This window comes from Paractinoplanes bogorensis, from assembly GCF_018829635.1.
In the GTDB taxonomy this organism is placed as follows: Bacteria; Actinomycetota; Actinomycetes; order Mycobacteriales; family Micromonosporaceae; genus Actinoplanes; species Actinoplanes bogorensis.
Window position 1 is genome coordinate 564,138 of the sequence record NZ_JAHKKG010000007.1, and the last position, 57,671, is coordinate 621,808.

The 57,671-nt window shown below is 69.6% G+C and carries 46 protein-coding genes and 1 pseudogene (2 of these 47 cut by a window edge); 22 read left to right on the forward strand and 25 right to left on the reverse strand.

Annotated elements, in window-relative coordinates:
* From KOI35_RS25155 to argH, 4 genes and pseudogenes are all read left to right on the forward strand, one after another.
* Nucleotides 1-1,181, forward strand: a pseudogene (locus KOI35_RS25155) (acetylornithine transaminase) (its annotated part extends 86 nt beyond the left edge of the window); the annotation flags it as partial.
* Entirely contained in the window at nucleotides 1,081-1,995 is a 915-nt protein-coding gene (argF, locus tag KOI35_RS25160) for an ornithine carbamoyltransferase (protein ID WP_246613769.1), read from the forward strand. The pseudogene KOI35_RS25155 and the gene argF, both read left to right, overlap by 101 nt.
* Entirely contained in the window at nucleotides 1,992-2,504 is a 513-nt protein-coding gene (locus tag KOI35_RS25165) for an arginine repressor (protein WP_215790671.1), read from the forward strand. The genes argF and KOI35_RS25165 overlap by 4 nt, the downstream gene beginning before the upstream one ends.
* Nucleotides 2,497-3,918, forward strand: a complete 1,422-nt coding sequence (gene argH / locus KOI35_RS25170) for an argininosuccinate lyase (protein ID WP_215790673.1) — start codon at nucleotides 2,497-2,499, stop codon at nucleotides 3,916-3,918. The genes KOI35_RS25165 and argH overlap by 8 nt, the downstream gene beginning before the upstream one ends.
* On the opposite strand, the gene KOI35_RS25175 is transcribed toward argH, so the two are convergent.
* Nucleotides 3,919-5,292 carry a hypothetical protein gene (locus KOI35_RS25175; RefSeq protein WP_215790675.1) on the reverse strand — a complete coding sequence of 458 codons (1,374 nt, stop codon included), beginning with the start codon at nucleotides 5,290-5,292 and terminating at the stop codon, nucleotides 3,919-3,921.
* Entirely contained in the window at nucleotides 5,289-5,798 is a 510-nt protein-coding gene (locus KOI35_RS25180; RefSeq protein WP_215790676.1) for a SigE family RNA polymerase sigma factor, read from the reverse strand. The genes KOI35_RS25175 and KOI35_RS25180 overlap by 4 nt, the downstream gene beginning before the upstream one ends.
* A 191-nt stretch (nucleotides 5,799-5,989) precedes the next feature.
* On the opposite strand from KOI35_RS25180, the gene KOI35_RS25185 reads away from it, so the two are divergent.
* The 3 genes from KOI35_RS25185 to KOI35_RS25195 all read left to right on the forward strand — a co-directional run bounded on the left by KOI35_RS25185 (nucleotide 5,990) and on the right by KOI35_RS25195 (nucleotide 8,881).
* On the forward strand, nucleotides 5,990-7,351 hold the full coding sequence (locus tag KOI35_RS25185; protein WP_215790678.1) for an FUSC family protein: 1,362 nt from the start codon (nucleotides 5,990-5,992) through the stop codon (nucleotides 7,349-7,351).
* A gap of 317 nt (nucleotides 7,352-7,668) precedes the next feature.
* Nucleotides 7,669-8,274, forward strand: coding sequence for a response regulator transcription factor (locus KOI35_RS25190; RefSeq protein ID WP_202998125.1), 606 nt, complete (start codon nucleotides 7,669-7,671; stop codon nucleotides 8,272-8,274).
* Between the two features lie 31 nt (nucleotides 8,275-8,305).
* Nucleotides 8,306-8,881, forward strand: coding sequence for a VanZ family protein (locus tag KOI35_RS25195; RefSeq protein ID WP_215790680.1), 576 nt, complete (start codon nucleotides 8,306-8,308; stop codon nucleotides 8,879-8,881).
* A 113-nt stretch (nucleotides 8,882-8,994) separates the two neighbouring features.
* Here the strand turns inward: KOI35_RS25195 and KOI35_RS25200 are convergent, their stop codons facing one another.
* Nucleotides 8,995-10,053, reverse strand: a complete 1,059-nt coding sequence (locus KOI35_RS25200; RefSeq protein WP_215790682.1) for a glycosyltransferase — start codon at nucleotides 10,051-10,053, stop codon at nucleotides 8,995-8,997.
* Between the two features lie 340 nt (nucleotides 10,054-10,393).
* Between KOI35_RS25200 and KOI35_RS25205 the strand changes: the two genes are divergently transcribed.
* The 4 genes from KOI35_RS25205 to KOI35_RS25220 are packed head-to-tail and all read left to right on the forward strand — an operon-like array spanning nucleotide 10,394 to nucleotide 15,202.
* Complete coding sequence (locus KOI35_RS25205) at nucleotides 10,394-12,271, forward strand: nucleoside-diphosphate sugar epimerase/dehydratase (protein WP_215790684.1); 1,878 nt, start codon at nucleotides 10,394-10,396, stop codon at nucleotides 12,269-12,271.
* A gap of 9 nt (nucleotides 12,272-12,280) precedes the next feature.
* The gene (locus KOI35_RS25210; protein WP_215790693.1) at nucleotides 12,281-13,537 is read left to right on the forward strand and encodes a nucleotide sugar dehydrogenase; all 1,257 of its coding nucleotides are present in this window, start codon (nucleotides 12,281-12,283) and stop codon (nucleotides 13,535-13,537) included.
* Nucleotides 13,534-14,202: a sugar transferase gene (locus tag KOI35_RS25215; RefSeq protein ID WP_215790695.1), complete on the forward strand. Its 669-nt coding sequence runs from the start codon at nucleotides 13,534-13,536 to the stop codon at nucleotides 14,200-14,202. The genes KOI35_RS25210 and KOI35_RS25215 overlap by 4 nt, the downstream gene beginning before the upstream one ends.
* Nucleotides 14,183-15,202 (forward strand): aspartate aminotransferase family protein, encoded by a 1,020-nt coding sequence (locus tag KOI35_RS25220; protein WP_215790696.1) that lies wholly within the window; start codon nucleotides 14,183-14,185, stop codon nucleotides 15,200-15,202. The genes KOI35_RS25215 and KOI35_RS25220 overlap by 20 nt, the downstream gene beginning before the upstream one ends.
* A 568-nt stretch (nucleotides 15,203-15,770) precedes the next feature.
* Here the strand turns inward: KOI35_RS25220 and KOI35_RS25225 are convergent.
* The 3 genes from KOI35_RS25225 to KOI35_RS25235 all read right to left on the reverse strand — a co-directional run bounded on the left by KOI35_RS25225 (nucleotide 15,771) and on the right by KOI35_RS25235 (nucleotide 18,346).
* Nucleotides 15,771-16,214 carry a GNAT family N-acetyltransferase gene (locus KOI35_RS25225; RefSeq protein ID WP_215790698.1) on the reverse strand — a complete coding sequence of 148 codons (444 nt, stop codon included), beginning with the start codon at nucleotides 16,212-16,214 and terminating at the stop codon, nucleotides 15,771-15,773.
* A gap of 774 nt (nucleotides 16,215-16,988) precedes the next feature.
* Entirely contained in the window at nucleotides 16,989-17,948 is a 960-nt protein-coding gene (locus tag KOI35_RS25230; protein WP_308121141.1) for a DUF1152 domain-containing protein, read from the reverse strand.
* Nucleotides 17,942-18,346, reverse strand: a complete 405-nt coding sequence (locus KOI35_RS25235) for an SRPBCC family protein (RefSeq protein ID WP_215790700.1) — start codon at nucleotides 18,344-18,346, stop codon at nucleotides 17,942-17,944. Before KOI35_RS25235 ends, KOI35_RS25230 begins: the two co-directional genes overlap by 7 nt.
* A 39-nt stretch (nucleotides 18,347-18,385) precedes the next feature.
* Here KOI35_RS25235 and KOI35_RS25240 point away from each other — a divergent pair, with 39 nt between their 5' ends.
* A complete protein-coding gene (locus KOI35_RS25240) occupies nucleotides 18,386-18,958 on the forward strand; it encodes a dihydrofolate reductase family protein (protein WP_215790702.1) in 573 nt (190 codons plus the stop codon).
* Here the strand turns inward: KOI35_RS25240 and KOI35_RS25245 are convergent.
* Genes KOI35_RS25245 through KOI35_RS25290 form a run of 10 tightly spaced genes read right to left on the reverse strand, consistent with a single transcriptional unit; the run spans nucleotide 18,949 to nucleotide 31,841 of the window.
* A complete protein-coding gene (locus tag KOI35_RS25245; protein ID WP_215790704.1) occupies nucleotides 18,949-19,953 on the reverse strand; it encodes a GNAT family N-acetyltransferase in 1,005 nt (334 codons plus the stop codon). The genes KOI35_RS25240 and KOI35_RS25245 overlap by 10 nt on opposite strands.
* A 3-nt stretch (nucleotides 19,954-19,956) precedes the next feature.
* Complete coding sequence (locus KOI35_RS25250; protein ID WP_215790706.1) at nucleotides 19,957-21,168, reverse strand: FAD-dependent monooxygenase; 1,212 nt, start codon at nucleotides 21,166-21,168, stop codon at nucleotides 19,957-19,959.
* 9 nt (nucleotides 21,169-21,177) lie between these two features.
* On the reverse strand, nucleotides 21,178-22,191 hold the full coding sequence (locus KOI35_RS25255; RefSeq protein ID WP_215790707.1) for a GNAT family N-acetyltransferase: 1,014 nt from the start codon (nucleotides 22,189-22,191) through the stop codon (nucleotides 21,178-21,180).
* 11 nt (nucleotides 22,192-22,202) lie between these two features.
* Nucleotides 22,203-23,345, reverse strand: a complete 1,143-nt coding sequence (locus KOI35_RS25260) for a hypothetical protein (protein WP_215790709.1) — start codon at nucleotides 23,343-23,345, stop codon at nucleotides 22,203-22,205.
* Complete coding sequence (locus tag KOI35_RS25265; RefSeq protein ID WP_215790711.1) at nucleotides 23,342-24,535, reverse strand: O-antigen ligase family protein; 1,194 nt, start codon at nucleotides 24,533-24,535, stop codon at nucleotides 23,342-23,344. The genes KOI35_RS25260 and KOI35_RS25265 overlap by 4 nt, the downstream gene beginning before the upstream one ends.
* Nucleotides 24,532-25,803: a lipopolysaccharide biosynthesis protein gene (locus tag KOI35_RS25270; RefSeq protein WP_215790713.1), complete on the reverse strand. Its 1,272-nt coding sequence runs from the start codon at nucleotides 25,801-25,803 to the stop codon at nucleotides 24,532-24,534. Before KOI35_RS25270 ends, KOI35_RS25265 begins: the two co-directional genes overlap by 4 nt.
* The gene (locus KOI35_RS25275) at nucleotides 25,796-28,468 is read right to left on the reverse strand and encodes a polysaccharide biosynthesis tyrosine autokinase (protein ID WP_215790715.1); all 2,673 of its coding nucleotides are present in this window, start codon (nucleotides 28,466-28,468) and stop codon (nucleotides 25,796-25,798) included. The genes KOI35_RS25270 and KOI35_RS25275 overlap by 8 nt, the downstream gene beginning before the upstream one ends.
* A 3-nt stretch (nucleotides 28,469-28,471) precedes the next feature.
* The gene (locus tag KOI35_RS25280; RefSeq protein WP_215790717.1) at nucleotides 28,472-29,947 is read right to left on the reverse strand and encodes a glycosyltransferase family 4 protein; all 1,476 of its coding nucleotides are present in this window, start codon (nucleotides 29,945-29,947) and stop codon (nucleotides 28,472-28,474) included.
* A gap of 21 nt (nucleotides 29,948-29,968) precedes the next feature.
* On the reverse strand, nucleotides 29,969-31,108 hold the full coding sequence (locus KOI35_RS25285; RefSeq protein ID WP_215790718.1) for an aminotransferase class I/II-fold pyridoxal phosphate-dependent enzyme: 1,140 nt from the start codon (nucleotides 31,106-31,108) through the stop codon (nucleotides 29,969-29,971).
* Nucleotides 31,101-31,841, reverse strand: coding sequence for a polysaccharide deacetylase family protein (locus KOI35_RS25290; protein ID WP_246613657.1), 741 nt, complete (start codon nucleotides 31,839-31,841; stop codon nucleotides 31,101-31,103). The genes KOI35_RS25285 and KOI35_RS25290 overlap by 8 nt, the downstream gene beginning before the upstream one ends.
* A gap of 229 nt (nucleotides 31,842-32,070) precedes the next feature.
* Between KOI35_RS25290 and KOI35_RS25295 the strand changes: the two genes are divergently transcribed.
* On the forward strand, nucleotides 32,071-33,081 hold the full coding sequence (locus KOI35_RS25295) for a GNAT family N-acetyltransferase (protein WP_215790723.1): 1,011 nt from the start codon (nucleotides 32,071-32,073) through the stop codon (nucleotides 33,079-33,081).
* 38 nt (nucleotides 33,082-33,119) lie between these two features.
* Here the strand turns inward: KOI35_RS25295 and KOI35_RS25300 are convergent, their stop codons facing one another.
* The 4 genes from KOI35_RS25300 to KOI35_RS25315 all read right to left on the reverse strand — a co-directional run bounded on the left by KOI35_RS25300 (nucleotide 33,120) and on the right by KOI35_RS25315 (nucleotide 36,194).
* On the reverse strand, nucleotides 33,120-33,287 hold the full coding sequence (locus KOI35_RS25300) for a hypothetical protein (RefSeq protein WP_215790725.1): 168 nt from the start codon (nucleotides 33,285-33,287) through the stop codon (nucleotides 33,120-33,122).
* 451 nt (nucleotides 33,288-33,738) lie between these two features.
* Nucleotides 33,739-34,614, reverse strand: coding sequence for an ImmA/IrrE family metallo-endopeptidase (locus tag KOI35_RS25305; protein ID WP_308121142.1), 876 nt, complete (start codon nucleotides 34,612-34,614; stop codon nucleotides 33,739-33,741).
* On the reverse strand, nucleotides 34,611-34,958 hold the full coding sequence (locus KOI35_RS25310) for a helix-turn-helix domain-containing protein (RefSeq protein ID WP_215790726.1): 348 nt from the start codon (nucleotides 34,956-34,958) through the stop codon (nucleotides 34,611-34,613). The genes KOI35_RS25305 and KOI35_RS25310 overlap by 4 nt, the downstream gene beginning before the upstream one ends.
* Before the next feature lie 186 nt (nucleotides 34,959-35,144).
* Nucleotides 35,145-36,194: a LacI family DNA-binding transcriptional regulator gene (locus KOI35_RS25315; RefSeq protein WP_215790728.1), complete on the reverse strand. Its 1,050-nt coding sequence runs from the start codon at nucleotides 36,192-36,194 to the stop codon at nucleotides 35,145-35,147.
* 250 nt (nucleotides 36,195-36,444) lie between these two features.
* On the opposite strand from KOI35_RS25315, the gene KOI35_RS25320 reads away from it, so the two are divergent.
* From KOI35_RS25320 to pulA, 5 genes are read left to right on the forward strand one after another with little or no spacing between them, the layout of a single operon-like run.
* Nucleotides 36,445-37,716 carry a sugar ABC transporter substrate-binding protein gene (locus KOI35_RS25320; protein WP_215790730.1) on the forward strand — a complete coding sequence of 424 codons (1,272 nt, stop codon included), beginning with the start codon at nucleotides 36,445-36,447 and terminating at the stop codon, nucleotides 37,714-37,716.
* Nucleotides 37,717-39,303, forward strand: coding sequence for an ABC transporter permease subunit (locus KOI35_RS25325; protein WP_215790731.1), 1,587 nt, complete (start codon nucleotides 37,717-37,719; stop codon nucleotides 39,301-39,303).
* On the forward strand, nucleotides 39,300-40,145 hold the full coding sequence (locus KOI35_RS25330) for a sugar ABC transporter permease (RefSeq protein WP_438870622.1): 846 nt from the start codon (nucleotides 39,300-39,302) through the stop codon (nucleotides 40,143-40,145). The genes KOI35_RS25325 and KOI35_RS25330 overlap by 4 nt, the downstream gene beginning before the upstream one ends.
* A 4-nt stretch (nucleotides 40,146-40,149) precedes the next feature.
* On the forward strand, nucleotides 40,150-41,904 hold the full coding sequence (locus tag KOI35_RS25335; RefSeq protein WP_215790733.1) for a glycoside hydrolase family 13 protein: 1,755 nt from the start codon (nucleotides 40,150-40,152) through the stop codon (nucleotides 41,902-41,904).
* Nucleotides 41,905-41,915: 11 nt separating this feature from the next.
* Entirely contained in the window at nucleotides 41,916-47,267 is a 5,352-nt protein-coding gene (gene pulA / locus KOI35_RS25340) for a pullulanase-type alpha-1,6-glucosidase (RefSeq protein WP_215790735.1), read from the forward strand.
* Here pulA and KOI35_RS48455 read toward each other — a convergent pair.
* Complete coding sequence (locus KOI35_RS48455; RefSeq protein WP_215790737.1) at nucleotides 47,264-49,645, reverse strand: EAL domain-containing protein; 2,382 nt, start codon at nucleotides 49,643-49,645, stop codon at nucleotides 47,264-47,266. The genes pulA and KOI35_RS48455 overlap by 4 nt on opposite strands.
* A gap of 102 nt (nucleotides 49,646-49,747) precedes the next feature.
* The gene (locus KOI35_RS25350) at nucleotides 49,748-50,641 is read right to left on the reverse strand and encodes a sulfite exporter TauE/SafE family protein (protein ID WP_215790739.1); all 894 of its coding nucleotides are present in this window, start codon (nucleotides 50,639-50,641) and stop codon (nucleotides 49,748-49,750) included.
* Between the two features lie 156 nt (nucleotides 50,642-50,797).
* Here KOI35_RS25350 and KOI35_RS25355 point away from each other — a divergent pair, with 156 nt between their 5' ends.
* The 4 genes from KOI35_RS25355 (at nucleotide 50,798) to KOI35_RS25370 (ending at nucleotide 55,791) form a co-directional block, all read left to right on the forward strand.
* Complete coding sequence (locus tag KOI35_RS25355) at nucleotides 50,798-52,402, forward strand: alkaline phosphatase D family protein (RefSeq protein ID WP_215790741.1); 1,605 nt, start codon at nucleotides 50,798-50,800, stop codon at nucleotides 52,400-52,402.
* Nucleotides 52,399-53,460 (forward strand): esterase-like activity of phytase family protein, encoded by a 1,062-nt coding sequence (locus KOI35_RS25360; protein ID WP_215790743.1) that lies wholly within the window; start codon nucleotides 52,399-52,401, stop codon nucleotides 53,458-53,460. The genes KOI35_RS25355 and KOI35_RS25360 overlap by 4 nt, the downstream gene beginning before the upstream one ends.
* 147 nt (nucleotides 53,461-53,607) lie before the next feature.
* Nucleotides 53,608-54,207, forward strand: a complete 600-nt coding sequence (locus tag KOI35_RS25365; RefSeq protein WP_215790745.1) for a TetR/AcrR family transcriptional regulator — start codon at nucleotides 53,608-53,610, stop codon at nucleotides 54,205-54,207.
* 96 nt (nucleotides 54,208-54,303) lie between these two features.
* Complete coding sequence (locus tag KOI35_RS25370) at nucleotides 54,304-55,791, forward strand: MFS transporter (protein WP_215790747.1); 1,488 nt, start codon at nucleotides 54,304-54,306, stop codon at nucleotides 55,789-55,791.
* Nucleotides 55,792-55,813: 22 nt separating this feature from the next.
* Here KOI35_RS25370 and KOI35_RS25375 read toward each other — a convergent pair whose 3' ends face one another.
* The 3 genes in view from KOI35_RS25375 to KOI35_RS25385 are tightly spaced (at most 33 nt apart) and all read right to left on the reverse strand, a layout consistent with a single transcriptional unit that may run on beyond the window.
* Nucleotides 55,814-56,731, reverse strand: a complete 918-nt coding sequence (locus KOI35_RS25375; protein ID WP_215790749.1) for an NAD-dependent epimerase/dehydratase family protein — start codon at nucleotides 56,729-56,731, stop codon at nucleotides 55,814-55,816.
* Nucleotides 56,728-57,171 (reverse strand): MerR family transcriptional regulator, encoded by a 444-nt coding sequence (locus tag KOI35_RS25380; RefSeq protein ID WP_215790752.1) that lies wholly within the window; start codon nucleotides 57,169-57,171, stop codon nucleotides 56,728-56,730. Before KOI35_RS25380 ends, KOI35_RS25375 begins: the two co-directional genes overlap by 4 nt.
* Nucleotides 57,172-57,204: 33 nt before the next feature.
* Nucleotides 57,205-57,671, reverse strand: the final stretch of a protein-coding gene (locus KOI35_RS25385; protein WP_215790754.1) for an ATP-binding protein. It continues 1,498 nt past the right edge of the window; the window shows 467 of its 1,965 coding nt (coding positions 1,499-1,965); the start codon falls outside the window, past its right edge; it ends in the stop codon at nucleotides 57,205-57,207.

Consider the following 57,671-nt stretch of genomic DNA (forward strand, 5'->3'; position numbering starts at 1 on the left):
GGTGCTCACCGACGAGAACGGCAAGCAGTACGTCGACTTCCTCGGCGGCATCGCGGTCAACGCGCTCGGTCATGCCCACCCGGCCGTGGTCGCCGCCGTGACCCAGCAGGTGCAGCAGCTCGGGCACGTCTCCAACTTCTATGTCGCCGAGCCGCCGGTCGCGCTGGCCGAGCTGCTGCTGGCGCTGGCCGGCCGGGCCGGGCGGGTCGTCTTCACCAACTCGGGGGCCGAGGCCAACGAGGCCGCCTTCAAGATCTCCCGCCTGACCGGGCGGACCCATGTCGTCGCCACGCACGGCGGGTTCCACGGGCGGACCATGGGGGCGCTCGCGCTCACCGGGCAGCCGGCGAAGGCGGACCCGTTCCGCCCGCTTCCGGGTGAAGTGACGCACGTGGACTTCGGTGATCTTGCGGCCCTGCAGAACGCCGTAACGGACAAAACGGCAATGATCATCCTTGAACCAATCCAGGGCGAGAACGGTGTCGTGGTCCCGCCCCCCGGTTACCTGGCCGGGGCACGGGAGATTTGCACCAAAACGGGAACTCTGCTCGTGCTGGACGAAGTACAGACCGGCATCGGCCGCACCGGCCACTGGTTCCACCACCAGAGCGAGGGCATCGAACCCGACATCATCACCCTGGCCAAGGGCCTCGGCGGCGGGCTGCCGATCGGTGCCTGTGTCGCCTTCGGCCGGGCCGCCGAGCTGTTCACCCCGGGCTCGCACGGCACCACGTTCGGCGGCAACCCGATCTCGTGCGCGGCCGGCCTGGCGGTGATCCGCACGATCGCCGGCGAGGGCCTCCTCGACCACGTCAAGCGCGTCGGCGAGCAGTTGCGGCACGGCATCGAGGGACTCCAGCACCCGCTGATCAAGAACGTTCGCGGCGCCGGCCTGCTGCTCGGCATCGTGCTCGACGAGCCCGAGGCCGCCCGCATCGCCGCCGCCCTCAAGGAGGCCGGCTTCCTGGTGAACGCCCCTCAGCCCGACGTCATCCGCCTCGCCCCGCCGCTGATCGTGAGCACCGAGCAGGCCGACGCGCTCATAACCGCCCTGGAGAGTGTTCTGTGACCCGCCACTTCCTGCGCGACGACGACCTGACGCCGGACGAGCAGAGCGCCGTCCTCGATCTGGCCGCCGCGATGAAGGCCGACCGGTTCGCCTACCGGCCGCTCGAGGGCCCGCGCTCGGTCGCGGTCTTCTTCGACAAGGTCAGCCTGCGCACCCGGCTGTCGTTCGAGGCCGGCATCGCCGAACTGGGCGGCCAGCCGATGATCGTGGACACGCACGCCACCCACTTCGGACGCGGCGAGTCGCTCAGCGACGCCGGCCGGGTGGTGTCCCGCTACGTCTCGGCGATGGTCTTCCGGACGACCGGGGACGAGCGCCTGACCGAGCTCGCGTCCGGGGTGAACGTGCCGGTGATCAACGCGCTGACCGACGGCTTCCACCCCTGCCAGCTGCTGGCCGATCTGCTGACGATCCGGGAGCGGCTCGGCACGGCCAAGGGCCGGAAGCTTGCGTACGTGGGTGACGCGGCCAACAACATGGCGCACTCCTATCTGCTGGCCGGAGCGACCGCGGGCATGCACGTACGGGTAGCCGGTCCGTCGGGTTTTGATCCTTCTCCGATCGTGGTGTCGCGCGCCGCCGAGATCGCGGCCTGGACCGGCGGCTCGGTCGAGGTGCTGCGTGACCCGTTCGAGGCCGCCGACGGGGTCGACGTGCTGGCCACCGACACGTGGACCTCGATGGGCCAGGAGGAGGACGGGCGCGACCGGCTCACCCCGTTCTGGCCCTACCAGGTCAACGAGAAGCTGCTCGCCGCGGCCGGAGACGACGCCATCGTGCTGCACTGCCTGCCCGCCCACCGCGGCGAAGAGATCACCGACGAGGCCATGGACGGCCCGCACAGCGCGGTCTTCGACCAGGCCGAAAATCGCCTGCACGCGCAGAAGGCGCTGCTGGCCTGGCTCCTGGCGGTGAACGAGGGATGACCGGGCCGGGGACCAGGGCCGGCCGGCACGCCCGCATAGTCGAACTGATCCGCGACGAGCAGATCCGGTCGCAGACCGAGCTGGCCGAGCGGCTCCATGGCTGGGACGTGGTGGTCACCCAGGCCACCCTGTCGCGCGACCTGGAGGAACTGGGCGCGGTCAAGGTGAGTGGTGCCTACCTGATCCCCGAGGACGGCAAGCGCCCGCTCCGCGAGACCACCGAGCAGGGCCCGTCGCGGCTGCTGCGCCTGTTGCGCGAGCTGCTGACCGGGGTCGACTCCAGCGGCAACATCGCCGTGCTGCGCACCCCGCCCGGTGCGGCCCACTTCCTGGCCAGCGCCCTCGACCGGGCCGGCCTGACCGAGGTCATCGGCACCATCGCCGGCGACGACACGATCCTGGTCGTCTCCCGCGACGTCACGGGCGGCAAGGCCCTCGCCGCCAAACTCGCCGAGTGGGCCGGTCACCACTCCGAAACGCATCAAGGCAGACTGAAGGACGATGACTGAGAAGACTTCTTTGTGGGGTGGCCGGTTCGCCGGCGGCCCGGCCGACGCCCTCGCCCGCCTGTCGGTGAGCGTCCAGTTCGACTGGCGGCTGGCGCCGTACGACATCGCCGGTTCCCGCGCCCACGCCCGGGTGCTCGCGGCGGCCGGGCTGCTCGACCCGGACGAACTGGGCCAGATGCTGGCCGCCCTCGACGACCTCGAGGCGGCCTGCGCGTCCGGCCAGTTCCGGCCGACCATAGACGACGAGGACGTGCACACCGCCCTCGAGCGCGGCCTGCTGGAACGGCTCGGCGCGCTCGGCGGCAAGCTGCGCGCCGGCCGCTCCCGCAACGACCAGGTCGCCACCGACCTGCGCCTCTACATGCGCGACCACGCCCGCGGGGTGGCCGTGGCGCTGGTCGAGCTGGCCGACGCGCTGACCGAGCAGGCCGCGCTGAACGTGAACACGCCGGCCCCCGGCCTGACCCACGTGCAGCACGCGCAGCCGGTCAGCTTCGGGCACTGGCTGCTGGCCCACGTGCAGCCGCTGCTGCGTGACCTCGACCGGATGCGGGACTGGGACACGCGTACGGCCATCTCTCCCCTGGGCAGTGGCGCGCTGGCCGGGTCCTCGTTGCCGCTCGACCCGGCCGCCGTGGCCAAGGAACTGGGCTTCAACGCCCCGGCCGCCAACTCGATGGACGCCGTGGCCGACCGCGACTTCGTGGCCGAGTTCCTCTTCATCACCTCGCTGATCGGCGTGCACCTGTCCCGCCTGGGTGAAGAGGTGGTGCTCTGGACGTCGACCGAGTTCGGCTGGGTCGAGCTCGACGACGCCTTCGCCACCGGGTCGTCGATCATGCCGCAGAAGAAGAACGCGGACATCGCCGAGCTGGCCCGCGGCAAGAGCGGCCGGCTGATCGGCGGGCTGGTCACGGTGCTGACCATGCTCAAGGGCCTGCCGCTGACCTACGACCGGGACATGCAGGAGGACAAGGAGCCGGTCTTCGACGCGATCGAGACGCTCGAGCTGCTGCTGCCCGCGCTGGCCGGGATGGTGTCGACCATGACCGTCCGGGTCGACCGCCTGACCGCGGCCGCGCCGGTCGGTTACTCGCTGGCCACCGAGGTCGCCGACTGGCTGGTCCGCAAGGGCGTGCCGTTCCGCGACGCGCACGAGATCACCGGCAAGCTGGTCGCGCTGTGCTCGGTGCGCGAGTGCGAGCTCGAAGACCTGACCGACGACGATCTGGAGAAGGTCAGCGAGCACCTCGACCCGTCGGTGCGCTCGGTCCTCTCGGTCGAGTCGGCCCTGGCCGGCCGCACCACGCCGGGTTCCACCGGTCCCGGCCCGGTCGCCGACCAACTGGCCCAGGTGCAGCATCACCTGGACACCTGGCGCCAGTGGGCGGTCGAGAAGGTCGTCCCGCGGTAACTAACCCACGACCCTCGTCCTGGGCGTGTCGCCGGGCGGGCCGCCACTGTCGGTCTCGAACGGCGGCACGGGCGTAGTGCCAAGTTCAACCCCGTTTTCCCCGTACGCGGTGACGTGCGCTTCGGCGTACGGGGGAACCGTGGTTGTCGCACCGGGCGTGACGTTGACCGGAGCACCGCCACCGACCGTCAGTGTCACCCGCGTCGCAGCGTCCGGGGCGGTGACGACGACCTGGTCGGTGCGGTCGTCCTTGCCCTCGGCCCGCATCCGCCACGCGATCGGCCGCTCGGCCGCGCCCTGGGCCGGCAGCAGCAGGCGCAGATCCTGGCGGTAGGAGTCGGCGGCGCCGTGGAACGCGTACGCGAGCACGCCACCACCCCGGGGCTGCAGCGTGAACATCGCCGACGGCTGCCCGTTGACCGTGCCGACCCAGCGGACTCTCACCGTCGTGCCCTCCGTCGTGAGCCGGGCGTCCTGGATCGCGGACTCCACCCAGCGCCGCATCGTCTCGTGGTCGAATTCGCGCCCGGCCAGCGCCTGCGTGATGAGCGACGACGGCACCTCCTGCGGGTTGGTGCCGGTGTTGCCCGACCAGCCGCCGCCCGCGCCGCCCTCGTAGAGCACGTCGGCCCCGCGGGTCACCACGATGCGGGTCGTGGGCGGGATCGGCGTCGCGGACATCGACCCGATCATCAGGCCGCCGTCGGCATCGGCCCGCTCGGGGCCCCATTCGAGACGTCCTTCGGGGGTGTACCGGACGCCTTCCCGCATCGAGATGTGGGTGTCGGTGGGTGCGACCACGGCCAGCACGCCCCGGCGGTCGCTGCTGCGATTCGAATAGGTCGACACGACCGTGCCGCCGTCCTCGCGGCTGCCCTCCATCATGGCTTCCGGTGCCGCTCCGGCGTCGCCCGAGTACCAGACGAGCGCCCGGTCCTCCAGGAAGCCGAAGCGCAGCGGAACGAGCGCGAGCACCAGACGCTGGTCCCCGAAGTCGCTCGCGAACACGAACTTGATCTTCTTGCGATCGGCCACCCGCCAGGTCTCGCCCGGGTCCTCGATGTCCTTGATCTCGCGGCGCATGCCGTCCAGGAATGCCTTGTCGCCGGCGAGCGAGCCGCGGACCGGGTCGTCGCCCAGCACCGGATCGAACCCGGCGACCGCGATGCCGGGCACGAACGCCGGAAGGGGCAGGACGCCGGCCTGCACTCCGATCGCGGCGGCCAGCACGGCGGCCACCCCGGCCACCCGGAGCCGGCGGTTGCGGCGGTGCTTGCGTTCCCGCCGCTCGAACCCGGGCCACGGGTTGTCGAGGGCGCCCAGCGCGTCGGCCTCGTCCGCGAGCGCGTCCTTCAGCACGGTCTCGGTGTTCATGCTCGCGTCCTTTCCAGCGGCGTGGTGAGTTGTGCGCGCAGTCGCTCCAGTCCGCGCGAGTTCTGGCTCTTGACGGTGCCGACCGAGCAGCCGAGCGCTTCGGCGATCTCGGCCTCGCTCAGGTCGCCGAAGTAGCGCAGGACGAGGACCGCGCGCATCCGTGGCGGCAGCGTGCGCAGGGCGGCGACGACCTGCTGGCGGTGCTCGACCGATCCGTACGGGTCGGGAACGGGACCGTCGGTGGCCAGCAGCGGCACCTCGCTGACCCGTCGTCGCCGGCGCCACGACGTCGCGGTGTTGACCATCGCCTTGCGTACGTAGGCGACCGGTGCCTCCATCCGCGCGACGCGACCCCACCGGCGATGTGTCTTCTCCAGGGCGGCCTGAACCAGATCCTCGGCGTGCCCGCGGTCGCCGGTCAGCAGATAGGCGAGCCGGACGAGCGGCCCCCACTGCTGTTCGACGAACGCGCGGAACCCGTCGTCCGCCGGTGCTTGTGATGACATGTCCTGCTCAACGCCGCCCGATATCCAAAAGGTTGACTGCCTCATTGTTCGCCCTGGTCAACAGCGTTTTCAGTGGTCACTCGGACGGGCGCGACCGCCATCACATTCCTCGCGAACCGTCGGTCTGACCAACATTTCGTCCGTAACTTGAGGGGAGACGTAACTGATAGTGACGAAAGTGAAGACGGACCGTGCCCGCCAACCCGATCATCCTTGTGGCTCTGGGCCTCGCGCTCTGCGCCCTGGTCGCGGCCCTGCTGCGCCGCACCGTCCGTCCCGCCGTCCATTCCGGTTACCGGGCCATGCACGCCCGGGTCCGCCCGCACCTGCCCGCCTTCGTTCAGCGCCCGTTCGCCTGGTGCCGGGACCGGATCGACGGCAACGCCGCCCGGTCGGTGGTGGTGGCCGCCATCGCGGCCGGCCTCGCCTGGACCGCGGCCGGCATCCTCGGTCTGGCCGGCCCGGTCATCGCGGCCATCTCGGCGACCCTGTCGGTGCAGATCAGCTCGCACGCCTCCCTCCGCGAGGGTGCGAAGCGCCTGGTCGCCACCGTCGCCGCGATCGGTGTGGCGGTCGGTGTGTGGCACTTCTTCGGTCTGCACTGGTGGTCGGTCGCGGTGATCGCCGGATGCGGTCTGGCCCTGGGCCGGTTGCTGCTCCTCGGTGACGGTGCGGTCGCGGTGCCGGCCACGTCGCTGGGCATCCTGGTCGCCGGCAGTTCGGTCACCGAGGCGTTCATGTGGCAGCGGGTGGCGGCGACCGCACTCGGCATCGTCGTCGGCGTGATCCTCTCCCCGCTGGTCGGTGGCGAGACGCCGCTGGAACGGGCCCGGCTCAAGCTGGCCCAGCTGTCCACCGAGATCGCGCTGCTGCTGGGCGATCTGGGCGCGGGTGCGCGCGGCGGCTACGACCAGGACGAGGCGGCCGGCTGGCTGGCCCGGTCGCGGGCCCTGGACGAGGATCTGGCCGGCGCCGTGACCGCCGTCGAGGATCTGCGCAAGCAGGCCCGATGGTCGCTGATGACCCCGGTGGCCCAGGTCGTCCCGCTGCAGCAGACGCTGCGGGCCATGGAGCACGGCGTGGCTCAGGTGAACTCGGTGGCCCGCTCGATGTTCGACGCGGCCGCCGATCCGTCCGCGGCCGACGTGCCGCCTCAGGTCGGGCAGGTGCTCACGACCGCCGCCGAGGCATTCGCGGCGCACGCCGGTCTGGTGTCGGAGCCGGACCCGGAGGCCGCCCCGGAACACGCCCACGACGTCACGCGGGACGCCGGTCATCTCGACGACCTGCTGGCCGACCTGCGCGAGGCGCCCCGCCGTACGTTGCGGACCGTGCGCAGCGAACTGGCCGACACCGGCGTCCTGGTGCTGACCGGCTCGATCATGAACGACGTGGATCGGATGGCCGGGTCGCTCGCCCGGTCGGCGCCGGCCCTGGCGGTCGGCGAGCCCGAGCCGGAGGCGGGCATCCCGGCTGTCTCCGAGGTTCTGCCCGCCGTCCGCCGGCTCTGGGACAAGCGCCGCGACCGGATGTCCCTCATGGACGGTCGCTAGATCGTTTCCTGTTGATTTCGGGCAGATTTCCGATGGTCTGGTCAGGAGATCCGGTGCACTTGGGTCGGTTGATCGGCTAGGGCTGTACCCGCGCTGTGAGCGAGACGTTACGGTGGGGAGGCGTCAGAGCGGTTGTGGCTGGTGGCACGAGTGCGTCGTGACCAGGCTGATTCGAAATTCTTTGACCGGACGGCCCATCCGCGGGCGCGCCGAACACGAATAGACAAGCAGGAGTACACAGGAAAGTGCTTTCCCGGGGTGCCTGCCGGGTAAGAGACCCGGGCACGGGTGCTGGCGTCCATCGGCGAGGTGATGTGGTGATCCGTGTTGCGGTGGCCAGAGACGAGGGATACTTCGGTGTCCCGGTCCGAGCCCTGCTCGAGTCGAACCCCGATATGCATTTCATCGGCACGCTCCCGTTCGGCAACGACCTGCCGCAGGTGGCGTCCGAGATGTGGCCCTCCGTGATCGTCATCGACACGGAATACATGGTGAGTCAGGTGCTGCCGGTCGCGAACGCGGTCCGCTCGGCCAACCCGTCGTGCGCGCTGCTGCTGCTCTGCGATCCCAACAAGCGCGGCATGCTGCCGCCCCGGCACCGGTCCGGCCCGCTCAACTTCCTGCCCAAGGACGCCTCGGCCAACCTGCTGGCCGACTCGGTGCGCCGGCTGGCGGGCGGCGAACGTGTGGTCTCGGCCCGGCTCCAGACGGCCTCGCTGCTCACCGACAAGGGCCTGACCACCCGCGAGCTCGAGGTGCTGGGGCTGGCGGCCGAGGGCGAGCCGGTCAAGGAGATCGCCCGCAAGCTGTTCCTGTCCGGCGGAACGGTCCGCAACTATCTGTCGGCCATCATCGCCAAGACCGGCGCGCGCAACCGGCTCGACGCGATCCGGATCGCGCGCAAGGACGGCTGGTTGCGCTGAGGGGCGTGAGCGGATGGGTACCGTTGGTTCGGTGCCATCCGGTCAACTGCATGTGCCCGCGCTCCCGGTGCTGATCCCGCTCGGGTTGGCGCTGATGGCCGTCGTGCTGCTCCGCGCCCGCACGCTCGGAGTCGCCCAGATCGTCGCGACCTGGGCCGCTTCCTGGTACGCGGTGGCCGTGTTCGGCGCGACCACGCTGCCGCTCGACCTCGCCTGGGGTGCCGGCTCGGGCCCGCCCGATCTCTACCGCATCCTGCTGGTCCCGTTCGTCACCATGCGGGTCGACGACTTCATCCTCAACATCGCCATGATGCTGCCGCTGGCCGCCGCCCTGCGCCTGGTGTTCGGGGTCCGCGACCGCCGCCGGGCCGTGCTGATCGGATTCCTGATCAGCCTGACCATCGAGACCAGCCAGTTGCTGATGCTCGTCTTCGTGCACGGCGACCGCTGGGCCGACACCAACGACCTGATCGCCAACACGCTCGGCGCCTGGATCGGCTGGATGCTCATTCAGGGGCCCGCACTGACCGCAGCCCTCGATCGCTGGTCGTTCAGGGTCTGTCCCGTGGATCACGGGGGCCTGCGCCGAGGCCCAGGCGGTGGCTGACGGCGTCCGCAGAACGGCCACATCCAACACCGGGATGCGACCGCCCTGCGGCCGACGCCAGCCACCGCCTGGACCGCACCGCAGACCCGCGTGATCCACGGGACAGACCCTGGTCACGCTCTCACCCGCTCGTAGAGATCGCCTACCTCGGCCGCCATCCGCCCGGCGTCGTAGCGGTCGCCGGCCGACCGTGCCTCGAGCCGTTCGCCCGCCCGCTCGGCCCAGCAGATGACCTCGGCCCGCAGCGCCCGGGGCAGCGACTCCGGATCGTGCGGGGTGAGCCGGCGGGCCCCGTCGACCCGGATGCCCTGCAACGGCTCGCACGCGGCGTACAGGACGGGCAACCCGGTGGCGAGCGCCTCGAGCACGACCAGCCCGTACGTGTCGCGGCCGGGTGACGCGAAGACGTCCATGGCGCAGAGCATCTCGCGCGCGTGCGGCACCGGCCCGGCGAACAGCACCCGGTCGGACACTCCCTCGATCGCGGCCAGCCGTTCCAGCGCGTGCCGGGCCGGGCCGTCGCCGACCAGCAGCAGCATCGCGCCGGGCACCTCGCCCACGGCCCGGATCAGGACGTCGAACCGTTTACGCGGTTCGAGCTGACCGAGGCCGCCGATCACCGGGGTGCCGGGCGGAATCCGCAACCGCTCGCGCACCGCCGCGCGCAGCTTCGGGTCGAAGCGGAACTCGCGGACGTCGAGGGCCTTGGGGATCGTGGTCAGCCGGTCGCCCGGTACGCCCCAGCGGCGCAGCCGGTCGGCGATCATCGTGGACACCGCGATGGTCACCCGCTTCCCGGCCCGGTGGGCGAGCACGTTGGGGCGCCCGTCGTCGAGGTGATATTCGGTCGCGACCACGAGCGCCACCCCGGCCAGCCAGGCGGCGAACCGGCCCTGCAGACCGGCCCGGAACAGATGGGTGTGCACCACGTCGAAGCCACCGCGACGGGCCAGGCGGCGCAGCCGGCCGATCGTGCCCGGGTCGAGGTCGCGGTTGCTGAGCAGTTCGTGCACCGCCGTGCCGTCCTCGCGCAGCGCGGACAGCACCGGTCCGGGCGGCGACAGCGTCGCCACCTCGCACTGCTGCGGCAGGTGACGGATCAGCAGGCGCAGTTGATGTTCGGCGCCGTCGCCGGCCGGGGCGCTGATCACGTGCAGCACCCGAACGGCCATTTGTCGCCTCCCGTCATGCCTATTGTCGGCAATACGATTGCGCGCCCCTCGAAATGGACATTCGCAGAGGTCGGGCATGAATGTAAGGCGCAAATGTCACGCCGAACGAGAGCGTTATTCATGTTCATTTCTCGATCTTCCGGCCGTGATATGCCTGGCCAGGTGCGGTGTCATGTCGAACATGAGGAAACCTCAGATCCCGCATGACAATTGCTACTGTATTCATCCGCCCTCGCCTGACACGCTCGGGACGCGGCGATGAAAGCGCTTCTGAAGTGATTATGGGGCGCATTTTTATTTGCCTGACGAAGCTCCCCGGCGTCCGCGCAAGGAGGAATTCATGCAGCTTCGCAGTGCGGCGCCCCGTGAGGAGATCGACTCCCCGGGCCGATGGCCGGGCACCCGCCGGATCCTGCCCGGCCGGGCAGGACGGGCCGGCGTCGACGCGCTGGCCCTGACCATCGCGCTGCTCCTGGCCACGGTGCTCCGCCACGACGGCAACCTGGCCGAGTCGCACATCCCGCAGGTGCTGGTGCTGTCCGTGTTCGCGGCCGTCGTGCACACCGCGGTCGGGTACCGGTTCGGGCTCTACACCGGCCGATGGGCGTACGGGTGCTTCGAAGAGATCCTGGCCCTGGCCAAGACCGCGGCCGTCACCACTCCGGTGCTGTTCGTCCTCGACACCCTGCTCGGACGGCTCGTGCCACGGTCGGCCATCATCGCCTCCGGCCTCATCGCCCTGGTGCTCGCGGCGGGTGCGCGTTATGCCGTACGCCTGGCGCGCGACCAGCGATTGCGACCGTCACCCGAGCACGGCGCCCGGGTGGTCGTGATGGGTGCGGGCGAGGGCGCGGCCCAGGTCGTCCGGGCCATGCTGCGCAACCCCGACAGCCCGTACTACCCGGTCGCCCTGCTCGACGACGACCCGGCCAAGCGCGCGCTGCAGGTGATGGGCGTACCGGTGGCCGGCACCCGGCACGCGATGGCCCAGGTGGTCAGCCGCTACGAGGCCGACGTCGTGCTGATCGCCATTCCCAGTGCGGGCGCTGACCTCGTACGGGAACTGACCGATCTCGCTCGTCCGACCGACGTCGAGGTGAAGGTCGTGCCGCCGGTGGTCGAACTGTTCGGCCGCACGGTCAGCGTCGACGACATCCGCCCGGTCAGCCACGCCGACCTGCTGGGCCGGCGCGAGATCGGCCTCGACATGCGGGCCATCGCCGGCTACCTGACCGGCAAGCGCGTGCTCGTCACCGGGGCCGGCGGCTCGATCGGTTCCGAGCTGTGCCGCCAGCTGATCCGGTTCGACCCGGCCGCGCTGGTGATGCTCGACCGCGACGAGTCCGGGCTGCACGCGGTGCAGCTCTCGATGGACGGCCGCGGCCTGCTCGACGACCGCAACCTCGTGGTCGCCGACATTCGCGACCAGGAACGCCTCGACGAGGTGTTCGCCGAGCACCGGCCCCAGGTGGTGTTCCATGCCGCCGCCCTCAAACACCTGCCGCTGCTCGAGATGCACCCGTCCGAGGCCCTCAAGACCAACATCCTCGGGACCTACCAGATCCTGCAGACCTCACTGCGTCACGGCGTCGAGCGGCTGGTCAACATCTCGACCGACAAGGCCGCCGATCCGGGCAGCGTCCTCGGCTACTCCAAGCGCATCACCGAACGGCTCACCGCCGCGGCCGACGAGGCCGGTGACGGCACCTACTGCAGTGTCCGGTTCGGCAACGTGCTGGGCAGCCGCGGCTCGGTGCTGACCGCGTTCGCCGCCCAGGTCGAGTCGGGTGGCCCGATCACGGTCACGCACCCCGAGGTCTCGCGCTTCTTCATGACCGTGCAGGAGGCCGTACGTCTCGTGGTGCAGGCCGGTGCGCTCGACAGTCACGGCGAGGTGCTGGTGCTCGACATGGGTGAACCGGTGCGCATCGCCGACGTCGCCCGCCGCCTGGCCGACGCCGCCGAACGGCACATCTCGATCGTCTACACCGGACTCCGGCCCGGCGAGAAGATGCACGAGAGCCTGTTCGGCGCGCACGAGAAGGACCTGCGCCCCAGCCATCCGCTCATCTCGCAGGTGCCCGTGCCGCCGCTCGACGGGGCCGCGCTCAGCCTGCTCCACCCGACGTCGACCCGGCCCGAGCTGATCGCCGTCATGCGCTGGCTCGCCGAGAGCCCGGCCCTCTCCGTCGCCCGTCAGTTCCTGAAAGCCAGTTGAGGAGTTCTCATGCGGGTCGTCATCGTCGGTCAGGGATACGTCGGGCTGCCCCTCGCGGTCCGGGCGGCCCGGGTCGGCCACCACGTCGTCGGCTTCGACGTCGACGACGAGCGGATCAAGCGGCTGGCCGCGGGCGAGTCCTACGTGGACGACGTCTCCTCGGCCGACCTGCGCGAGCTGCTCGACGCCGGAACCTTCCACCCGTCGGCCGATCCGCGGTCGTGCGCGGGCTTCGACATCGCGGTCATCGCCGTGCCCACGCCCCTGCGCGAGGGCACACCCGACCTCAAATACATCGAGGAGTCGGCCCGCACCCTGGCCCGCTACCTGCGGCCGGGCGCGACCGTGGCGCTCGAGTCGACCACCTATCCCGGCACCACCACCGACCTGGTCGCGCCCCTGCTCGAAGAGGGCTCCGGGCTGATCGCGGGCGACGACTTCTTCCTCGGCTACAGCCCCGAGCGCATCGACCCGGGCAACCGCGAGTGGACGCTGGAGACGACACCCAAGGTGGTCTCGGGCATCAACCCGGCGTCGCTGGAACGGATCGACGCGTTCTACCGCCAGATCGTGGCCAAGACCGTGCCGGTCGCCGACTGCAAGACGGCCGAGCTGGCCAAGCTCCTCGAGAACACGTTCCGGCACGTCAACATCGCGCTCGTCAATGAGCTCGCCGTCTTTGCCCACGCCCTCGGCATCGACGTGTGGGAGGCCATCGACGCCGCGTCGTCCAAGCCGTTCGGCTATCTGCGCTTCGTGCCCGGGCCCGGCGTCGGCGGCCACTGCCTGCCGATCGACCCGTCCTACCTGTCCTGGCGCGTGCAGCGGACCCTCGGCCAGAGCTTCCGCTTCGTAGAGCTGGCCAACGACATCAACAACCACATGCCGGATTACGTCGTACGCCGTCTGGTCGCGGCCCTGAACACACAACGCAAGGCGGTCAACGGCTCGACCATCCTGCTGCTCGGCCTGGCCTACAAGAAGAACAGCGGCGACGCCCGCGAATCGCCGGCCCGCCGGGTCGCCTCACTGCTGCTCGACATGGGCGCCGACGTGCGGGCGGCCGACCCCCACGTGGTCGAGGACGCGCAGGTCGACCGGCGCGTCGTGCGGGTCTCCCTGACCGCTGCGCAACTGGCCGAAGCCGACGCGGTGGTGCTGCTGGCCGACCACGACGAGTTCGACCTTTCCCTCATCGCCGAGAACGCGGCGTACGTGCTCGACACCCGCCGCCGCCTGACCGGAGAGAACGTGGAGACGCTGTGAAGCTCTGGGACTTCGCCAACCGTCTGACCGCCGCCGTCGCCCTGATCCTGCTGTCCCCGGTGCTGCTCGTCGTGTCGCTGTGGATCCGGCTCGCCGACGGGCCCGGCATCCTGTTCGTGCAGGACCGGGCCGGGCTGCGCGGGAAACCGTTCCGCATGCTCAAGTTCCGCTCGATGGTGCACGATTCGGTCGCGCTGAGCGGTTCGCTCGGCATCGACGACCCGTTCGGTCTGGTCGAGAACGATCCCCGGATCACCCGGTGCGGCCGCTTCCTGCGCCGGACCAGCCTGGACGAGTTGCCGCAACTGCTCAACGTGGTGGCCGGCCACATGCGCCTGGTCGGGCCGCGCCCCGACGTGCTGCCGCAGGTGGCCAACTATTCGCCGCTGGACGCCCGGCGCCTCGAGGTGAAGCCCGGCATCACCGGTTGGGCCCAGGTCAACGGCCGCGACGACATCGACTGGCCGCAGCGCTTCATCCTCGACCGCTGGTACGTCGACCACTGGTCGCCGATGCTCGACCTGCGCATCATCGTGCGCACTTTCGCCGACCTGCGCCGCGGCGAGCCACCCGTGCATGTCGACACGCTCAACATCGCTCGCTCCACGTCCACGTCCCCTTCGTTCTCCTCCTCGGAGGATCGGAATGTCGAGCGCGCGGCCTGAGATCGGCTCGGAGTTCCACTGGGACCCGGCCGTCCTGCTCGATGATGCGCGGGACGGCCACCTCCCCGCCGGCTCCGAGTTGTTCGCCACCGGTTGCGGGGCGATCAGTGCGCTGCTGCGGCGGCTCGCGTTACCCGGCCGGTTGCACGTTCCGTCGTTCTTCTGCACGGGCGTGGCCGAGGCGCTCAGCAAAGACATGCCGCTGGCCTGGTACCGCCACCTGCCCGACGGCCACGGCCCCCACCTGGACACCCTGCAGGCCGAGCCCGGCGACATCGTGCTCGCGCAGAACCTGTTCGGCCGCGAGGACGGCTCCGCCTGGCGCGCCTGGATCACCGCCCACCCCACCGTGACCGTCCTCGAAGACCATTCACACGATCCGTTCGGCCCGTGGGCGAGAACGAGCATTTCCCCGTACGCCGTAGCGTCCCTCCGCAAAACCCTGCCCGTCCCCGACGGCGGTCTGCTCTGGTCACCCCTGGGCCTGGACCTGCCCGCCCCCACCGGTCGTCCGAGCGAGGGCGCCCACCTCAAGCTGACCGCGATGCTGCTCAAATCCGCCTGGCTCGACGGACACACCGCGGCCAAGGACGTGTTCCGCACCTTGCAACAGCAGGGCGAACACACCCTGCTGGGCAGCGACGCCCCCGCGTCCGCCTTCACCACGGCAGTGCTGCCACTGCTCGACATCCCCGCCGTGCGCTCCGCGAGCACCCGAAACGCCCGCGCCCTGTCCGCCCTGCTCGACCTGGACTGGTCGGTCCCCGAGGGCGCCGCCCCCTTCCGCGTCCAGCTGACCAGCAACACCCGCGACACCTTGCTGGCGCACCTGGCCGCGCACGGCGTCTTCGCTCCAGTGCATTGGCGCCAGTCCCGAGACGCCTTCTGGAGCGGCGACGAGGAGGCCGCCACCTGGGCCGACCGCATCCTCACCGTCCCGGTCGACCACCGCTGCACACCCTCCGACATCCACCGCTTGGCCACCCTGCTCAAGCCCTGACCCATCCCCGTCACATGCCGGCCACCTGCCGTAGCCGCGGCTCGTTGCGGTCGCATGTCGGCTGTAGTGCCGGACCCACCTGCCGTCGTCACGGCTTGTTGGTCGCATGCTGGCTGTCGTGCGGGCGCCTCGGCTGGCTGCGGTCGCGTGTTGCCCGCAGTGCTGTCGCTTTGATTGGTTGCGACCGCATGTTGCCCGCAGTGCTGTCGCTTTGATTGGTTGCGGCCGCACATTGCCCGCAGTGCTGTCGCTTTGATTGGTTGCGTCCGCACATTGGCTGTCGTGCGGTCGCCTTGGCTCGTCGTGGTCCATGTCGGCCGCCCTGCCGGCGCCTCGGATCGCGCGGTGACGTGTCACGATGGTGACGTCCGGGTGGGCCGAGTTGGCCGCTTGCTGATGCCCTCGGCTCGCTGCGGTCGAACGGTGAGGTCGTGCTGGCGTCGTGGTTCGTTGCGGTGACGAGTCGGCTGTCGCGGTGGCGCTTTGGCTGGTTGCGGTCGCGTGTTGACGCCTTGGGTCGCTGCTGTCACATGTTGGCTGCCCGGCTGACCACCTTGAGCTGCCGCGGTCAGGTCAGCGTGAGGGCGTAATGGCGGTACTGACCCTCGTCTTGGGTGTGCTTGAAGCCGTGCCGGACGTACAGCGCCTCGGCCGGGTTGCTGTGGAAGACGGCCAGCGCCAGAGCCGTGTGCCCGAAGGTGCGGGCGTCGTTCATGTATGCCCGCAGCAGAGCAGCCCCGCGCCCACGGCCCCGGAACGCGGCCAGGACGTGGATGGTGGTCAGTGTCGCCCGGTTGTCGATGACGTCCCAGGCCGCGTAGCCCACTGGCTCGCCGTCGGCCTCGAGGATCAGCGTGTGTTCCAGGCACTCGATCCAGCGGGCCAGGTGCCGGTCGGTCGCCGCCGCCCAGCGGGCCTCGTGTTCCGGCTCGATCTCCCTCATGTAGGCGGCCTCACCGCGCCACAACAGAGGAAGGTCTTCGACCCGCGCCCGCCGCAGCACATCAGCCACGCCGTCGATCTTGCCACCCCCACTCACGCTCGTCGCGTCGCTGTCGGGCGTCTCGATCGCGGTGCGCCGGCTGGTCGCCGCATCCGGATTCCTGCGGGCGTCGGATCCAGCTGAGGACCTGGCGCAGACCCCGAGGTGGCGGTAGCGCGCGGGACGGCCGAATTCGACGTAGACGTCGCCCCCGCGTTCAATGGGCGCGTGCCGGTGGAGTCGAGTGGGCAGGGCAGCTGTTGGGACGCCGTGCGGCATGGAGCCGAGTGGCGCGACGGTTTGACTGCTCTGCACGAGCGAGGTTGGCGGGCGCGCCTGACTTGTGCTGCTGCGCCGGTCCAAGTCGAGGGAACGCTGCCGGGCGGGGACCTCTTCTACTTCCGGGCGCGTCACGGTGAGGCCTGTCTGGCCGTGGGCGGTCCGGATCCCTCCGACGTGCCCCGGTGGGAGATGTGCGAGGCGCACCCGGATGCCAGCTATCTGCCGGCCGTTGACGGGCTGTCGATCATGAGCAGGCTCGCAGCGGTGTACCAAGCAGAAGACCTCGCCTGACCCGCTTCGCGGGCCACGGACGGCCGATTCGGGGCGAGAGCTGAGAAGATGGGGGAGCGCGAAGGCGGCAGCCCGGTGCTTCAGCTGCTTGCGCGAATCAGGAAAGCTGCTCGGCGCGGAGTGGCGGTTCGGGGAGTTGAAGGTGCTGCTCGCCACCCAACAGTTCCTGGCGGCCGAAAAGGCTCATCTGCCTGCACTGCGCCGCCGGCCACGGCCTGCGAGCCGTCCGGGTCAGTGCGGATACGCCCGGGGGATCCGGGTTGTGACCTCGTGGCGGAAGGCCTCGATCCGGCTGATCACCTGGCGGCGGCCGACCGTGTTCTCGATGCGGTCGAGGTACAGGCAGCGCGCGGCCAGCTTGTCCAGGTCGACGGTGAAGTAGATGGCCATCAGCGGATTCACGAACAGGGCGCTTCCGCTCGTACGCCGAGTGAACTGCACGTCTCCGAAGGCGCCGGCCGTGGCGGCGGCGATCTGACCGTTCACGATCGACGGGCGGTCGGGGGTGGCGGCCGCGGCGTGGGCCACGGCGTCGCGATACAGCTGAGCCTCGCGGCTCGAGCCGGGAATGGACAACGCGCCCAGGTAGCCGCCCTCGCGGTCGAGTGCGGCCAGGTTTTCCAGCACCTGCACGTGGTTGACGCCGTCGTTGGCGTCGATGCCGAAACCGAGGCAGGTCACCAGTTTCACGCCCACGTCGAGGCCGGCCACGGCGGCCACACTGGTCAGGTCTTCGACGGGGGTGCCGAGACCGTTCTCGTCGCCGCGCAGCAGGATGTCGGTGCCGCCGTCGACCAGGACGATCGCGTCGAGGTCGAGCCGGTCGATCAGGAACTGGTAGGCCTCGCGCAATGTCTGGACACCGAGCGGCGGGAACGCGTACACCGTGGAAGGAAGTTGATTGTCGGACAGCCAACCGGCGAGCGCTCCCTCGGGGAAGTACCAGTCGGGGCTGGCCGTCGCCGGGGTCACCTCGACGACGTGTTCGGACAGCCACGATTCGCGGTCGACCAGCTCGAGCTCGGAGAACGACAAGTTGGCCAAGTGAACGTCGACGCCGCTGGACCACAGCGCGAGGGCGAGCGGCAGACCGGCGTAGACGTCGAAGCCACCACCGGCCCCGGCGATCAGGATGCGGCGGGCGGACGACAGGGCGGCGAACAGCGGCGGGGTGGCCAGCGAGGTCAGCACGCGGACTCGAGCACCTCTTTGATCTCCAGGATGCCTCGGCCAACCCGGGCCTGCACGGCGGGCGCCAGGGCGTGCGGCAGCACGTCGGTGAGCCAGACCAGGTGGCTGCCGGCGCCGGCCTCGAAGACCTGGAAGCTGGCGTGGTGGTAGGTCAGCGGGAGCTTCTGGCCCTCGACCACGGCGTAGGCCAGGCGGCGGTCGGTGTGGTCGATCGCCACGATCAGCTCGCGGATCTCGGAGCCGTCCGGCATGGTCAGGATGCGGATGTCGCCCTCGATACGGGCGTCGGCGACGCGGCCGGGCAGCAGGCGGTGGTGCACGGCACCCACGTCGGCGATCGCTTCCCAGGCCGACGACGCGGACACGTCGAGGAAAGTCTCCACGCGGACGGTTGTCATACCCGGAGCCTACGATGAGCGGCGAGGACGGGAGGCCCCGTGGGCGGTCGGTTCGTGTACTGGATGAACGTGTCGGCCGATCTGCGGATCGAGCACGCCGCCGGTGAGCAGGGTGGCGGCGAGTGGATGCGGATCGGCGAGCCGCTGCACCGCGAGTTCAACCGGCGGGCGCGGGCGCTCTCGGCGATGGTCCAGGGGCGCACGATCTACGAGACCATGGAGGGCTTCTGGCCCGCCGCGCGTGCGGACGAGTCGCTGCCCGACTTTCTGCGGGAGTACGGCGAGATCTGGACATCAAAACCGAAGATCCTGGTTTCCCGTACGCGGACAAGCGCCGGACACAACACGACAGTGGCCGCGTCGATCGAGGAACTGGCCGAGCTGAAGAGCCGGACCGAGGGCGACATCGGGGTCGGCGGCGCGACGGTGGCTACCGGTCTGCTGCGGGCCGGGCTGCTCGACGAGTTGCTGCTCTTCACGCACCCGGTCGTCCTCGGCGCCGGTCGCCCGCTGTTCGACGACCAGGTCGCCCCCGTCGAGCTCGACCTGCTGGAACACGAGGCCTTCGACGAGGGCGTCCTGTTGCATCGATACGAAGTGCGTTATCGGTAGGGCGGGAAACGGCCCATCAAGGAATCAGCAGTGGCCGGGCCGGCCAGTTTTTCGAAGTTGCACGGGTCGGTGATCACGCGCCAGGTGTGGAAGTCCTGGCGCCCCGACCCGAACTGCGACTTGTAGCGGAACAACGAATCGGCCGAGCCGCCGACCCCGCCGCCCAGGTGGTACACCGTGTTGCCGCGGTCGCGGCCCCACATCCGTACGGCGTGGTAAAGCAGTTTGTCGGCGTAGTGGATCGGTGCGTCCGCGGTGGATTGCAGGTGGGTGTGCATGGTGCCCGCGTACTCGAAGAACAGGTTGCCCCCGAGGACCTCGCCGTCGAGAGTCGCCACGGCGAGATGAACATGGTCGGCGAGAGCCGTGCGCAGCCGGTGGAAATGGGCGGCGCTGAAGAAGTAGAAGGCGGTCGCCCCGACGCGGCGCATCGTGGCGTGGTAGGTGTCGATCCATTCGTCGAACCGGGACCAGTCGTCGAAGGTGATCTCGACTCCGGCCCGGGTGGCCTTGCCGATCTGGTTGCGGTGACTGCGATGGGTCTGCGACCACAGCTCGTCGGGGCTGAGCGTGAGGTCGATCGAGACGGTCTCGCCGTGGTTCACCAGCGTGCCGGCGACGGCCAGAGCCTCCGAGTGGCCGGGAAGCAACGGATGGAGCCGCGCGAACGCGGTGACCACCCCCTCGGTGCAGAGGAGTTCGGTCATCGTGCCGGCCGCACGTGACCAGAAGGCAGCGTCATCACTGCCCACGGGGCCCGGATACCCGTACGGGGAAATCGCGTCCTGCAGGTCGGTGTCGGGCACCGGCCGGAGCAGCAAGGGGAGGAGAAAGACGCGTCCCGCCTCGTCGTATCGGTAGGCCACCGGAGTGCCGCCGGTCAGGCCGGCGTCGAGCCGCACGTACTCGGGGATGTGGTAGATGTCATGCCGGACCCGGTCGAGCGCCTCCGTCCAAGCCGGATCCTGGGGTGACAGCAGTGCGGCATCTGCCATAGGTCAACCTCCTGTTAGTAGGGGAACTCCCATCTCGGCGTCGGGGCGGCGCCGAGCGCGGTTCCATCGCCGGGCGCTCAGGGCCGACCGCAGCATCGCGCGCGGAACCGAGCGCTGGGTGCTCAGGTGCAACAGGTACCGCCACAATGGATACTCGCCGCGGCGGTTGGACAGGGCATAGGAGAACTGCGCGGAGGGCAGATCCGCGTATTCGGGCATCCGCTCGAACCATTCGCTGCTGGCCAGCGCGGCCCGCTGCAACGGGACGAGGTCGGCGCGGCGGCGGTGCTCGTAGCGCTCGAGGGCAACCGGCAGCGGGGCGCCCGAGGCGACCGCGTCGGCCAGCGCCATGGCGTCCTGCATGGCCAGCTTGGTGCCCGAGCCGATCGCGAAGTGGGTGGTGTGCGCGGCGTCGCCCATCAGCACCACGTTGCCGTTGTCCCAGCGCTGGTTGGTGACCCGGCGGAAGCTCATCCAGCCGGTACCGCCCGCCTCGGCCCGATGGTCGATCAGCCGTTCGCCGCCCAGGTGCCGGGCGAAGATGGTCTCGAGCCGGGCGCATCCGGCCGCCCCGTCGAGCCGGTCGAGCTCCAGCGCCGACCAGACCGCGGGTGTGCACTCGACGATGAACGTGCTGGTGCCGTCGTCGAACGGGTAGGCGTGGTACCAGATCCAGCCCGCGTGTGTCTTTTCGAAGCCGAACGTGAACGTGTCGAAGACATGTTTGGTGCCGAGCCAGATGTACTTGTTGCGACCCATGTCGACCGACGCGCCGAAGTGGGACGCGTCCTGTGACCGGATCGCCGAGCCCGCCCCGTCACATGCCACTACCAGGTCCGCGTCCGGAACGACCGACAAATCGGACGAGTATCGGATGTCGACCCCGAGCTCCGAGGCGCGCGTGCCGAGGATCGACAGCAATTTGTGGCGGCCCAGACTGAATCCGTAGCCGGGCAGGTGGGAGACCGACTTGCCGGTCGCGCGCACCTCGTACTCGTCCCACCGGCAGGCCGCGTCCGAGATCCGGCGGGCACTGACCGGGTCGTACGCGAAAAGGTCGTCCAGAAGGTCGTCCCAGAAGACGACCCCCCAGCCGTACGTGACGCCGGCCGGATTGCGTTCCAGCACGGTGACGTCGTGCGCGGGGTCGGCCAGTTTGGCCAGCACCGCGAAGTAGAGACCGGCGGGCCCGCCGCCGACACAGGTGATCCGCATGGCGCGCTCCTAGCGATAGGGCGGGAAAGTCCCCGATTCGTCGGTCTCACGACCCAGGGCAAAGACCATTTCCTCGTACGCGGGCCGGTCGGCCACGATCCGCCAGGTGTGGAACGGATGACGCCGCGGGGAGAACCCGGCCTTGTACGTGAACAGCGAGTCCTCGGCGCCACCCTTGCCCCCGCCGAGGTGGAACACCGTGTCGCCACGGGACTTGCACCATCGCCGGACCTCGTCGTAGAGCATCTCGTCGGCGTACCGCTTGGGCGCCCGCCGCGTCGAGGACACGTATCCGGTGGCAATGCCGTGATGCTCGAAGAAGGTGTTGCCCCCGACCACCTCGCCGTCCTCGAGCGCCACGGCCAGGTGCATGCGGTCGCCCATCAGGTCGTGCATGGCGACCAGGTGCTCGCGGGTGAAGAAGTAGTAGTCCGACGCGCCGACCCGCCGCATGTTGTCGTGATAGACGTCGACCCACTCGCCGAGCCGGTCCCAGTCGTCGAACACGACCTCGGTGCCCGCCCGCCGCGCCCGGTTGATGTGGTTGCGGTGATCGCTGCGCGTTTGTGACCACATCTCCTCGTGGCTGACCGTGAGGTCCATCGAGACGGTGTCGCCGTGGTGCACCATCGTGCCGAACCGGCTCAGCAACGGCAGCGGGGCGGGCAGCAGCGGGTGCATCCGGACGAACGCGGTCACCACACCCTCGCCCCGCAGCGTCTCGAGCATGGCCATGCAGGCCCGCTCCCAGAAGTCCCGGTCGCCGGGCATCGCGTCGCTGGCCGGGCCCGGGTAGCCGTACGGGGAAATCGCATCGCGCAGACCCGTGCCCGGGATCTCGCGCAGGATGAGCGGGAGCAGGAGTTGCCGGCTGCCGTCGGAATACCAGAAGGCGGCCGGGGTGCCGGAGGTCAGCGCCGCGTCCAGGGTGATGTATCCGGGCAGGTGGTACGTGTCGTGCCGGGTGCGGTGCAGAGCCTCCTTCCATTCGCGTGCCGCCGGTCCCACGAGCGCAGCAGTCATGTCTTTCTCCTTTACGGACGCAGGATCCGCGCATTGAGCGCCATGTTGGCGGCGAACTGGTCGTTGACCACGCGATGACTCTCCAGCCGCTGCTGGACCCCCGGGTCGAAGCGGCCGAGCTTGACGAAGCCGTCCGAGAGCCATCCGTTGTCGGCACCGGTGCCGTCCACGTAGGCGCGATAGGTTGTGCCGCCGGGCCAGACGACCCGGGTCAGCAGGCGGGAGAAGGCCGCCATATCGGTCTTGGTCCAGGTGGTGCCGTGGTCACGGGCCTCCACCACGTACGCCATGACACCGTTGCCGTGGCTGACGTCCTGTCCCGGCCGCGCACCGGAACCCCAGACGTCGCTCCAGAAATAGGCCGTGGCCTCGGCCGGGTTGCGCCGCATCTGCTGTTTGAGGCCGCCGCTCTGGCCGGGCATGTGCTGGTCGACGTCGGCGACAACGCGTTGATATCGCGCACGACGCGCGGTGTCGGCGGTGACCAGGGACAGGTTCTGAGCGATCAGGGCCCAGTGTGAGGCCATGTGGGTACGCTCGCGATAGATGGTGTCGTCGGGGCCGCGCGAGTACCACTTCTCGAACACGTGCTTCTCGGCGAACGAGAGCAGCCGGGTGTAGCGGGCCCGGTACGCCGAATTGGCGTACACGGAAGGGTTTTGCCGGATGGCCGTGAGCAAGGCCGTGCCGTACCGCCAGAAATAGCTCTCATAGAGCGGCACCTCGGTGCCGTCCTCCTGCGCGCTCGTCCAGCCGAGGTAGCCGCCGCGCACTCCCTTGGCCGTGCCGACCACGTTCTCGGTGTATTGCAGGGCGCGGTCGAGGTAGCGATTCTCGCCGGTGGCCCGGAACATGGCGACGAGAGCATCCACTGTGTACGAAACGTTGTAGTGGTCCCAGCTGTCGCCCGAGCGGGTCATCGGCAGGGCCGTGCGGGTCTGGTAGTCCCAGGAACGCAGGAACATCTCGGCCCAGTGGCTGACCGGTTTGAGGGTGGCCGCCGCGACCGCCGGGCCCTCGGGTTCGGCCGGCAGCGGGCTCATCACCTGAGCGGCGTCGTCTTCCCGGACGCCGCAGGCCACGGCCGTGCCCGCCGCGGCCGCCACACCCAGAGCGCCCAATCCCCCCAGCAACAGAGCCCGTCGAGCGATCATGCGTGCACCTCCTCACGTACCGGGGCCACCGCCGGCACCACGGCGGCCGCCGCGGCCAGTGCGGCGAACATCCAAGCCAGCCGTGAGTCGTAGTAGTCACCGGAGAACAGGCTGCTCAGCCCGACGAACACCGCCGCCGAAACCGCCAGCCCGGTCAGTTTCGGGCGGTGGCCACCGCCGTACACCGTCTTTGTCCACAACAACACGGCCGTGGTGAGCAGCCCGATGCCGATCAGGCCACCCTCGGCCGCGACGGCGAGCACATAGTTGTGCGGGTATTCCACGAACTGGTTGACGCCGATGATCCCGTAGAAGCCGTCCAGCCCGGCCCCCGCGATCGGATGGTCGACCGCGAGCTGCCACGCCGCCGCCCAGATGCTGGTGCGGTCGGACAGATAGCGTTCCTGCACGGTCTGCTCGACGAACCTCTCCTGGAACAGGCTGGTGAACGCGGGCGGCGCGAACGCCCAGATCACGGTCACGGCCGCGGCCACGAAGACGAACGCGCCCGCCACCGCCCCCGGATGCAGCCGGCGCCGGATCTTGAACAGGGCCACCCCGCCCACCGCGGCCGCCGCCAGCAGACCGGCCCGCGAACCGGAGAGCACGGCGGCCAGGCCGAACAGGGGAGTGGCGAGCAGCCACAGCAACCGGCGGTGGATCATCGCCAGCGCGATCGCACTGATCACGCCGAGGATCTCGATGCGGACGAAGACGTTGGGGCCGCCGCCGAAGGCCGAGTAGCGGCCCTGCTCGCCCGGCCCGTTGATGAACAGGGCGGCCAGCGCGAACACGATCGCGGCCACATAGAACAGCAGGAACGCCTGGCGCACGACGGTTTCAGGGTCGCCCACGGCGTACAGGTAAAGGGCTATGACCAGCGCACCCATGAGCAGCAGGTCGACGGTCTGCGGGCCGACCCGCGAGGCCGACGGCGCCCACAGGCCGGAGGCGATCTGGAACAGGAAGAACAGCACCATCGCGACGAGCCAGCCCTCACGCGTTCTCGGCGCCGGCGTGGCCGGCCGCCGGGCCACGTCGATGATGAGGACGGTCAGGGCCAGCAGCAGCCCGACCACGCGCAGGTCGACCCAGACCAGGTCGGGATAGCCGGCGCGGTCGAGCGTGAACCGGCCGCCGATCGCCACCAGGATCAACAGCAGGCCGGGAGCCGTCAGCGTCCGTTTCACTCCTTGCCGCCCGTCACCCGGTTGGTGATCAGCGCGAACAGCAGGCACGAGCCGTACCCGATCAGCGAACCGTAGGCGGCGCCCAGGATGCCGAACGGCGGGATCAACAGCAGATAGGCGGCGAAGCTGACGACGAAACCGGTGATCTCGGCCGCCGACACCAGGCTGCCGCGGCCCTTGGCGATGAGCAGGCCCAGGGTGACCCGCGACACCGCGTACAGCCCGGCCGCCGCCACCAACGGCACCACGACCGACTTGGCCTGCGCGTATTCATGCCCGAAGACCGGCACGATCAGCAGGTAGAGCCCACCGGCCGCGATCGGCGCGACGACCAGGCAGTAGGCGGCCACCGCGAGCAGGATCGGCCGGGTCGGCAGACCGTCGGTGTTGTGCGCCTGCCGCCACTTGCCGAGCTTGGCGTCCGCGTACGCCCGGACCGGCCAGGCCAGAAGTTCGGTCATCGTGGCCACGGCGGTGTAGATGCCGAGCGCCGACGTCGAGGCGAGCGCGGGCAGGGCCAGCCGGTCCGAGCGCAGCATCGCCATGTTCGAGATCGCGGCCGGGAACAGGGACAACCCTTCCCGCCGGACCAGCCGGTTGTGGTCGGGCGCCTCCGGACCGGGCCTCCGCAGCCAGACGATCAGGTAGGCCACCGTCGGCAGCAGCCCCGCCACCAGATAGGCGACGATCCAGATGGCCGGCGTGGTGGTGTTGGCCAGATAGAGGACGACGAGCAGCGCGAGCAGGATCAGCGCCTCGACGATCCGGCAGATCAGGAAGTCGCCCACCCGCCCGGCCGCGATGGCGATCGAACGCGTGGCCAGCCCGGCCACCTCGACCAGCGTGTAGGCCGCGATCAGCCCGATGACGAGCAGCCCCGGGTTGTAGTGATGCGGCGCCAGCACTTCATAACCCGCCGCCAGCAGAAGCCCGACACCACAAGGAACAACCAGCAGTTTCCCGTACGCCTTCACCGCCGCGGCCGGGGTCACCTCGTGATAACTGGCGACGAAGCTACGTTCGGTGCCGAGCAGCATGAACTGGGTAGCCAGGTAGACGACCTGCAGCATCAGCGCGACCTCACCCCGATGGGCCGGCGCCAGGGCCCGCACCATCAGGATGTTGGCCACAAAGGCGACGCCACCGGTCAGCAGCTGAGAGGCGAAGAGCTGCACGTACGGCTCCCGCAGCAGCCCGCCGACCCAGGCCGCCGCACTCTTTTTCGCGACCGGTTCGGTGAGCGGGCGCTCCGCCTGGAGCTCACTCATGCCCGTTCTCTTCCGTGGGCTCGTCCTCGGCCACGGCGGCTTTCCCCTGCACGACAGCTTTCCCGTGCCCGTTGAGCGAAACCGCGGCCCGGTCCGCCCGCACCGGCGGCACAATCCGCTGCGTGATCATGCCGTCGTCCTCACCGCGCGGCCGCACCGGAAACAGCCGCTGCACCTTGTCCCCGTCGTCCTCCTCGTCCGGGCTGCGCGCCGCAGTCGTTTGTTGCGCGGTGGCGTCCGGGTCGTTCGGGTTGCGCGCCGCGGTCGTTTGTTGCGCGGTGGCGTCCGGGTCGTTCGGGTTGCGCGCCGCGGTCGTTTGTTGCACGGTCGCGTCCGGGTCGTTCGTGGCGGGGCTCTGGACCGTTCTGCCATCGGGTGTGCGCGTTGCGGTCTGTTGTTGCACGGTGGCGTCCGGGTCGTTTGGCGTGCGCGTGGTGCTCGTTGGTTGCGCGTTGTTGTCCGGGCCGCTCGGGTTGCGCGCGGTGGCCGTTTGTTGCGCGGTTTTGTCGGGGTCGTCGTCGGGGATGCGCGCTGCGCTCACTTGTTGCACGGTGGCGTCTGGGTCGTTCGGTGTGCGCGTGGTGTTCGCTTGTTGCACGTTGTTGTCCGGGTCGTTCGGTGTGCGCGTGGTGCTCGCTTGTTGCGCGTTGTTGACCGGATCGTTCGAGGTGCGCGCGGCGGTCGCTTGTTGCGCGTTGTTGGCAGGGGCGCCCGGGTTGCGCGACGTGGACGCCTGCTGCACGGTCACTTCATCGTTCGCCGCGCGCTGCTCGACGTCCGCGGTCCGGGTCACGGTCAGGCGCTGCACCTTGTCCCCGTCGTGCTCGCCCGGGCTCTGGATCGGGATGCGCTGAGTGCGCTCCACGTCCTCCGGCTCCGGCGGACGCACCGGGATGATGCGCTGAGTCCGGTCGCGGTCGTCGGCGGCCGGTCTTTGTATGTCTCGTCCGGCCGGGTTCTGCACGTCGGTGTCCGGCGCGTGCATCGTGCCGGGCGATCGCTGCGCGTTGTTGTTCGTCCCGTAAGCGGTGCCGCCCGCTGACTGCGCGTTGTTGTTCGTGCCGTAAGCCGGGCTAGCCGTTGATTGCACGTTGTTGCTCGTGCCGTATGCGGTGCCGCCCGTTGATTGCACGTTGTTGTTCGTGCCGTAGGCCGGGCCGGCCGCTGATTGCGCATCGGTGGGCGCCTTGTGTGCGATGTCGGCCGTTCGCCAGGTGGCCAGCGCCGTCTGCGAGACGTCGGTGTCGACCCGGGCCCGGCCGCTGACCGGGTTGGCCGGGGGCTGCGGCTCGTCGTGCGCGGGCGTGCCCAGCAGCGTGGTGACCAGCCCTGGGCTGTCGATCGGTTCGGTGATCGCGGGCGCCGCGGCCCGGGTGTCGGGCAGCCGCCGCGGCAGCGCGTTGAGCACCGCCCCGACCAGCCGCGCCCCGACCCGCTCGAGCAGGTCGGTCGAACGGCGCACGTCGGCCGTACGGGTGCGCCCGGCCCGCACCACCAGCAGCGCGCCGTCGGTCACCTTGCTGAGCACCGTCGCGTCGGCCACCGTGTGCAACGGCGGGGCGTCCACCAGCACCACGTCGAAGCGCCCGGCCAGCTCGCCGAAGGTCGCGGCCAGCCGCGGCGACGACAGCACCTCGCCCGGGTCGGGCCGTTTCTCGCCCGGCGGCAGCACGGTCAGCCGCCCGCCGAGCGGATCCCGCAGCACATCGCTCACCCGGGCCCGCCCGGCCAGCACATCGGCCAGGCCGGGGCCGGCGTCCATCGAGAGATAGCGGCCGACGCCGGGCGAGCGCAGGTTCCCGTCCACGAGCAGCACCCGCGCACCGGTCTCGGCCAGCGCGATCGCCAGCCCGCAGGCCACCGCGGTCGTCCCCTCCTTGGGGTTGGCCGCGGTCAGCAGCAGGGTGGTGCCCCGGGCCGAGGCGGCCTGCTTCTCGGTCACGTCGGCCGGCAGCAGGCTGCGCAAACGGCGGAAGGCCTCGGCGATCGCGGAGTCGGCCTGCCCCTTGCGGGCCCAACGCCCGCTGAGCGAGATGACACCGACCGTCCCGATCCCGAGCCGGCGCAGATCGTCCTCCTCGGCGACCGTCTTGCGGGTCGCCTCGCGCACCGCCACCCCGACTCCACCCACGAGGAGTCCGAGCACGGCCGAGAACCCGATGTTGCGCGCGAGGTTGCCCGGCTCCTGCGTGGTGACCGCATCCTGGGCGATGGTGATCTGCGGCGGTGGCCCGCTGTCGGCCGTCGTGGTCGGCGGGTCGAGCTTCTTGGCCAGCGCGACCAGCGCCGACGTGGCGTTGGTGACCATCGTCTTGCTGCGCGCGGCCGACGGGTCGGTGGCCGTCACGACGAGCAGGTCAGTGCCCGCCTGCACCTCGGCGGTCAGACTTTCCTGCACCCGTTCGGTGGTCAGCGGCGGGCCCATCTTGGCCACCACGTTCTGCGCCACCCGGGGCCCGGTCAGCAACGCGATGTACGAGTTGAGCCGGCTCGCCTTGGCGTCCGGATCGCCCGACCCGGTCGTCACGAACAGCACCATCGACGACCGGTAGGCCGGTTCCTGGGTCAGCGACAGCCCCGCTGCCGCCCCCATCGCCAGCAGGATCGGCACCACGATCCAGACCCATCGGCGCCGGCAGGCCCGCACATACTCGCGCAGTTCCACGCCTTACTCCCCGATCCCGTTCGCCGCCACAACACCGTTCGTGTTCGCCGCCGCCACGACGTTGCTCGGGTCGGCCGAATCGCTCATCGGTGGCGCACCACCGCTCGTTGTCGCCGGTCTGAGCGTTTCCCCGGACGCGTTGCGTTTTTCGCCGAGCGCGTCGCGAGTTGTCGCCGACCCATTCGTTTCCGTGTCGAGCGTTTCGGTCGACGTGTTGTGCGTTTGCGCGGCGTTGCTCGGGGTCGCGGACGCGTTGCGCGTTTTGCGCGCGGTAGCGGCCGCGCGATCGAGCACATCCGCGAAACGGTCGAACAGCATGTCGCGCGAGAACTGGTCGACCGCCAGCTTGTGCGCAGCGATGCGCGCCTGCGCCAGCCACGACTCGTCCCGGCAGTAGTGCGCGAACATCTCGCCCGCGGCGTCCGTGTCGGTCGGGTCGAGCACCAGCCCGGCCCCGGTCTCGTCGATCAGGTCGGCCTGCCAGCCGCCGTAGTTGACCGCGATCGGGCGCCCCGCGGCCAGCGCGTCGAAGAACTTGTTGGCCGAGTTCTCCCACAGCGCGCGAATCGGCCGCACGAAACTGGTCGACATCGTCGCCGCGCCGAGGATCACCGGCAGCTCGGACTTGGGCACCTTCTCCCACATCCGTACGGTGTCGTCGAGCAATCCGAGCTCGGCCGCCAGCCGCTTGGTCGGCTCCCACTCCTTGCCGTGCCCGACGATCAGCACCCGGATCTCGGGGTCCAGCTCGCGCATCCGCTTGGCCGCCCGCACCAGGTATTCCACGCCGTTCACGGCGCCCAACGCTCCGGTGTAGACGATCAGCGGCCGGTCACCCAGCCACTCGTGCCGAGCCCGGAACTGCGCTACCGCCGTGGGTTCGACCTCGAACAGAGCCAGATCAGCAGCGTTGGGGATCACGGTCGTACGGGAAGAGGGTCGTCGCCGGAGAACTCCCGCCGCCATGCCCGGCGAGAGCGCGACGACCTCGGAAGCGTTGCGGTAGGCGAAGTTGGCCAGCGCGCCGGCCGCACCGCGCAGCACCGGGTTACGCAGCGCGCCCATCTCGATCGGCACCTCGGGCCACAGATCGCGCACCTCGAACACGAACGGCACCCGGCGCATCTTGGCCGCGAGCACCCCGGGCACGGCCACGGTCAGCGGAGTGCTCGTGGCGAACACCAGATCGGCCTTCAAACGCGCAGCTTTCGCGGTGGCGACCACCATGAACTGAGCGAACGCGCGAATACGCCGTGCGTACGACATCGAGTTGTTGTACGGAATCGAGAACCAGTGGACCCGTACGCCGTCGTCCTCGGTCTGCCGCCACCCGGGCTGCCCCTGCGTGCCGGTGATGTCCGTGGTGATGACGTCGACCGTGTGTCCCCGCGCCACGAGCCGCCGGGCCTGTTCGTAGGAGCGGATGCCGCCGGCCATGCCCGGGTTGCAGTAGTACTGGTGGATATAGACGATGTGCATCCCGCTATCCCTTGGCTCTCGCTACTCGGCTTCGGCGGCGACCGCGCGCACGGCGGCCACGACCCGGTCCCGGTCGTTCTCGGTCAGCGCGGACCCGCTCGGCAGGCACAGTCCCCGCTCGAACAGGTCGGCGCAGACGTCACCGCCGCGCATCACGCAGTCGCGGAAGACCGGCTGCAGGTGCATCGGCTTCCAGGTGGGCCGCGCCTCGATGTCGTGGGCGGCGAGACGCGCGAGCACCCGGTCGCGGCTCGCGCCGAACCGCTCGGCGTCGATCAGCAGGCAGGTCAGCCACCAGTTGGCCGTGCCGTAGCCGGCGATCGGCATGAAGGTCACCCCGGGCAGGTCGCCCAGCGCCGACCGGTAGTAGCGGCCGGTCTCGCGGCGGGCGGCGATCATCGAATCGAGCCGTTGCAGCTGCCCCCGGCCGACCGCGGCGAGCAGGTTGCTGAGCCGGTAGTTGTAGCCGACCGAGCGGTGCTCGTAGTGTGGCAGCGGCTCGCGGGCCTGCGTCGCCAGGTGCCGCGTACGGGCGGCCACCCGGTCGTCGTCCGTGACGAGCATTCCGCCACCGCCGGTGGTAATGATCTTGTTGCCGTTGAACGACAGCACCCCGGCCAGCCCGAACGACCCGGCCGGCCGCCCCCGGTACGACGCCCCGAGCGCCTCGGCCGCGTCCTCGATCAGCGCGACGCCGTATCGGTCGCACGCGTCGACGAGCGGTTCGTAGTCGGCACATTGTCCGTACATGTCCACGGCGATCACCGCGCGCGGCGGCCGTCCCTTGGCGCAGCGCCGCTTCAGTTCCTCGGTCACCAGCGCCGGGTCGACGTTCCAGCTCGCGGTCGTGCTGTCCAGGAACACCGGTCGCGCACCCAGATACATGACCGCGTTCGCCGTGGCGGCAAAAGTGAAAGACGGGACCAAAACCGTGTCTCCCGTACGCACCCCCGCCGCCACAAGCGCAAGATGCAGCGCGGCCGTACCACTGCTGAGGGCCACCGCATGCCGTACGCCGACGAGCTCGGCCATCTGCGCCTCGAACGCGTCGAGATCGGGGCCGACCGGCGCGACCCAGTTGGAGTCGAACGCCTCGAGCAGCAGCTTGCGTTCGAGCTCGCCGACGTCGGGCGGGGACAGCCAGATCCTGGTCTCAGTCATGAACCCTCGTCCTAACCGCCCACAACGGCCAGGCCGGGTGCAGGCCCTGCCGGTGGATCATCAACGGGGAGTCGCCCGGATGCATCGCCGGGCGCAGGGTGCTGGCGAAGCACCGGTAACCGGCCTCCCGCGCCAGCGTCACGTCGCGCTGTCCGAAATCGACGGCCGGATGCCCGTACGGGGCCGCGAAGTCTTTGATCTCGACGCCCAGCTCGTCCTCGATCTCGCGCTTGGAACCGGCGATCTCGCGGTGCGCGTCGGCGTCGTTCAGGTCGGCCAGGCGCTGGTGGGTGACCGTGTGCGAGCCGAAGGAGAAGCCGTCCACCGCCATCTTGCGGCAGTCGTCCCAGCTCAGGTTGCCCGGGCGGCCGACCAGATCGGTGGTCAGGAAGAACATGGCGGGCACGTTCAGCTCGCGCAGCACCGGCACGACGACGTCACGCCAGCTCGCGTGCCCGTCGTCGAACGAGAGGCAGAACGCCGGCCCGGTCAGCTTGCGCCGCCCGTCCAGGATCGCGAGCGCGTCGTCCCAGCTCACCATCGGGCCCAGGCGCAGGAAGGCCCGGAGGTGGCGGCGCAGGTCGGCCGAGTATTCCGGCAGGACGTCGTGATAGAAGGGGAAGTAGAGCCCGGCCGTGGTGGGCAGCCGGCGGAAAGCACCGGCCGTCGCCAGGATGCGGCCCTGCACGCGGGGGCGGGCCCGGAGCCTGCTGCGCAGCCCGAGCTCGTTCAAGCGTCGTTTGATCAAGGTCGGGGACGGCATCGGCACCCTCCGGCTCACTTCGTCCGCATCAACCTTTCCAAGCGGCGCGCAACGATGTCAGTAGCAATTGTCATAAGGAATGTGAGGACTTCTCATGTCATTTATGACGTCGTTGCTCTGTTGTTCCGCCATGCCCGCGGAATAGCCTCGGGAGGGCGCCGCGCGCGTCATTCCGGGCGCTTTTTACGGAGGGTGACTCATGCTGCGACTGCACCGGGTGACACCTTCGGCCGACGTGTGGGCCGAGCGGGCGACGTACGACGACCGCCTGATCTTCCACACCGAGCCGTGGCTGCGATTCGTCGCCGAAGCCCAGCGGGCCGAGCCCGTCCTGGCCCGCGTCGTCGACGGCACCACCACCGTCGGCCACTTCACCGGCCTCGTCTCCAAGCGCTTCGGCCTGCGGATTCTCGGCAGCCCGATGGCCGGCTGGACCACCTCGTACGTGGGCTTCACCCTCGATGAAGGGGTGGCCCGCCGGGCCGCGCTCGAGGCGCTGATGCCGTTCGCGTTCGGTGACCTGGGCTGCGCACACCTCGAGATCCGTGACCGCGGCCTGACCCCTCTTGATCTGGACGGCCTGGGACTGAAGTGGGCCGACGCCCCCACCGCGGTGATCTCGTTGGAGCCCTCCGAAGACGAGTTGTTCGGTGCGATGGCAAGCGCGTGCCGGCGCAATATCCGAAAAGCCGACCGAAGTGGAGTCGTTGTCGAGGAAGTTGTCGATGATCCGACTTTCGCCGACGATTTCTACGCGCAGTTACGCGACGTTTTCGCCAAACAGAATCTCGTACCCACCTATTCCATCGAGCGCGTCCGTTCCCTGATTCGCCACGTCGCCCCGTCCGGTCAGCTGCTGCTCCTGCGCGCCCGCGACGCGTCCGGCCGGTGCATAGCCACCGCGATCCTGCCCTGGTACCACCGCACGATGTATTTCTGGGGCGGTGCCAGCTTCCGCGCCGACCAGCACCTGCGTCCCAACGAGACCCTGATCTGGCACGCGTTGCGTTGGGCCCGGGCCCGAGGCGTAACCGAGTTCGACTTCGTCGGCGGTAATGCCTACAAGTCCAAGTACGGCACCACTACCGTTCCGGTGCCTTGGGCCCGCCGCTCCCGCTCGCCGTTGGTGGCCAACCTGCGGGACGCGGCTCAGCAGGGGTTCGCCTTGAAGCAGCGTGCGGTCGCCCGGTTGACCGGTGCTCACTCCTGATCGCGCCGCTCGGGTACAAATCAGGTCCAGAAGCATTGCTACGACGTGGTTGTCCAGCGGCTCGTGGTCAGGAGTGATGTCTTGTTGATGGGCAGCAGGCCGTCGTCGAGGTCGCGGAGCCGCTGGTAGATGTCGCGCATCCTGCTGCGGTCCGGGATGAAGGCGGAGCCGGCTGCCTTTTCCAGCACGGTGAGGGTGCTGGCCACGCTGATCGATCCCAAGGCGCTGTCGGCGGCTCTAAGCCTTTGCAGGCGTCGCACTCACTGGAGGCGATCCGGACGCCGGGCCCGTCATCAATAAGCACGATGACATCGGAGCCGGACTCCGCGGCAACGACGGCGTGGGCGATCACCATCGTTTCGCCTAGATCCTTTGAGTGCTTGAGCCGCTCGTCCATGGGCAGCTGCGCGATCCGGTGTACGACTCGAGCCAGTTCGGGAGTCACATCGTCGGGCAGGATCTGAATCCAGTCGGGGGTCAGCTTGCGCCAGACCATTTCCGCGGGCCGGAATCGCCGGTCCTGAGCCGCCTTGCGGAGGACCTCAGTCTCCACCGACGCGGGGACGCTGAGCCGGCCCATCATGGAGATGAGTAGCCTTTCCTGGTTGATCGACAGAAAGTTCAGGCCAGGCCCGGCATCCATGATGGGTCGATGGATCATCTCGCATCTGGCTCCGATGCCTTGTTTGGGGAATCGGCTGCGCTGTCGAGCGCGTCGTTCAAGGCTTCGAGATCGATCTCCACATCGGGCAGTTCGTCGGGATCTGTCCACGTGACCGAGTGCTGCGCCGGGAAGATCCCGGCTTCGCGTAGCTCGGCTGCCGCCTCCTCCGACGTGATCCCTCGTAATGTGGCGATCGTCTGAGTGGAAACGACGCCCTCGATATAGCCATGGATAGCCCGGGCGAGCAGCCGCTGAGGCGCCCGGCGCTGGTCGGCGTCGTCCTGGAGCGAGCGATAGTGATCGCTCCAGCCGAACCGGACCGCAAGCTGTGGGGCGGTCACGGTCATCCACTCTCGTTTGGTGTCGCCATCGATGAGTCCAGCCAGCTCGAGAGCGATCGCGGCAATCTGGGGCGACACCAGAAAACGTTGTACCACCGCCGAAAGCGCGGCCAAGCCGATCCCGTCTGCTCCGTCCAGAAAGATTCGCAGCCCATCCATCGGCAGCAGTAGATGCCGGGCGAAGGCGTTGGCCCGGCTCTCGGCCTGCGATGGAGCGCTCCAGTCGCAGTCGCTGTTGTCGGCCCAGTCGCCAAAGGTGACATGGCCGAGTTCGTGAGCCAGCGTGCTGCGTTGCCGCATCGGATGTCTGGTTCGGGCGACGCCGATGAACACGGCGCTCCGCTGCGGATCGCGCATCGTCAGACCGTGTTCATCGGCTCCGACGTCGAGGATGGCCACGTCGACGCCGGCTGACTGCTCGATCAGGGCCACAAGATCACCCAGCGGCTGGAGTCCCAGACGGTGCTTCGCGCGGAACCCTTCGGCCGCCGCGCGTCCTTCCGCCTGGGGGTTCACGATCGCTGTCACCGCCGCCAGACCGTGGCCGGGATGGCCTGGTCGTCCAGGTAGTCGTCCAGCTCGAGGTAGTGCAGCAGGATGTCTCGCATGCCGCCCATGTCGGATCCATTGGTGGCCCGGGCCGCGCATTGGACGCGATCGGCCACCGTGCCGGTGCCGGCGAGCTGCGCGACCGTATGACCAGTCGCCCATGAGATCGCCACGATCTCCGGCATCTTTGCCACGCGATCGCCCGAGATGATCCGCGACAGTGTGGGCTGTGAGATGCCCGTCGCGTCGGCAAGTGCGCGTTGGCTGAGACCCGCGGCCACTCGTGCCTTCTCTATCAGCGAGCCAACGTCGATGCTTTTCATACCGCCGCCCCCGCACGTTGAATCATGATCGCTCGTAGTGATTCAGTCTACTCGCCGGGCGACGGCGGCGCCATGTTTCGGAGGACGCTGAGCTCCTGTTCCGACTGCCGCGACGTGGGGCAGCCCGAGTCGCCGCTAAGGAGTAGCCGGATCTCGCAGGATCTGCAAGAACTTGCAGGAGAGAGATCAAGCGGCCGGAGTATCAACCGCCCGATCAGCCCGCTTAGGGGCCTTTGCGGTGGAATCGCGAACCACGAGCTCGGGCCGGAAGAGGTACTCCGAGTGGGGAGCACCGTGCCCGTTGATCTCGTCCATCAGGGAGCGGACGGCCGCCACGGCCATGGCGGTCACCGGCTGGCGCAGGGTGGTCAAGGGGGGATCGGTGAAGGCGATCAACGGCGAATCGTCGAACCCGATCACGGAGACGTCGGCCGGGACGGCGAGGCCCCGGCGGCGGGCGGCTCGGATTGCGCCCAGCGCCATCAGGTCGGAACCGCAGACTATGCCGGTTACGCCCTTGGAGAGCAGGCGGTCGGCGGCCACCTCGCCGCCCTCTACGCCGAACAGCGTCAGTGAGACGTAGTCGTCGAGGGCGCTGTCGGGTACGCCCAGCTCGCGTTTCATTGCCTGGCGGTAGCCGGCCAGCTTGCGCTGGACGGCGATGAAACGGTTGGGGCCCGAGATCATGCCGATGCGTTTGTGGCCCAGCGCCACCAGATGTGTCACGGCCAGGTCGCCGGCCAGCCGTTCGTCGCAGGAGACGAACGGGACCTCGATGCCCTCGGCGTAGCCGTTCATCAGGACGATCGGCAGTGGGCGGTCGAGGAGGCGCTGGTAGCGGGCGTGGTCGGCGGTGGTGTCGGCGGACAGGCCGGACACGAAGACGATGCCGGAGACTTGGCGGTCGAGCAGCATCTCGACGTATTCGTCCTCGGTCACGCCGCCGGGGGACTGGGTGCACAGCACCGGCGTGTAACCCTGCTGGGCCAGCGTCGACTCGATCACCTGGGCGAAGGCCGGGAAGATCGGGTTGTCGAGCTCGGGAACGACCAGGCCGACCAGGCCGGCGCTGCGCTTGCGCAGCCGTTCGGGGCGCTCGTAGCCGAGGACGTCGAGCGCCGTGAGCACCGCCTGGCGGGTCTCGTGGGAGACGCCGGGGCGGTCGTTGATGACACGCGAGACCGTCGCCTCACTGACCTGGGCCTGACGGGCGATGTCGGCCATCCGTGCACGCATGCCGCCAACTCTAGTGCCGCCGTGTTGCGCGAGAGTTCCTGCAAGCTCTTCCATTCATTGCAAGAGGTTGCTAACGTCCCGGCAACAAGAACGACACTGGCCGATGTCCGATGGCCGCGCCTCACGCTGCGCGTTTCCGCAGCTGAGGGCGAATTCGCAGCGATCCCACCGAAGTGATGACCAGCGACCCGCCCCTGCGGCGGCGCGCCTGCTGATGAAACTTTCACCAAGACATGACAGGAGACTGCACATGCGCATCCGTCTCGCGAGCGTGGTGGGAGTTGCCACCACCACAGCCGCCCTGACCTGCGCCCTGGCCGGCTGTGGTGGCGGCACTGACAAGGCCACCGACAGCCCATCCGGGAAGGCGCAGGCCGAAACGAAAAGCGAGCTCGTGATCTGGGCCGACGACAAGCGGTCGGCCGCCCTCCAGCCGTTCGCCGAGAAGTTCGGCACCGAGAACGGCGTCACCGTCAAGGTTCAGGCCATCTCGAAGGACCAGCAGACCACCTTTGTCACCGCGTCCCAGCAGGGCAGCGGCCCGGACGTGATGGTCGGCGCGCACGACTGGATCGGCAACCTGGTGCAGAACGGCGCGATCGACCCGGTCCAGCTCGGTGACGAGCAGAAGAGCGGCCTGAACCCCAACGCGCTCAAGGCGGTCACCTTCAACGGGCAGACCTACGGGGTCCCGTACGCGATGGAGAATCTCGCCCTGATCCGCAACACCGATCTGGCTCCGCAGGCCCCGGCGACCATCGAAGACCTGGTCAAGACGGCGAATGAGTTGAAGGCGGCCAAGAAGGTCACCGAGACGCTCTGCCTGCAGGTCGGTCAGAACGGCGACGCCTACCACCTGTACCCGCTGTATTCGAGCGCCGGCGGCTATCTGTTCGGCACCAGCGCCAACGGTGACTACGACCCGAAGGACCTGGGCGTGGGCAAGCCGGAGTCGGTGGCCGCGTTCAAGAAGATCGCGGCGATCGGCGAAAAGGGAACGGGCGCCCTCAAGCGCTCGATCACCCCGGAGAACTCGATCGCCACGTTCACCGGCAAGAAGTGCGCGTTCCTGGTCAGCGGTCCGTGGGCGATCACCGACGTCAAGAAGGCCAAGCTCCCGTACGACATCAGCCCGGTCCCCGGTTTTGCCGGTGGACAGCCGGCCCGCCCGTTCCTCGGCGTGCAGAGCTTCTATGTCGCGTCGAAGGGCAAGAACAAGGCGCTGGCCCAGGAGTTCGTGACCAACTATGTGACCACGCCCGACCTGGCCGTCGCGCTCTACGAGGCCGAGCCCCGGCCGCCGGCCCTGACGTCGGCGTTCGACCAGGTGAAGACCAAGGACGCGGATCTCGAGAAGTTCGTGGCGGCCGGCAAGGACGGTCAGCCGCTGCCGGCGATTCCCGAGATGGCGGCGATCTGGGACCCGTTCGGCAAGGCCGAGGCGGCGGTGATCGGTGGCGCCGACCCGACGAAGACGATCACGGCCGCGGGCAAGACCATCACCGCCGCGATCAGCAAGTAAATGACGACGCAGCTGAGCGGGCCCGTCACCCGGGCCCGCCCCGCGCCGGAGGAGGAGCCGGCCGCGAAAAATGGGTGGATCAGGATCCCGCTGCTGGCCGTCACGGTGGCGATCGCGATCTGGGCGGCCTTCCCGCTGATCGACAACCGGGCCTGGACCGGGCTCGCGATCCTCACCGCCACCACGGCCGGCCTGGTCTACCTGTACACGACGCCGCGCCACGTTCCGCTGAAGTACCTGGCACCGGGCACGATCCTGCTGGTCCTGTTTCAAATCTTCCCGGTGCTTTACACGGCAAGCACAGCCTTCACCAACTTCGGCGACGGCCATCGCGGCACCAAACAGGACGCCGTCGTGGCCATCCAAACCGCGTCGGTCACCCAGGTGCCGGGTTCCCGCCAGTACGCCCTCACGGTCGCGACCACGGGTGACCCGGCGACGGGCCCCCTGGTCTTCCTGATCACCGATCCGGCCACCGGGCAGGTGAGCGCGGGCGATGCGAGCGGTCGGAAAGACGTGACATCGGAGGTCACGATCGGTGGCACCGGCCGGGTCACAGCGGCCGACAACTACACGGTCCTCAACGCCGGCCAGGCGAGCCTGCGCAGCCAGGAGATCACCGCATTGGCCGTGCCGACCGAGGGCGGGGCCATTCGCTCCTCGGGGCTTTCCCGCGCGTACGAGGGAAGGGCCGGCCGTGCCTATGACCGGAACTGTGACTGCATCCGGGACACCACGACGGGAAAGACGTGGACCGCGGACGAGAGTGCCGGCGCGTTCGTGTCGAGCGACGGCGAACGGCTGGCCCAGGGCTGGAAGGTGAGCGTCGGGCTGAGCAACTTCACCAGGGTGCTCACTGATTCGGCGATTTCCACACCCTTCCTCCGTACGCTCGTCTGGAACTTCGCCTTCGCCCTGGCCTCGACGGGCGGGACGTTCGTGCTCGGACTGCTGCTCGCGATGGCCATGCACTCGGACCGCGTCCGTGGACGCACCTTCTATCGGGTGCTGCTGGTCCTGCCGTACGCGATGCCCTCGTTCGCGATGCTGCTGGTCTGGCGGGACATGTTCAACACCGACTTCGGCCTGATCAACAACCTGTTCGGCAGCCACGTCGACTGGTTCGGGGGCAGCGCGTCGGCCCGGCTGGCGGTGATCCTCGTGCAGTTGTGGCTGGGCTACCCGTACATGTTCCTGGTCGCGACCGGGGCGTTGCAGGCGATCCCGCGCGAGTTGTCCGAGGCCTCCCGCATCGACGGCGCGAGCCCGTGGGCCGGCTTCCGGCGGATCACGCTGCCGCTGCTGATGGTGGCGCTGACCCCGCTGCTGATCTCGTCGTTCGCGTTCAACTTCAACAACTTCAACGCGATCTACCTGACCACCGAGGGCGCGCCGTTCCCGGCCGACAATCCGGCCAACGGTGCGACCGACCTGCTGATCACCTACACCTACCGGATCGCGTTCGGCGGCGGGGGCGCGCAGTACGGCTACGCGGCCGCCATCTCGATCTTCATCTTCCTCATCGTCGCCGTGGTCTCCGCGGTGAGTTTCCGCCGTACGCGTCGTCTCGAGGAGGTCCACGCATGATGACCTGGATCAGACAGGTCGGCTGGCGACATCTCGTCGGCGTCGCCATGCTCGTGTTCGCCCTGGCGCCGATCGTCTTCGTGATCTCGGCGGCGGTCAACCCGCTCGGCACCCTGTCGTCGAGTGAGCTCGTGCCGACCGGCGCCTCGGCCGGCAACTTCGAGCGGCTCTTCGAAGACACCCAGTTCGGCCGCTGGTTCCTCAACTCGCTGGTGATCGCGCTGGCGTCGTCGGCGGCGTCGGTGTTCATCTCGGCCCTGGCCGCCTACGCGTTCAGCCGGCGGCGATTCCGCGGGCGGCGGGTGGGCCTGCTGTCGGTGCTGCTCATCCAGATGTTCCCGCAGTTCCTGGCGATCGTCGCGATCTTCCTGATCTTCTCGACGGTCACCGAATATTGGCCCGCGATCGGCTTCAACACGTGGTGGGGCCTGATCCTGCTCTATCTCGGCGGCGCCCTGGGCGTGAACACCTGGCTGATGAAGGGCTTCTTCGACACCCTGCCGCGTGAGCTGGACGAGTCGGCCACGGTGGACGGCGCCTCGCACACGCAGGTGTTCTTCCGCATCCTGCTGCCGCTGGTCGCGCCGATCCTCGCGGTCACCGCGCTGCTGGCCTTCATCGGCACGATCAACGAGTTCCTCATCGCCAACGTGTTCCTCACCGACCAGGGTTCCAAGACGCTGGCCGTGGGCCTGTTCGGCATGGTGGCGGGGGAGCGCAACAACAACTTCGGCATGTTCTGCGCCGGCACCCTGCTCACCGCGATCCCCACGGTTCTCGTCTTCCAGCTGTTGCAGCGTTACATCACCGACGGGCTGACGGCTGGGGCGGTAAAGGGGTGACGGGATGAGGCCGCACCACGACGGCAGTGAGCTGTACGTCAGCGATCCCGCGCCGACGCTCGGCGACACGGTCAGTGTGTTCGTCCGGGTGCCGCGCGGGACCGGGGTGTCGCGCGTGCACATGCGCTGGGTCCGCGACGGCGAGCCGATCTTCAGCTCCCTCAAGGTTGATCGTCGGACCGGAGGTGACACCTGGTGGCGCGGCGATGTAACCGCGCACAACCCGGTCACCCGCTACCGGTTCCTGCTCGGCACCACGGCCGGAGTGCGATGGCTGACCGGGCTCGGCCTGACCGCTCACGACGTCCCCGACAGCACCGATTTCCGGCTGGTGGCGCAACCGTCCGCACCGTCCTGGGCGCGCGACGCCGTCGTCTATCAGATCTTTCCCGACCGGTACGCCCGTTCGCCCGCGGCGGATCTGCGGGACACCCCGGACTGGGCGATCCGGGCCACGTCGTGGGACGAACCGGTGACGCCGGGCCCCGACGCCGTCCGCGTCCTCTACGGCGGCGACCTCGACGGCATCGCCCGGCGACTCGACCACGTCACCGCCCTCGGTGCCGACACGCTCTATCTGACCCCGTTCTTCGAGGCCCGTTCCAACCACCGCTACGACGCCGCCGGTTTCGACCGTGTCGACCCGCTGCTCGGCGGCGACCGGGCCCTCGAACGGCTCTCGTCGGCCGCCCGCGAACGGGGACTGCGGCTGATCGGCGACCTCACCACCAACCACACCGGCGCCGCGCATCCGTGGTTCGCGGAACGGCCCGACTTCTACTACCCGGGCGTGTTCTGGCTCGGCGAACCCAGTCTGCCCAAGCTCAACTGGGCCAGTGCCGAACTGCGGCGAGAATTCCGGGCCATCGTCCGGCGATGGCTTTCCCAGCCGTACGGGCTGTCCGGCTGGCGTGTCGACGTCGCCAACATGACCGCCCGGCACGGCGCCGACGACTGGAACCACGAGGTCGCCGCGATGCTGCGGGAGGCCCTGCTCGAGGCCCGGCCGGACGGGCTGCTGCTGGCCGAGCACGGGCACGACGCGACCGGCGACCTCGACCGCGACGGCTGGCACGGCACGATGAACTACGCCGGCTTCACACGTCCGGTGTGGAGCTGGCTGCGCGCCGACCACGTGCCGTTCGACGGTTTTCTCGGGCAGCCCGAAGACCTGCCGTCGACCGGGGCCGAATCGCTGGTCGCGACCATGTCGGCGTTCGCGTCGCAGATGTCGTGGCGCTCGTGGGAGTCGTCGTGGTCGCTGCTCGGCTCGCACGACACGGCCCGGATCCGCACTGTCGTGGGTGATGCCGACCGCCAGCACGTCGCCGCCGGGCTGCTGTTCACCCTGCCCGGTACGCCGATGGTGTTCGCCGGCGACGAGATCGGCCTGACCGGCGGCGGCAACGAGTCGGCGCGCGTCCCGATGCCCTGGAACCGCCCGTGGGACACCACGACGCTGACCCGCTACCAGGAGTTGATCGCGCTGCGCAAAGCGTCGCCGGCCCTGCGTCGCGGTGGCCTGCGGTGGGTCCACGCGGACGGCGATGCGCTGCTGTTCCGACGAGAAAGCGCGGAGCAGAGCGTGCTCGTGCTGGCGTCCCGCAACCCCGCCGGCCGCATCAAGGCAGCCGGATTGATGCCCGGCACGACTCTGGAAAACCTTTACGGCGGCGCGCCGCCGCTGCACATTGAATCCGATGGTTCCACCGCCATCGATGCCTCCGGCCCGGCCGTGCAGGTCTGGGCTCTCCCATAGAAGGGGACATAGTGGTCTCTCGAAGTCGGCGGCTCCTGGCGGCTGCCGTAGCACTGACACTGCCGTTCCTCACGGCGATTCCGGCGCGGGCGGACGAAAGCAAGGCCCCCAGCGACGCCGTCATCGCCCAGTGGGGCACCGACGAACCCGCCGGCAACGAGCAGTACTACTTCGTCCTGCCCGACCGCTTCGCCAACGGCGACAAGTCCAACGACAAGGGCGGCCTCACCGGCGACCGGCTCAGCACCGGCCTCGACCCGGCCGACAAGGGCTTCTATCACGGCGGCGACCTGGCCGGCGTGATCGACAAGCTGGACTACATCCAGGGCCTCGGCACCACCGCGATCTGGCTCGCCCCGGTCTTCAAGAACCGGCCCGTTCAGGGCAGCGGCGACGACATCTCGGCCGGCTACCACGGTTACTGGATCACCGACTTCACTCAGGTCGACCCGCATTTCGGCACCAACGACGAGCTCAAGAAGCTGGTCCGGCTGGCCCATCAGCGCGGCCTCAAGGTGTATCTCGACATCATCGCCAACCACACGGCCGACGTCATTCGCTACGCCGAGAACAAATACGACTACATAGATAAAACCGTTTCCCCGTACGAGGATGCGCAAGGTCGCCCGTTCGACGACCGCCGCGGGGAGTTCCCGAAGGTGTCGGCCTCGTCGTTCCCGTACACGCCGGTCTTCCCGTCGGCGGCCGACAAGACGGTGAAGAAGCCCGCGTGGCTCAACGACCCGACGATGTACCACAACCGCGGCAACTCCACGTTCGCCGGCGAGAACAGCGAGTACGGCGACTTCTTCGGCCTCGACGATCTGTGGACCGAGCGGCCCGAGGTGGTGCGCGGGCTCACCGACATCTACGCGTGGTGGATCGCGCAGACCGGCATCGACGGCTACCGCCTCGACACCGTCAAGCACGTGAACCTCGACTTCTGGCCCCAGTTCAGTGCGGGCATCGAGAAGGCGGCCGCCCGTACGGGGAAGAAGGATTTCTTCATGTTCGGCGAGGTGTACAGCGCCGACCAGGAGGTCGAGTCGACCTACGTGCGCCAGGGGAAGCTGCCCGCCACTCTGGACTTCTCGTTCCAGGAGGCGGCCAAGAACTTCGTGGCCGGCGACGGGTCGGCCCAGGCGCTCGCGGATCTCTACGCCAAGGACGACCTCTACACCGCGCGTGACACGAACGCCGGGCGCCTGCCAACCTTCCTCGGCAACCACGACATGGGCCGGATCGGGTCGTTCCTCAAGGGCGACGACGCGCTCCGACGTGATCAGCTCGCGCACGAACTGATGTTCCTGACCCGCGGGCAGCCGGTCGTCTACTCCGGCGACGAGCAGGGTTTCACCGGGCCGGGCGGCGACAAGGACGCGCGGCAGGACATGTTCGCGTCCAAGACGGCCGACTACCTCGACGACGACCTGATCGGCACCGACCGCACGCACGCGGTCGACAACTACAACACCGCGCATCCGCTCTACAAGACGATCGCGTCGCTGGGTGCGCTGCGGAAGGCCAACTCGGCGTTGCGCGGGGGAGTGCAGGTCACCCGGCATGCGGCCGACGGCGTTTTCGCGGCTTCGCGCCTCGACCCGGCCCAGCGCGTCGAGTACGTGGTGGCGGCGAACAGTGGGACGACCGCCAAGACGGTCACGATCGACACGTGGTCGGCCTCGACTGGCTTCCGGGGCATTTACGGAATTTCCGACACGGTGCAGGCGGCGGGAGACGGGAAGCTCGTTATCAACGTGCCGCCGTTGTCTTCTGTCGCGCTAAAAGCTGATAAATCGGTCAAGGGAAGTAGCTCTGCGCCGACCGTGACCTTCAGTTCGCCTACGGCGGGCGGGCTGGCGCCGACCCGCGCCGAGCTGGGAGCCTCCGTCAGCGGGGATCCGCTGTCGACGGTCACGTTCGCGGCGCAGGTCGGCGACGGCCCGTGGCAGCTCGTCGGCACGGCCACGAACAGCGGGGCCGGCGCCTATTCGGCCTACCACGATCTGACCGGGCTGGCCGGGGGCACGACCGTGCGCTACAAGGCGGTCGTTCGCGACGGCAAGGGCAAGCTCGCCTCGGCGACCACGAGCATCAAGGTGGGCACGGCGGTCGAGGCGACCAGCCCCGACTACGCCGTCGTGCACTATCAGCGGCCGGCCGGGGGCTACGACGACTACGGGCTCTATGTGTTCGGTGATGTCGACCCGTCGATGACGACCACCTGGCCGGCCGGGCAGCCGTTCGTGGGCGAGGACGCGTACGGGAAATTCGCCTATGTGAAGCTGGCGCCGAACGCCAGGAACGTGGGCTTCATCGTGGTCAGCAAGGACGGTGTGAAGGATGTCGAAGCCGATCGCACCTTCGACCCGTCGCAGAGCGGCGAGATCTGGCTGAAGCAGGGCGACCCCGCGATCACCACCACGCCACCGGCCGCGTCGCCGGACACCACGACCGCGACCATCCACTATCGACGGACCGACGGTGACTACGCGGGATGGGGTCTGCACGTCTGGGACGGCGCGGCGACCGGCACCGACTGGGCGTCACCGCTGCCGCCGACCGGCACCGACTCGTTCGGCGCCTATTGGAAGGTGCCCCTCGCGGCCGGAGCGACGGCGCTGAAGTACATCATCCACAAGGGCGACGAGAAGGATCTGCCGACCGATCAGCAGCTCACGTTCGCCGACGGCGGGCACGAGATCTGGTTGCTGGCCGGGGTTCCGACGCGCTTGGCGCCGGTCGTGAAGAAGACCGGCTCGGGTGGGGTGGTCGACACGACGAAGTCGTCCGCGGTGTGGCTCGATCGGGGCACGATCGCGTGGGCGCGCAACGGCTCCACCGACGGCAAGGTGTACGACCTGGCCTACGCGCCGGACGGGGTCGGTGACCTGACCGGCACCTACAAGCAGGTCCGGCTCGCCGCCGTGGACGGGCTGACCGACGCGCAGCGAGCCAAGTTCCCGCACCTGTGGCAGTACGACGCGTTCCGGCTGCCTCCGGGCGTGGACGTGAAGGAGGTGCTGCGCGGCCAGGTCGTGGTCACCGAGCGGGACGCGACCGGCAAGCTGCTCGCCGCGACCGGGGTGCAGCTCGCCGGGGTGCTGGACGACGTCTACGCCTCGGCGGCGGCGGGGGCCCAGCTCGGGCCGGTCGGCACCACGCTGTCGGTGTGGGCGCCCACCGCGCGGAAGGTCGACCTGCAGCTGTTCGACACCGCCGAATCGGGGCCGTCGATCGTGGCGATGCGGCGCGACGACCGTACGGGAATCTGGTCGGTGAAGGGTCCGTCGAGCTGGAAGGGCAAGTACTACCAGTATCGGGTCACGGCGTGGCAGCCGGCGGCTCAGCGCCAGTTCACCGCCGCGGTCACCGACCCGTACTCGCTGGGGTTGTCGACCGACTCGAAGCTGAGCCGGATCGTCGACCTGACCGACCCGGCGCTGGCCCCGGCGGGCTGGAACTCGCTGCGCAAGCCGGCGGCCGTCCCGAGTGCGAAGATTCAGATCTCCGAGTTGTCGGTGCGCGATTTCTCGATGGCCGACAAGACGGTCCCGGCTGCGCAGCGTGGAACGTTCCAGGCCTTCACGAACCCGTCGACCGACGGTATGAAGCACCTGACCGCGCTGGCCGATTCCGGCGTCACGCACCTGCATCTGTTGCCGGTGTTCGACTTCGCGACGATTCCCGAGAAGCGCGCCGACCAGATGGTGCCCGCGTGTGACCTGGCTTCGCTGCCGCCCGACTCCGAAGAGCAGCAGAAGTGTGTCGCCGCGGTGGCCGCCACCGACGGCTACAACTGGGGCTACGACCCGCTGCACTACACGGTTCCCGAGGGTGGTTACGCGGCCGATCCTACGCAGCGCACCAAGGAATTCCGGCAGATGGTGGCCGGGGTGAACAAGGCCGGGCTGCGCGTGGTCATGGACGTCGTCTACAACCACACGTCGGCCGCCGGCAACGACCCGAACTCGGTGCTCGACCAGATCGTGCCCGGCTACTACCAGCGGCTGCTGGCCGACGGCACGGTGGCGAACTCGACCTGCTGCGCCAACACGGCCACCGAGAACGCGATGATGGGCAAGCTGGTCGTCGACTCGATCGTCACCTGGGCGCGGGCCTACAAGGTCGACGGTTTCCGGTTCGACCTGATGGGCCATCACCCGAAGGCCAACATCCTGGCCGTACGGGCCGCGCTCGACCGGCTGACCCTGGCCCGAGACGGCGTCGACGGCAAGAACATCAACCTGTACGGCGAGGGCTGGGACTTCGGGGAGGTGGCCGGCAACGCGCGCTTCGTGCAGGCGACGCAGGCCAACATGGCCGGGACCGGGATCGCCACCTTCAACGACCGGTTGCGCGATGCCGTACGCGGGGGTGGGCCGTTCGACGAGAACCCGCGGGTGCAGGGCTTCGCCACGGGGTTGCTGTCGGCCCCGAACGGCGACGCGGTCAACGGAACCGAGGCGGAGCAGAAGGCGCGGCTGCTGCACTACCAGGATCTGATCAAGGTGGGGCTGAGCGGCAACCTTTTGTCCTACAAGTTCGTGGCGTCCTCGGGTGCGACCGTCACCGGCGCGCAGGTCGACTACAACGGCTCGCCGGCCGGATACACGGCGGCGCCGGGGGAGGCGATCACCTACGTCGACGCGCACGACAACGAGATCCTGTACGACGCCATGGCGTTCAAGCTTCCCCAGGCCACGTCCGGTGTCGAGCGGGCCCGCGCGCAGTCGGTCGCGCTCGCCACAACGGCGTTGGGGCAGGGCGCCGGGTTCGTGACGACCGGCACCGAGCGGCTGCGGTCCAAGTCGCTCGACCGGAACTCGTACAACTCGGGAGACTGGTTCAACCAGATCATCTGGGACTGTGCGGACGGCAACGGCTTTGGACGGGGTCTTCCACCCGCGACCGACAACGCCGACAAGTGGCCTATTTCCCAGCCGCTGCTCGCCGACCCGCAGCTGGTGCCGACTTGTGCCGACGTGGCACTGGCCGACGCCCGCTATCAGGAACTGCTGAAGATCCGCGGCTCGTCGCCGGTCTTCGGCCTGCCGACCGCCGCCGAGGTGCAGAAGAGGCTGTCGTTCCCGCTCTCCGGCGCGGCCGAGACCCCGGGGGTCGTCACGATGACCCTGGACGGACGGGGAATCGACCGCAACTGGAAGTCGGTGACGGTGGTCTTCAACGGCACCTCGGCGGCCACCACCCAGACCGTCCCGGCCCTGGCCGGTAAGGCGGTCACGCTCCACCCGGTGCAGCGGAACTCGGCCGATCCGCTGGTCCGCACGGCCACCTTCACCCGGGCGACGGGCGCGCTGACCGTCCCCGCCCGCACGGTGTCGGTGTTCGTGGAGAGCTAGGTAACCGCGATGGAGTCGGCCGCGAGTCTGGCCCGCAGGCTCGCGACCGGCTCCGGCCGGCCCAGGTGATAGCCCTGGGCGAACCGGTCACCCATCTCCACCAGCAGGTCGGCCTGTTCCTCGGTCTCCACGCCCTCGACCACCACCTTGAGCCCGAGCGTGGTGCCGAGTTGCAGGACCGCGCTGACCAGCTCCTGCTGCCGCTCGTTGCCGACGATCCCGGTGATGAACGAGCGGTCCACCTTGAGGACGTCGACCGGGATGTCGCGCAGATAGCCGAGCGACGAGTATCCCGTGCCGAAGTCGTCGATGGCGATCCGGACGCCCAGTTCGCGCAGCTCGTCCAGGCGCTCCGAGGTGACCGCGATGTCGCGCATGAGCACGGTCTCGGTCAGTTCGAGCACCAGACATTCGGGCGGCAGCCCGGTGCTCGACAGCGAATAGGCCACCCGGTCGGTCAGGTCCGGCACCTCGAGGTTGGCCGCCGACAGGTTGACGCTGACCCATTTCGGCGCGGTCTCCGGCGAGCTCTCCCGCCACTCCTGCACGGCCCGGCAGGCCTCGGTCAGCATCCACCGGTCGATCTCGGTGATCAGCCCGGTCTCCTCGGCCAGCGGAATGAACGCCCCCGGTTGCTGGAGACCGTGCTCCGGGTCCTCCCAGCGGACCAGCGCCTCGACCCCGCGCAGTTGCCGCGTCGCGATCTCGACCACCGGCTGCAGGTGCAGGCGCAGCTCGCCGCGGTGCACCGCCTCGCGCAGCCGGGTCTCCTGGTCCAGCCGGTCGAGCAGCTGTTCGTGCATGCGCGTCTCGAACACCTGATAGCAGGCCCGACCGGCCGCCTTCGCGGCATACATCGCGACGTCCGCGTTGCGCAGCACCTCGTCGGCGTCCGTGTAGCGCTCGGCGCCGGGCAGCACCCCGACGCTCACGCTCACCGTCGCCTCCCGGTGCTGCAGGAGGAACGGCCGGCTCAGCGCGTCGACACAGGCCTGGGCCCACCGCTCCGGGTCCTCGGGATCCTCCAGCAGCACGGCGAACTCGTCGCCGCCGAGCCGGGCCACCGTGTCGTGCGGCCGCAGAGCCGCGGTCAGCCTCTCCGCGGCGGTGCGCAGCAGCAGATCGCCGGCGTTGTGGCCCAGGCTGTCGTTGATCTTTTTGAAGCCGTCGAGGTCGAGGTAGAGCACGGCGATGTCGGCTCCCCGGCCGGTCCGGGCCCGGGTCATCGCGTGATCGATCCGGTCGAGCAGCAGTTTGCGGTTGGGCAGGTCGGTCAGCCCGTCGTGCAGGGCCTGGTGACGCAGGTCGTGCTCGAGCGCCCGCTGCCGGCTCACGTCGCGCAGCACCACCACGCCGCCGATCTGCCGCCCGTCCTTCTCGATCGCGCTCACCGTGTAGGCGACCCGCACCGACGTGCCGTCCGGCCGGTCGACGGTGATCTCGGCCCGTTCGACGTCGGGCAGCAGGCTCGTGGCCTCCCGGCCGAGCAACCCCTCGGCCCCGAGACCGGTGAGCCGTCCCGCCGCCTCGTTGGCGAAGGTGATGCGGCCCTCGGCGTCGACGCCGCAGATGCCCTCACCGGCGTTGGCCAGGATGCTGTCGGTGTACTCCTTGGCCAGGATCTCGCGGGCCGAGGCGTCCAGGCGGGCGGCCATGTCGTTGAAGGCGTTCCCGAGCCGGGAGATCTCGTCGCGCCGGCCCAGCGACACCCGGGACGTGTAGTCGCCGTCGCGGATGCTCTCCACCGCCCCGGTCAGCCGCCGGATCCGGCGGGTGATCGACTCCGCGGTGACCACGCCCAGCACCAGCACGAGCAGGATGCAGAGGACACCGGCGATCACGATGATCGACTCGGCGTGGCCGGTGACCGCCTCCATCTGATCGAGCAGCGGGGTGTATTCGAGGATGACCGCGCCCTCGGTGACGCCGCCCGCGCCGATCACCGGCACGACCACCTGCTGGATGCCCTCGGGATAGTCGACGCTCGTCTCGACGAAGACCCGCGACCGGCCGTCCGCGATCGTGCGGCCGACCTGGTTGCCGGTGTCGTGGTCGAACGGCAGGCCGATGTTCTGCGGCACGGCGTCGGCCAGGATCATCTTCCGCGTGTCGACCACCACGATGTCCCGGTCCTGCAGATCATGCAGTCTTTCCAGATACGCGATGAGCGCGGCCGGACGGTCGATCAGGCCTTCCTCGGCGCCCCCGGCCGGGCCGAACGCCACGTCCTTGGCGATGCCGCGGGCCACCTGATCGGCCTCGGTGACCGCGGCCTGATGCGTGGTCTCGGCGTCGGTGCGCAGCACGACGGCCCCGGTCACGGTGACCATGGCGGCCACCGTGAGGAAGCCGCCGAGCAGCTTTTGCCGTACGTTCATCCCGCCGCGTCCCGTTCTGTCCGGGTGGTCGTCCCCTTTCCCTGTTCGGCCGGGAACGCGGCGGCGTGAGGCGTTGTCGCCAGTCCCGGCGACACCGACAGCTCAGGGGGCCGCGACAGGCTCCCGGTCCGGTTCGGCGGCGGGAGCGGGCTGGCGGGTCTTGTTGTAGAGGCCGATGGCCACCGCGACCACGACGGCGGCGCCCGAGACGATGCCGACGACCGTGGTGGGCAGGTCGAACAGCTTCATGGCGCTGGCCAGCAGCACGATCACCAGGGCGGCGCGGACCAGCCCGCCCGGGGCCCGGGACGAGATGCGCGAGCCGATCAGCACACCCGGGATCGAGCCGATCAGCACCGCCGCGGCCAGGTCGAGGTGCAGGTCGCCGAAGAAGGCGTGGCCCAGTGCGGCCGCGGTGACCAGCGGGATGGCCTGCACCAGGTCGGTGCCGACCAGCTTGTTGGCGCGCAGCGTGGGATAGAGGGCCAGCAGCGCCACGATGATCAGCGAGCCCGAGCCGACCGAGGTCAGGCCCACGACCAGTCCGCCCAGCGCGCCGAGCAGGGCGGTGGGCAGCGGCTTGACGGTGATCTCGGCGTCTTCCGAGTCGCCCTGCTTGCGGCTGACCCAGGCCTTGAGCAGCAGCCCGCCCGCGGCCAGCACCAGAGCGACGCCGAGCGCGATCCGGATCGTCTGCTGCACCGCCTCGTCGTCGCCGAGCAGGCGCAGCAACAGCACGCCGAGGAACGCGGCCGGCACGCTGCCCACGCACAGCCAGCGGACGAGGGCCCAGTTGACCGTGCCGCGGCGGGCGTGCACCCAGCCGCCGAACGGCTTCATGACCGCGCTGGCGGCCAGGTCGCTGGAGACCGCGGCCACCGGCGGAACGCCGAAGAACAGCACCAGAATGGGCGTCATCAGGGCGCCGCCACCCATGCCGGTCAGCCCGACGACGATGCCGACGCCGAGCCCGGCGAGCGCAAGAGTCCAGTCCACGGCCACGAGTCTCGGCGACGATCCCCCACCTTGTCCACTAAATCAGTGGACTTTGTCGAGTTTCCCATCCCCCGGGAACCGGCCGTACGGTGAAGCGTTGCCGAACATCGTTCGCGGGGTCACACCGGCGGCGCGCGGACTGATAGACCGAGGTGCATGACTGCCTCATCGAGCGGGACCAATGCGGTCGACCGCCGCACGGTTCTGCTTCTCGCCGGCGCCGGAGCGGTGGCCGCCGCGGCCGCCCCGAGTCCCGCACGCGCCGCCGCTGCCACCGTCTTCCAGCACGGCCTGGCCTCGGGCGACCCGACCCCGGGCGGCGTCCTGCTCTGGACCCGCGTCACCACCGGGAGCACCGGAGCAGCGGACGTCGGCTGGCAGGTCGCGGCCGACGCCGGCTTCACCTCCGTCCTGCAGACCGGGACGTTCACCACCGGCCCCGAGCGCGACTACACGGTCAAGGTCGACATCGCCGGGCTCGCCGCCGGCACCACCTACTGGTACCGCTTCGGCTACGCGGGCGAATGGTCCCCGGTCGGGCGGACGATGACCGCGCCGGCCCCCACCGACGCCATCACCCGGCTCAAGATGGGGGTCGTGAGCTGCGCGAACTGGGAGGCCGGCTACTTCTCGGCCTACCGCCACCTGGCCGCGCGGGGCGACCTCAACCTGGTCGTGCACCTCGGCGACTACCTGTACGAGTACGGCTCGGGCGAGTTCGACGCCGGCGGCAAGGTCGTGCGGGCCACCAGGCCGGCCCACGAGACGCTCACGCTGGCCGACTACCGGACCCGCCACGCGCAGTACAAGACCGACCCCGACCTGCAGGCCCTGCACGCCTCGGTGCCGTGGATCATCACGTGGGACGACCACGAGGTGGCCAACGACATGTGGAGCGGCGGCGCCGAGAACCACACGCCGGGCACCGAGGGCGGCTTCGCGGCGCGGGTGGCAGCGGCCCGGCAGGCGTACGCGGAATGGATGCCCGTCCGGCTCGCCGAGGACGGGCACATCTACCGCCGGCTGCGCTACGGCACCCTGCTCGAGCTGTCGATGCTCGACCTGCGCACCTACCGCTCGGAGCAGGCGAGCGGCACGGCCGTCGACGACCCCGGCCGTACGATCACCGGCGCCGCCCAGATGTCGTGGCTGCTCGACGGCCTGACCGGCTCGAACTCGGCCTGGAAGCTGGTCGGCAACCCGGTGATGATCTCCCGGCTCGACGTCGGCGCGCTGCCGGCCTGGCTGCTCGGCCCGCTCGGCGAGCTGATCGGCGTGCCGCAGAACGGGCTCGTGCTCAACGGCGACCAGTGGGACGGCTACAACGCCGACCGCGGAAAGCTGGTCGACGTCCTGCTGAGAAACAAGATCAAGGATGTCGTCTTCCTGACCGGCGACATCCACACGAGCTGGGCCAACGAGCTGACGACCAAGGCCACCGGTACGTCGAGCCCGGCCGCCGCCGAGTTCGTGGTGCCCTCGGTGACCAGCGACAACGTCAACGACTTCCTCGGTACGAGCCCGGGCGGCCCGCTCAGCCTACTCGCCGGTTCGCTCATCCGGGGCACCAACCCGCACGTCAAGTGGGTCGAGACCGACGGGCACGGTTTCGGCGTGCTCGAGGTGACCTCGGCCCGCTGCCGCATGGACTGGTATCACCTGGCCGACCGCACCAAGCGCGACAGCACCGCCAAGTGGGTGCAGGGCTGGTCGGTCGGCCGGGGTTCTTCGAAGATCCGAAAGGAGCCGGCCCCGTCATGAATCGTCTCGCCGTTCTCAGTCTGCTCGTCTCCGCGGCCGTCGTGCCCGTCGGCGCGGCCGCACAAGCCGCTCCGGCGTCGAACTCCGCCGGCGCGACGCGAGGGGCCGCGGGCAACTGCGCTCCCGGTGTCTCCGCCGTCTCGTTCAGCGACGCGCTCGACAAGGTCGTCCGCGACGGCGTGACCGTCGGTGGCCTGTCCAGCCTGGCCTGGGACAAGCGCACCCGCTCGTGGGCATCGACGGTCGACAACCGCGGCACCGAGCCCGCCCGCATCTGGTTCTTCCGCGATCCGGCGAACCCGAAGCTGATCGGCGACCCGCTCATCCTGCGCAAGCCCGACGGTTCCCCGTACGACGGTGTCACCGCCGACGACGAAGGTCTGGTCGTTCTCGCGAACGGCGATTTCGTGGTCAGTTCCGAGGTCGAGCCGGCCATCCGGATCTTCGGCCGGGACGGGGTCGAGAAGGCGTCACTGCCGGTACCCGCCCGCTTTGTCGCGGAAAAGACAGTCAACGCCACGCTCGAAGGCCTGACCATCATGCCGGACGGGAACCGGATCATCGCGGCCATGGAGGGCGCGCTGTCGGGGGACACGGATGCGGCCCTGCACCGCTTCCTGGTCTACGAGCGCCGCCACAACCAGTGGAAGCTGTCGAAGCAAATCGCCTACCGCACCGAGCCGGGGCTGCGCGTCCCGGAAGTGACCGCGTACGGGAAAAACTCTCTTCTGGTCATGGAGGCCAGCTTCACCGCAGGCGTCGGCAACACTGTGAAGCTGTACGCCGTCCCGACGATCAAGCACGCGCCGGACGTAAGTCAGGTCGCCGATCTGGCCACCCTGCCGCCGCGCGCGGTGCCGGCCAAGAAGCTGGTCGTCGACCTAGTCAACTGCCCGACCCTGGGTGCGACGGCCAAGCAGCCGCAGCCCAATCCTCTGCTCGACAACTACGAGGCGATGGCCCTCGACGGCAACCGGCTGCACATCCTGAGCGACGACAACTTCGGCGCCACCCAGATCACCCGCCTGCTCACTCTCAAGGTCAAACTGCCTTCCTGATTTCCCCGTACGCACCGGCGCCGTCCTCGCTCGAGGGCGGCGCCGTTCGCTGCGTCACAATCGACAGCGGAGATCGCGATCGCGGGGCGGGAGGCGTAGTGTACGAAACGGTTTCGTTTCGCAAAGGTTTGACGACGGGGGCCGACCATGGCTGAGCAGGCGCGAACCGCCTCGCCGGCCGGGCGCTCCCGGCGACTCGACGGCGAGCGTGAGCAGGCGATCCTGCGCGCCGCCTACGAGTTGCTGAGTGAGACGGGCTATCAGGGCCTGCGGGTGGACGCGGTGGCCGCCCGGGCCCAGGCCAGCAAGGCGACCCTCTACCGGCACTGGCCGACCAAGGCCGACCTGGTGATCGACGCCGTGCGGGCGTGCAAGGCGGCCGACGCGCCGTTGCCCGACACCGGATCGCTCCGCGGCGACCTGGTGGCCTGGTTCGACGACATGGCCTGCATGATCCGGAGCGAGGAGGGGCCTCTCCTCGCCGGCCTGTTCATGGCCCTGCACACCGACCCCGACCTGGCCGCGCATCTGCGTCAGATGCGTGAGTCGAAGGCCCCGCTCGCGGAAGCCATCTGCGCGCGCGCCGAGGCCCGTGGTGAGCTGCGCCCCGGCTACGACGCCGGGCTGATCGAGGAAATCGTCCCGGCCATGGTCTTCATGCGCGGGTTCGCCCTGGGCGAGCCGGTCGACCAGGCCTTCCTCGACCACCTGGTCGACGACATCATCCTGCCCCTGCTCGAGCGCTGACCCCGTCGGTTCTTACTGCATCCCGCCCGCTTCCGCTTTCCAGCACCCGTGTCGCTGACACCGGTGGATCTCCGCATGCCCTTTGGGGGACCTCTCATGTCCGTATCGACTCCTGACGCCGCCGTTCCGCCGGATATTTCGCCCAAGTCGCGAAACCGGTGGCTGGCCCTGGCCGTCATCGCCGTCTCCCAGCTGCTGATCGTGCTCGACGCCACGATCGTCAACATCGCCCTGCCCACCGCCCAGGTCGCGCTGCACATCAGCGACGCCGACCGGCAGTGGATGATCACCGCCTACACCCTCGCCTTCGGCGGCCTGCTGCTGCTCGGCGGCCGGATCGCCGACTACACCGGGCGCAAGCGGGCCTTCATCATCGGCCTGCTCGGCTTCGCCGCCGCCTCCGGACTGGGCGGCCTGGCCACCAACGCCGAGACGCTGTTCGCCGCCCGCGCCCTGCAGGGTGCCTTCGGCGCGCTCATGGCCCCGGCCGCGTTGTCGCTGCTCACGGTCACCTTCACCGAGGCCCGGGAGCGGGCCCGGGCGTTCGGCGTCTACGGCGCCATCGCCGGTGGTGGCGGCGCCGTCGGCCTGCTGCTGGGCGGGCTGCTGACCGAGTACGCCTCCTGGCGCTGGACCCTGCTGGTCAGCGCGCCCATCGCGATCGTCGCCGCGCTGGCCGCCGTCCGCTTCGTCGGCGAGAGCCGGGCCGAGGGCAACACCCGCTACGACCTGCCCGGTGCCTTCACCTCGACCGCCGGCCTGGTCGCCCTCGTGTACGGCTTCACCAAGGCCAGCGAGGACGGCTGGAGCTCGCCCGTCACCGTCGCCTGGCTGATCGCGGCCGTGCTGCTGCTCGTCTCGTTCGTGGTGATCGAACTGCGCAGCTCGCACCCGCTGCTGCCGATGCGGGTCATCCTCGACCGCAACCGCGGCGGCGCCTACATCGCGGCGCTGCTGATCGGGTCCGGCCTGTTCGGCATGTTCCTGTTCCTGACGTTCTACCTGCAGCTCACCCTGGGCTACTCGGCCCTGATGACCGGCGTCGCGTTCCTGCCGTTCACGTTCGGCATCATCGCCGGCGCCGGGTTCTCGGCCCAGCTGCAGACCCGGATCGGCCCGCGCATCCTGATGACCGGTGGTCTGCTGCTGGCCGCGATCGGCATGGTGATGCTGACCCGGATCGGCGTGGACACCGGATTCTGGACCCACGTCTTCCCGGCCGAGCTGGTGCTCAGCTTCGGCATGGGCGTCACCTTCGGACCGATGTCCAACACCGCCCTGGTCGGGGTGGCCGGTCACGACGCCGGCGTGGCCAGCGCGATGATCAACACGACGCAGCAGATCGGTGGTTCGCTCGGCACGGCTCTGCTCAACACCATCTTCACCTCGGCCGTGGCCGGCTACCTGGTCGACCACCGTGCCGACGCGGCCAACCCGGACTTCCAGGCGGTCGCGACGGTGCACAGCTACACGGTGGCCTTCTGGGTCAGCGCGGCGTTGATCGGTCTGGCCGCGCTGACCTCGTTCGTCCTGGTCCGCGCGGACCGCTCGGACGCGCCCAGCGGTATGCCGGTCGCCGTCTGACGTCAGCGCGGAGGCGCCGGCGTCAGAGCAGCGCCTGAGCCGTCTCCACGATGGTGGTCTCGGCGTCGCGGGGTTTCCAGTCGAGTCGCTTCGCCCGGTCGTTGTGAATGACCGGGCGGGGCGGCTCGTCGCCGGGCGCCTCGGTCGTCGGGGGAGTGGTGAGCCCGAGCCGGCGCCGCAGGATCTCCGCCACTTCGAGGAAGCTCCAGGTGGAACCGTCCGAGACGGCCAGGAACCGGTGGCCGGCCGCATCCGGCGCGGCCATCGCCCGTACGTGCAGATCGGCTACGTCGCGGACGTCGGCGATGCCGAACCGTTGCCGCGGCGCGACGGTCATCGTGCCGTCGAGCATCGCGCCGATCAGACTCATCGACGAGCCCCGGTCGGCGGTCAGTGGCGGCCCGAAGATCGCGGTCGGGTTGACGACGACCAGCTCGGTGCTGCCCTTGTCGAGGTCCCAGGCGGCGCGCTCGGCGATCGTCTTGGACCGGGGATAGGGCGCCAGGCCGGGCGTGTCCGGATCGGTCCAGTCGTCTTCGGTGAATTCCCGCACGGGTTTGGGGGAGTAGCCGACGGCCGCGAACGACGAGGTCAGCACGACCCGCCGCGCGCCGGCGTCGCGGGCCGCCCGCAGCACCCGCAGCGTGCCCTCGCGGGCGGGCACGATCAGGTCGTCCGGGTTCTCGGGTTGGGTCACCGGGATCGGCGAGGCCACGTGGTGCACCTCGGCGCAGCCGTCCACGGCGGCGGCCCACCCGTCGTCCGACATCAGGTCGGCGACCACCACCTCGAGCGGCCCGGGTCCGACGGCCGCACGCAGGGCGGCCTCGCGGGACCGGGAGCGAACTGTGGTGCGTACGGGCTGATCGTCTCGCAGCAGCCGGGCGATCAGGTGACTGGCCAGATAGCCGGAACCGCCGGTGACCAGGGTCGTGTTCATCGTGTCATCACTCCCATGCGGGCGATCGTTTCGGGCATCCGGCGGGACAGGTCGTCCACGGCGGCCGCGTCACCGCGGTGCCGGGCGTCCCACAGCGCCGCCTTGTCGCGCAGGTAGCCGAGCCGGGCCTGCTGGGCGGCGATCTCGGCCTCGATCCGCTCGGCGTGCCGCAGCAGCAGGTCGCGCTGCTCGGCCGCGGCGGGCAGCCCGACCGCGCGGTTGGCCAGATAGGTGCGCATCTCCTCGATGCCGACGCCGACGGCGCGCAGGCAGCTCAGCACCTCGAGGGTGTCGATGTCGCCGGGGCCGTAGCGGCGGTGGCCGCTGTGCTCGTCGCGGCTGATCGGGCCGATCAGCCCGACGTCCTCGTAGTAGCGCAGCGTGGGCTCGCTCAGCCCGCTGTGCCGCGCCGCGTCCTGGATGGTGAACGTTGGTGCCATGCGTCCAGCGAACCAGGGTTCAAGCGCTTGAGGTCAAGACGCCGGGAGGCGGACCACGACTTTGGTGCCGGCCTGCTCCTGCGAGGCCAGCGTGATCGTGCCCCGATGCCGCTCGACCACGACCCGGCTCAGGGCCAGGCCGAGGCCGGCGCCCGGGATGCCGGTGTGCCGGGCGTTGCCGCCGCGATACAGGCGCCGGAAGAGGCGGGCCTGCTCGGTCGGTGCCACGCCCATGCCGGAGTCGGCGACCGTCAGCACCGCCACCTCGCCGTGCTCGTCGGCCAGCGACACGGTCACCGTCGAGTCGGGGCGGCTGAACTTCACCGCGTTGCCGAGCAGCGCGTCCACCACCTGGCGCAGCCGTTCGGCGTCGCCCGGCACGACCAGGCTGCCGGGCAGGGTGGACTGCACGGTGATCCGCCGGCTCTCGGCGCTCGGGGCCAGCGCGACCAGCGCCTCCTCGACCACCTCGGCCAGGTCGACCGGCCGGATGATGAGCT

What these genes read in the sequence shown, in the direction of transcription:
- KOI35_RS25165 (WP_215790671.1), top strand. Translation starts at nt 1,992, where the DNA reads ATGACCGGGCCGGGGACCAGGGCCGGCCGGCACGCCCGCATAGTCGAA.
- argH (WP_215790673.1), top strand. Translation starts at nt 2,497, where the DNA reads ATGACTGAGAAGACTTCTTTGTGGGGTGGCCGGTTCGCCGGCGGCCCG.
- KOI35_RS25175 (WP_215790675.1), bottom strand. Translation starts at nt 5,292, where the DNA reads ATGAACACCGAGACCGTGCTGAAGGACGCGCTCGCGGACGAGGCCGAC.
- KOI35_RS25180 (WP_215790676.1), bottom strand. Translation starts at nt 5,798, where the DNA reads ATGTCATCACAAGCACCGGCGGACGACGGGTTCCGCGCGTTCGTCGAA.
- KOI35_RS25200 (WP_215790682.1), bottom strand. Translation starts at nt 10,053, where the DNA reads ATGGCCGTTCGGGTGCTGCACGTGATCAGCGCCCCGGCCGGCGACGGC.
- KOI35_RS25205 (WP_215790684.1), top strand. Translation starts at nt 10,394, where the DNA reads ATGCAGCTTCGCAGTGCGGCGCCCCGTGAGGAGATCGACTCCCCGGGC.
- KOI35_RS25210 (WP_215790693.1), top strand. Translation starts at nt 12,281, where the DNA reads ATGCGGGTCGTCATCGTCGGTCAGGGATACGTCGGGCTGCCCCTCGCG.
- KOI35_RS25220 (WP_215790696.1), top strand. Translation starts at nt 14,183, where the DNA reads ATGTCGAGCGCGCGGCCTGAGATCGGCTCGGAGTTCCACTGGGACCCG.
- KOI35_RS25235 (WP_215790700.1), bottom strand. Translation starts at nt 18,346, where the DNA reads ATGACAACCGTCCGCGTGGAGACTTTCCTCGACGTGTCCGCGTCGTCG.
- KOI35_RS25245 (WP_215790704.1), bottom strand. Translation starts at nt 19,953, where the DNA reads ATGGCAGATGCCGCACTGCTGTCACCCCAGGATCCGGCTTGGACGGAG.
- KOI35_RS25250 (WP_215790706.1), bottom strand. Translation starts at nt 21,168, where the DNA reads ATGCGGATCACCTGTGTCGGCGGCGGGCCCGCCGGTCTCTACTTCGCG.
- KOI35_RS25255 (WP_215790707.1), bottom strand. Translation starts at nt 22,191, where the DNA reads ATGACTGCTGCGCTCGTGGGACCGGCGGCACGCGAATGGAAGGAGGCT.
- KOI35_RS25260 (WP_215790709.1), bottom strand. Translation starts at nt 23,345, where the DNA reads ATGATCGCTCGACGGGCTCTGTTGCTGGGGGGATTGGGCGCTCTGGGT.
- KOI35_RS25270 (WP_215790713.1), bottom strand. Translation starts at nt 25,803, where the DNA reads ATGAGTGAGCTCCAGGCGGAGCGCCCGCTCACCGAACCGGTCGCGAAA.
- KOI35_RS25280 (WP_215790717.1), bottom strand. Translation starts at nt 29,947, where the DNA reads ATGCACATCGTCTATATCCACCAGTACTACTGCAACCCGGGCATGGCC.
- KOI35_RS25285 (WP_215790718.1), bottom strand. Translation starts at nt 31,108, where the DNA reads ATGACTGAGACCAGGATCTGGCTGTCCCCGCCCGACGTCGGCGAGCTC.
- KOI35_RS25295 (WP_215790723.1), top strand. Translation starts at nt 32,071, where the DNA reads ATGCTGCGACTGCACCGGGTGACACCTTCGGCCGACGTGTGGGCCGAG.
- KOI35_RS25310 (WP_215790726.1), bottom strand. Translation starts at nt 34,958, where the DNA reads ATGAAAAGCATCGACGTTGGCTCGCTGATAGAGAAGGCACGAGTGGCC.
- KOI35_RS25315 (WP_215790728.1), bottom strand. Translation starts at nt 36,194, where the DNA reads ATGCGTGCACGGATGGCCGACATCGCCCGTCAGGCCCAGGTCAGTGAG.
- KOI35_RS25320 (WP_215790730.1), top strand. Translation starts at nt 36,445, where the DNA reads ATGCGCATCCGTCTCGCGAGCGTGGTGGGAGTTGCCACCACCACAGCC.
- KOI35_RS25325 (WP_215790731.1), top strand. Translation starts at nt 37,717, where the DNA reads ATGACGACGCAGCTGAGCGGGCCCGTCACCCGGGCCCGCCCCGCGCCG.
- KOI35_RS25330 (WP_438870622.1), top strand. Translation starts at nt 39,300, where the DNA reads ATGATGACCTGGATCAGACAGGTCGGCTGGCGACATCTCGTCGGCGTC.
- KOI35_RS25335 (WP_215790733.1), top strand. Translation starts at nt 40,150, where the DNA reads ATGAGGCCGCACCACGACGGCAGTGAGCTGTACGTCAGCGATCCCGCG.
- KOI35_RS48455 (WP_215790737.1), bottom strand. Translation starts at nt 49,645, where the DNA reads ATGAACGTACGGCAAAAGCTGCTCGGCGGCTTCCTCACGGTGGCCGCC.
- KOI35_RS25355 (WP_215790741.1), top strand. Translation starts at nt 50,798, where the DNA reads ATGACTGCCTCATCGAGCGGGACCAATGCGGTCGACCGCCGCACGGTT.
- KOI35_RS25360 (WP_215790743.1), top strand. Translation starts at nt 52,399, where the DNA reads ATGAATCGTCTCGCCGTTCTCAGTCTGCTCGTCTCCGCGGCCGTCGTG.
- KOI35_RS25365 (WP_215790745.1), top strand. Translation starts at nt 53,608, where the DNA reads ATGGCTGAGCAGGCGCGAACCGCCTCGCCGGCCGGGCGCTCCCGGCGA.
- KOI35_RS25370 (WP_215790747.1), top strand. Translation starts at nt 54,304, where the DNA reads ATGTCCGTATCGACTCCTGACGCCGCCGTTCCGCCGGATATTTCGCCC.
- KOI35_RS25375 (WP_215790749.1), bottom strand. Translation starts at nt 56,731, where the DNA reads ATGAACACGACCCTGGTCACCGGCGGTTCCGGCTATCTGGCCAGTCAC.
- KOI35_RS25380 (WP_215790752.1), bottom strand. Translation starts at nt 57,171, where the DNA reads ATGGCACCAACGTTCACCATCCAGGACGCGGCGCGGCACAGCGGGCTG.